Annotated in this window: 52 protein-coding genes (1 of these 52 running past the window's edge); 23 read left to right on the top strand and 29 right to left on the bottom strand. The window is 47.2% G+C overall.

Annotated elements, in window-relative coordinates:
* Both murA and COW20_09595 read right to left on the bottom strand, forming a co-directional pair.
* Positions 1-666, bottom strand: the 5' portion of a protein-coding gene (murA, locus tag COW20_09600) for a UDP-N-acetylglucosamine 1-carboxyvinyltransferase (GenBank protein PIW48334.1). 639 nt of this gene lie to the left of the window's left edge; the window shows 666 of its 1,305 coding nt (coding positions 1-666); its start codon is at positions 664-666; its stop codon lies off the left edge, out of view.
* Between the two features lie 461 nt (positions 667-1,127).
* A complete protein-coding gene (locus COW20_09595) occupies positions 1,128-2,855 on the bottom strand; it encodes a sodium:alanine symporter family protein (protein ID PIW48333.1) in 1,728 nt (575 codons plus the stop codon).
* A gap of 89 nt (positions 2,856-2,944) precedes the next feature.
* On the opposite strand from COW20_09595, the gene COW20_09590 reads away from it, so the two are divergent.
* Complete coding sequence (locus COW20_09590; GenBank protein PIW48332.1) at positions 2,945-3,829, top strand: alpha/beta hydrolase; 885 nt, start codon at positions 2,945-2,947, stop codon at positions 3,827-3,829.
* Here the strand turns inward: COW20_09590 and COW20_09585 are convergent.
* Entirely contained in the window at positions 3,823-4,416 is a 594-nt protein-coding gene (locus COW20_09585) for a glutathione S-transferase family protein (GenBank protein PIW48331.1), read from the bottom strand. The genes COW20_09590 and COW20_09585 overlap by 7 nt on opposite strands.
* A gap of 223 nt (positions 4,417-4,639) precedes the next feature.
* Between COW20_09585 and COW20_09580 the strand changes: the two genes are divergently transcribed.
* The gene (locus tag COW20_09580) at positions 4,640-5,437 is read left to right on the top strand and encodes a radical SAM protein (protein PIW48330.1); all 798 of its coding nucleotides are present in this window, start codon (positions 4,640-4,642) and stop codon (positions 5,435-5,437) included.
* Between the two features lie 4 nt (positions 5,438-5,441).
* Positions 5,442-6,800: an adenylosuccinate lyase gene (locus COW20_09575; protein ID PIW48329.1), complete on the top strand. Its 1,359-nt coding sequence runs from the start codon at positions 5,442-5,444 to the stop codon at positions 6,798-6,800.
* A gap of 1 nt (position 6,801) precedes the next feature.
* Here the strand turns inward: COW20_09575 and rsmA are convergent, their stop codons facing one another.
* The 5 genes from rsmA to COW20_09550 all read right to left on the bottom strand — a co-directional run bounded on the left by rsmA (position 6,802) and on the right by COW20_09550 (position 12,213).
* Positions 6,802-7,644 carry a ribosomal RNA small subunit methyltransferase A gene (gene rsmA / locus COW20_09570; protein PIW48328.1) on the bottom strand — a complete coding sequence of 281 codons (843 nt, stop codon included), beginning with the start codon at positions 7,642-7,644 and terminating at the stop codon, positions 6,802-6,804.
* Positions 7,644-8,867, bottom strand: coding sequence for a hypothetical protein (locus tag COW20_09565; GenBank protein PIW48327.1), 1,224 nt, complete (start codon positions 8,865-8,867; stop codon positions 7,644-7,646). The genes rsmA and COW20_09565 overlap by 1 nt, the downstream gene beginning before the upstream one ends.
* Positions 8,868-8,954: 87 nt before the next feature.
* Positions 8,955-10,820 (bottom strand): peptidase S9, prolyl oligopeptidase, encoded by a 1,866-nt coding sequence (locus COW20_09560; GenBank protein ID PIW48326.1) that lies wholly within the window; start codon positions 10,818-10,820, stop codon positions 8,955-8,957.
* Between the two features lie 112 nt (positions 10,821-10,932).
* Entirely contained in the window at positions 10,933-11,727 is a 795-nt protein-coding gene (locus COW20_09555; protein ID PIW48325.1) for an enoyl-CoA hydratase/isomerase family protein, read from the bottom strand.
* Positions 11,728-11,817: 90 nt separating this feature from the next.
* The gene (locus COW20_09550) at positions 11,818-12,213 is read right to left on the bottom strand and encodes a hypothetical protein (protein PIW48324.1); all 396 of its coding nucleotides are present in this window, start codon (positions 12,211-12,213) and stop codon (positions 11,818-11,820) included.
* 214 nt (positions 12,214-12,427) lie between these two features.
* Between COW20_09550 and COW20_09545 the strand changes: the two genes are divergently transcribed.
* Together COW20_09545 and COW20_09540 are read left to right on the top strand one after the other, a co-directional pair.
* Positions 12,428-13,585: a hypothetical protein gene (locus tag COW20_09545; protein ID PIW48323.1), complete on the top strand. Its 1,158-nt coding sequence runs from the start codon at positions 12,428-12,430 to the stop codon at positions 13,583-13,585.
* A gap of 31 nt (positions 13,586-13,616) precedes the next feature.
* A complete protein-coding gene (locus tag COW20_09540) occupies positions 13,617-14,153 on the top strand; it encodes a hypothetical protein (GenBank protein ID PIW48322.1) in 537 nt (178 codons plus the stop codon).
* Between the two features lie 4 nt (positions 14,154-14,157).
* Here the strand turns inward: COW20_09540 and COW20_09535 are convergent, their stop codons facing one another.
* The 3 genes from COW20_09535 to COW20_09525 are packed head-to-tail and all read right to left on the bottom strand — an operon-like array spanning position 14,158 to position 18,392.
* The gene (locus COW20_09535; GenBank protein ID PIW48321.1) at positions 14,158-15,723 is read right to left on the bottom strand and encodes a 5-oxoprolinase; all 1,566 of its coding nucleotides are present in this window, start codon (positions 15,721-15,723) and stop codon (positions 14,158-14,160) included.
* Complete coding sequence (locus tag COW20_09530) at positions 15,720-17,672, bottom strand: 5-oxoprolinase (protein ID PIW48320.1); 1,953 nt, start codon at positions 17,670-17,672, stop codon at positions 15,720-15,722. Before COW20_09530 ends, COW20_09535 begins: the two co-directional genes overlap by 4 nt.
* Positions 17,673-18,392 carry a hypothetical protein gene (locus tag COW20_09525; GenBank protein ID PIW48319.1) on the bottom strand — a complete coding sequence of 240 codons (720 nt, stop codon included), beginning with the start codon at positions 18,390-18,392 and terminating at the stop codon, positions 17,673-17,675.
* Positions 18,393-18,553: 161 nt separating this feature from the next.
* Between COW20_09525 and COW20_09520 the strand changes: the two genes are divergently transcribed.
* On the top strand, positions 18,554-19,228 hold the full coding sequence (locus COW20_09520) for a nitroreductase (protein ID PIW48318.1): 675 nt from the start codon (positions 18,554-18,556) through the stop codon (positions 19,226-19,228).
* A 75-nt stretch (positions 19,229-19,303) separates the two neighbouring features.
* Complete coding sequence (locus COW20_09515; protein ID PIW48317.1) at positions 19,304-21,181, top strand: phosphoenolpyruvate carboxykinase (GTP); 1,878 nt, start codon at positions 19,304-19,306, stop codon at positions 21,179-21,181.
* A gap of 60 nt (positions 21,182-21,241) precedes the next feature.
* Here the strand turns inward: COW20_09515 and COW20_09510 are convergent, their stop codons facing one another.
* On the bottom strand, positions 21,242-22,462 hold the full coding sequence (locus COW20_09510) for a hypothetical protein (protein ID PIW48316.1): 1,221 nt from the start codon (positions 22,460-22,462) through the stop codon (positions 21,242-21,244).
* A gap of 291 nt (positions 22,463-22,753) precedes the next feature.
* Here COW20_09510 and COW20_09505 point away from each other — a divergent pair, with 291 nt between their 5' ends.
* A complete protein-coding gene (locus COW20_09505) occupies positions 22,754-23,884 on the top strand; it encodes a hypothetical protein (protein ID PIW48315.1) in 1,131 nt (376 codons plus the stop codon).
* Here COW20_09505 and COW20_09500 read toward each other — a convergent pair.
* The 7 genes from COW20_09500 to COW20_09470 form a co-directional block, all read right to left on the bottom strand.
* The gene (locus COW20_09500; GenBank protein PIW48314.1) at positions 23,857-25,848 is read right to left on the bottom strand and encodes a hypothetical protein; all 1,992 of its coding nucleotides are present in this window, start codon (positions 25,846-25,848) and stop codon (positions 23,857-23,859) included. The two genes, COW20_09505 and COW20_09500, sit on opposite strands and share 28 nt — an antisense overlap.
* 7 nt (positions 25,849-25,855) lie before the next feature.
* A complete protein-coding gene (locus COW20_09495) occupies positions 25,856-28,318 on the bottom strand; it encodes a hypothetical protein (protein ID PIW48313.1) in 2,463 nt (820 codons plus the stop codon).
* Positions 28,319-28,330: 12 nt separating this feature from the next.
* Complete coding sequence (locus tag COW20_09490) at positions 28,331-29,605, bottom strand: acetyl-CoA C-acyltransferase (GenBank protein ID PIW48312.1); 1,275 nt, start codon at positions 29,603-29,605, stop codon at positions 28,331-28,333.
* 186 nt (positions 29,606-29,791) lie between these two features.
* Entirely contained in the window at positions 29,792-31,216 is a 1,425-nt protein-coding gene (locus COW20_09485; protein PIW48311.1) for a deoxyribodipyrimidine photolyase, read from the bottom strand.
* Between the two features lie 61 nt (positions 31,217-31,277).
* Positions 31,278-32,462 (bottom strand): mechanosensitive ion channel family protein, encoded by a 1,185-nt coding sequence (locus tag COW20_09480; protein ID PIW48310.1) that lies wholly within the window; start codon positions 32,460-32,462, stop codon positions 31,278-31,280.
* Positions 32,463-32,478: 16 nt separating this feature from the next.
* A complete protein-coding gene (locus COW20_09475; protein PIW48309.1) occupies positions 32,479-33,447 on the bottom strand; it encodes a hypothetical protein in 969 nt (322 codons plus the stop codon).
* Complete coding sequence (locus COW20_09470; GenBank protein PIW48308.1) at positions 33,440-34,102, bottom strand: hypothetical protein; 663 nt, start codon at positions 34,100-34,102, stop codon at positions 33,440-33,442. The genes COW20_09475 and COW20_09470 overlap by 8 nt, the downstream gene beginning before the upstream one ends.
* A gap of 116 nt (positions 34,103-34,218) precedes the next feature.
* Between COW20_09470 and COW20_09465 the strand changes: the two genes are divergently transcribed.
* The 7 genes from COW20_09465 (at position 34,219) to COW20_09435 (ending at position 41,551) form a co-directional block, all read left to right on the top strand.
* On the top strand, positions 34,219-35,247 hold the full coding sequence (locus COW20_09465) for a hypothetical protein (GenBank protein ID PIW48307.1): 1,029 nt from the start codon (positions 34,219-34,221) through the stop codon (positions 35,245-35,247).
* Entirely contained in the window at positions 35,240-36,142 is a 903-nt protein-coding gene (locus COW20_09460; GenBank protein PIW48306.1) for a hypothetical protein, read from the top strand. Before COW20_09465 ends, COW20_09460 begins: the two co-directional genes overlap by 8 nt.
* A complete protein-coding gene (locus tag COW20_09455; GenBank protein PIW48305.1) occupies positions 36,139-36,924 on the top strand; it encodes a phytanoyl-CoA dioxygenase in 786 nt (261 codons plus the stop codon). Before COW20_09460 ends, COW20_09455 begins: the two co-directional genes overlap by 4 nt.
* 15 nt (positions 36,925-36,939) lie before the next feature.
* Positions 36,940-37,677 carry a class I SAM-dependent methyltransferase gene (locus COW20_09450; protein PIW48304.1) on the top strand — a complete coding sequence of 246 codons (738 nt, stop codon included), beginning with the start codon at positions 36,940-36,942 and terminating at the stop codon, positions 37,675-37,677.
* Positions 37,674-38,207, top strand: a complete 534-nt coding sequence (locus COW20_09445; GenBank protein ID PIW48303.1) for a UDP-4-amino-4,6-dideoxy-N-acetyl-beta-L-altrosamine N-acetyltransferase — start codon at positions 37,674-37,676, stop codon at positions 38,205-38,207. The genes COW20_09450 and COW20_09445 overlap by 4 nt, the downstream gene beginning before the upstream one ends.
* 129 nt (positions 38,208-38,336) lie before the next feature.
* A complete protein-coding gene (locus COW20_09440; GenBank protein PIW48302.1) occupies positions 38,337-41,267 on the top strand; it encodes a hypothetical protein in 2,931 nt (976 codons plus the stop codon).
* 50 nt (positions 41,268-41,317) lie between these two features.
* Positions 41,318-41,551, top strand: a complete 234-nt coding sequence (locus tag COW20_09435) for a hypothetical protein (GenBank protein ID PIW48301.1) — start codon at positions 41,318-41,320, stop codon at positions 41,549-41,551.
* 91 nt (positions 41,552-41,642) lie between these two features.
* On the opposite strand, the gene rpsR is transcribed toward COW20_09435, so the two are convergent.
* The 3 genes from rpsR to rpsF are packed head-to-tail and all read right to left on the bottom strand — an operon-like array spanning position 41,643 to position 42,861.
* Positions 41,643-42,245 carry a 30S ribosomal protein S18 gene (gene rpsR, locus COW20_09430; protein ID PIW48300.1) on the bottom strand — a complete coding sequence of 201 codons (603 nt, stop codon included), beginning with the start codon at positions 42,243-42,245 and terminating at the stop codon, positions 41,643-41,645.
* Between the two features lie 30 nt (positions 42,246-42,275).
* A complete protein-coding gene (locus COW20_09425; GenBank protein ID PIW48299.1) occupies positions 42,276-42,578 on the bottom strand; it encodes a hypothetical protein in 303 nt (100 codons plus the stop codon).
* On the bottom strand, positions 42,568-42,861 hold the full coding sequence (gene rpsF / locus COW20_09420; GenBank protein ID PIW48298.1) for a 30S ribosomal protein S6: 294 nt from the start codon (positions 42,859-42,861) through the stop codon (positions 42,568-42,570). The genes COW20_09425 and rpsF overlap by 11 nt, the downstream gene beginning before the upstream one ends.
* A gap of 131 nt (positions 42,862-42,992) precedes the next feature.
* Here rpsF and COW20_09415 point away from each other — a divergent pair, with 131 nt between their 5' ends.
* Positions 42,993-43,748 (top strand): DNA alkylation repair protein, encoded by a 756-nt coding sequence (locus COW20_09415; GenBank protein ID PIW48297.1) that lies wholly within the window; start codon positions 42,993-42,995, stop codon positions 43,746-43,748.
* Positions 43,749-43,754: 6 nt separating this feature from the next.
* Here the strand turns inward: COW20_09415 and COW20_09410 are convergent, their stop codons facing one another.
* The 3 genes from COW20_09410 to COW20_09400 all read right to left on the bottom strand — a co-directional run bounded on the left by COW20_09410 (position 43,755) and on the right by COW20_09400 (position 45,773).
* On the bottom strand, positions 43,755-44,018 hold the full coding sequence (locus tag COW20_09410) for a hypothetical protein (protein ID PIW48296.1): 264 nt from the start codon (positions 44,016-44,018) through the stop codon (positions 43,755-43,757).
* Positions 44,015-45,079, bottom strand: coding sequence for a hypothetical protein (locus COW20_09405; GenBank protein PIW48295.1), 1,065 nt, complete (start codon positions 45,077-45,079; stop codon positions 44,015-44,017). The genes COW20_09410 and COW20_09405 overlap by 4 nt, the downstream gene beginning before the upstream one ends.
* A gap of 124 nt (positions 45,080-45,203) precedes the next feature.
* On the bottom strand, positions 45,204-45,773 hold the full coding sequence (locus COW20_09400) for a hypothetical protein (protein PIW48294.1): 570 nt from the start codon (positions 45,771-45,773) through the stop codon (positions 45,204-45,206).
* Positions 45,774-46,103: 330 nt separating this feature from the next.
* On the opposite strand from COW20_09400, the gene COW20_09395 reads away from it, so the two are divergent.
* The 4 genes from COW20_09395 to COW20_09380 all read left to right on the top strand — a co-directional run bounded on the left by COW20_09395 (position 46,104) and on the right by COW20_09380 (position 50,943).
* Entirely contained in the window at positions 46,104-47,618 is a 1,515-nt protein-coding gene (locus COW20_09395) for a hypothetical protein (protein PIW48293.1), read from the top strand.
* Between the two features lie 116 nt (positions 47,619-47,734).
* The gene (locus COW20_09390) at positions 47,735-48,523 is read left to right on the top strand and encodes a hypothetical protein (GenBank protein ID PIW48292.1); all 789 of its coding nucleotides are present in this window, start codon (positions 47,735-47,737) and stop codon (positions 48,521-48,523) included.
* Positions 48,523-49,488, top strand: a complete 966-nt coding sequence (locus COW20_09385) for a D-glycerate dehydrogenase (GenBank protein ID PIW48291.1) — start codon at positions 48,523-48,525, stop codon at positions 49,486-49,488. Before COW20_09390 ends, COW20_09385 begins: the two co-directional genes overlap by 1 nt.
* A gap of 45 nt (positions 49,489-49,533) precedes the next feature.
* Positions 49,534-50,943 carry a 23S rRNA (uracil(1939)-C(5))-methyltransferase RlmD gene (locus COW20_09380; protein ID PIW48290.1) on the top strand — a complete coding sequence of 470 codons (1,410 nt, stop codon included), beginning with the start codon at positions 49,534-49,536 and terminating at the stop codon, positions 50,941-50,943.
* Here COW20_09380 and COW20_09375 read toward each other — a convergent pair.
* Positions 50,900-51,295: a hypothetical protein gene (locus tag COW20_09375; GenBank protein PIW48289.1), complete on the bottom strand. Its 396-nt coding sequence runs from the start codon at positions 51,293-51,295 to the stop codon at positions 50,900-50,902. The genes COW20_09380 and COW20_09375 overlap by 44 nt on opposite strands.
* Complete coding sequence (gatA, locus tag COW20_09370; GenBank protein PIW48288.1) at positions 51,292-52,725, bottom strand: Asp-tRNA(Asn)/Glu-tRNA(Gln) amidotransferase GatCAB subunit A; 1,434 nt, start codon at positions 52,723-52,725, stop codon at positions 51,292-51,294. The genes COW20_09375 and gatA overlap by 4 nt, the downstream gene beginning before the upstream one ends.
* A gap of 266 nt (positions 52,726-52,991) precedes the next feature.
* On the opposite strand from gatA, the gene COW20_09365 reads away from it, so the two are divergent.
* From COW20_09365 to COW20_09355, 3 genes are read left to right on the top strand one after another with little or no spacing between them, the layout of a single operon-like run.
* Positions 52,992-53,723, top strand: coding sequence for a DNA-binding response regulator (locus COW20_09365; protein ID PIW48287.1), 732 nt, complete (start codon positions 52,992-52,994; stop codon positions 53,721-53,723).
* 33 nt (positions 53,724-53,756) lie between these two features.
* Positions 53,757-55,373 (top strand): hypothetical protein, encoded by a 1,617-nt coding sequence (locus COW20_09360; protein ID PIW48286.1) that lies wholly within the window; start codon positions 53,757-53,759, stop codon positions 55,371-55,373.
* An 18-nt stretch (positions 55,374-55,391) separates the two neighbouring features.
* A complete protein-coding gene (locus COW20_09355; GenBank protein PIW48285.1) occupies positions 55,392-56,738 on the top strand; it encodes a hypothetical protein in 1,347 nt (448 codons plus the stop codon).
* Here the strand turns inward: COW20_09355 and COW20_09350 are convergent.
* Both COW20_09350 and COW20_09345 read right to left on the bottom strand, forming a co-directional pair.
* Positions 56,686-57,414, bottom strand: coding sequence for a hypothetical protein (locus COW20_09350; protein PIW48284.1), 729 nt, complete (start codon positions 57,412-57,414; stop codon positions 56,686-56,688). The two genes, COW20_09355 and COW20_09350, sit on opposite strands and share 53 nt — an antisense overlap.
* A gap of 26 nt (positions 57,415-57,440) precedes the next feature.
* Positions 57,441-57,671 (bottom strand): hypothetical protein (locus COW20_09345; GenBank protein ID PIW48283.1); only part of this gene is annotated, 231 nt, incomplete at its 5' end.

The raw sequence follows: 57,671 nt of genomic DNA, 5'->3' as shown, positions 1-57,671 counted from the left end.
TTGAACCCCTTCAATCACAATCGTATCGTTGCCTGCTCCCTTGATACGGGCACCAATGCTGATTAAAAAGTTAGCAAGGTCAATAATTTCAGGTTCTTGAGCAGCATTGCGAATGGTGGTCACCCCATCTGCAAGTGTCGCTGCCATCATGATATTTTCAGTCGCACCGACACTGGGGAAATTCAGATAGACATCGGCTCCGCGCAGATGAGCAGCTTCAGCAATCACATCGCCATGTTCAAGCGTAATTTCTGCGCCCATGGCTTCAAGGCCTTTGAGGTGAAGATCAACAGGACGAGACCCAATCGCACAGCCACCGGGTAGAGAAACCTTGGCATGTCCTAATTTGCCGACCAAAGGTCCCAACACAAAGAAGGAAGCGCGCATTTTAGTCACCAATTCATAAGGCGCAACAGAATTGGCAATATGACGGGGGTCAATCAGTAATTGATGATCTGTAACAAAATGAACACGTGCACCCAAACTACGCAGAACATCCACCATAATTTCCACGTCAGCTAAGCGGGGAATATTATCCAGAATAATTTCTTCGCTGCCAAGGATAGAGGCCGCCATCAGAACCAAAGCGGAATTTTTGGCACCATTGATGGTGACATTTCCTTTCAATACTGCGCCGCCGTTAATTTTAAGTCTGTCCAGATTCATCTCTGCATTCCATTCTTCGTTGTTGATAAATCCATCATGCGCTAACAGGGGGGGAAGCCTCAGTGACTTCAACCACATGCCAAAAGACAAGTCCAGAGAGGGAAATGCTTGTCTGCACAGAGGAAGTGCGTGTTTTGTTCAGGTATTTCACTATTTTTTAACCCTCTGGAGTATAACATACATTTAATAAAGGAGACGCGAACCCTCCGAAAAGTTTTAAGAAAATTAACAATAAGTTAAATAGTAGCTGTGTTTTATTAAGTTGAAATTAAATGGGTGAAAATTTAGAAAGTATGTGAAGCGGTTGTGAAATGATTCAAGCGCTGATCATTGCTTGATTTAAGTATAGTCGAGCGCTCCTCCTTCTGTCATCACTGATCGTGAGCATCAAGACTGAAAAAAGATAATTAAAGTTCCCTAAAAAAAGAGGGGAGGCAAACCTCCCCTCCATTTTCATTTGCTTATTCCTTTGCAAACGGATTAATCGGCTTGTGAGCCTTAAATTCCCCTGCATCCAATTTTCTGAAGTACTGCTTCAGATCGCGTACGGCCAGATAGCCCATGCTGAGAAGAATGGGAATATTGGCCCAAAGCATCCAGCCGGTACCAAAATCCGAAAGAATACCTAATTCTCTGTCTGTGCTGATCAAAACAGGAGCAACAATCGTACCCAGCAGAAAGATTGCTTTGTAAATCATCACACCCTTGCCATTGAACATAAACACCACTCCCTGTTCACCATAATAGCTCCAGGAAATTTGCGTTGAGATCGCGAAAAGCAAGGCTGCGCCTGTGACCAACCATTTACCCAGACCCGGAAAGGCACGGTCAAAGGCATGCCCGGTTAAACTGGCTCCGACAAAATTTCGGAAAATGCTTTTGTCAGGCTGGCCATCTGCTTTTTTGATCAGGGTTGCACCCGCAGGCACCTCACCCCATTCAATATGGTCCTGACCCGCTGTCGCACCGGCTTTGATTGCGCCATAGACTTTTGCACGGGCATGTTCTCCTGGGTTTTTACCGGGGACATCCACCAAAATAAAGACCTGTGAACCCGGTTGCCATTTTTCCCAACTTGCCAACTCGGGCAAGGCCTGAACAGAAGTCGGTGCCTCCAGTTTTGCTTTTCCAGCATCCTGAACAATTGCGACAGGTCCTTTGATTTCGCCAATCGAGGGACGATTCCAGGTGCCAGTACAGAGAATGACCAAGGCCGTCAGGGTACAGATCATCAGGGTGTCGATAAAAGGTTCAAGCCCAGCCACAACCCCTTCACGGGAGGCTTCATCGGTTTTAGCAGCAGAGTGAGCAATCGGAGCAGAGCCCTGACCCGCTTCATTTGAGAACAAAGCTCTTTGCAGACCAATTTCAAAGGCTGTATAGACCCCAACCCCCACAAAGGCGCCGCCTGCAGCCACCGGAGTGAAAGCTGATTGAACAATCAAGAGCAGCATTCCTGGAATTTTATCAATATGCAGGGCCAGCACAGCCAGGCCAGCGAGGATATACATACCACACATAAAGGGAACAATTTTTTCTGCAACTTCCCCAATGCGTTTGATACCGCCTACAATCACAGCTCCCACCACCACTGCCAGCATAATGCCGGTTGCAATTTGAGGAACCCCATAATAGACATTCAAAATTTCGCCCACATTCCAAGCCTGAAACATATTGCCGCCTGTCATGGTCGAAATCAGCAGGGTAATGCAGAAAAAATAGGCCAAGGCTTTGGCCAAACCTTTACGCCAGTCATCATGTTTTCCCAGGGTTTTATCGATCACCCACATCGCTCCCCCATGGGGGTTTTGGGGATCATCGGTATTGCGGTACATCAAGGCCAGGGTGACTTCTACGGTTTTAATCGCCATGCCCAGAAAACCAACCACCCACATCCAGAAAAGAGCACCAGGCCCCCCCAAAGCGATCGCCATGGCAACCCCGCCGATATTTCCCAGACCGACCGTCGCTGATAGCGCGGCTGATAGAGCCTGAAAATGGTTAATCGCGCCTGGGTCATCGGGGCTGTCATAGACCCCCCGAATCACGGTGACACCATGTGTCACGGCACGAAACTGAATAAATTTCGTCCAAATGGTAAACAGAATGCCCGTTCCCATTAATACAAAAAATGCCCAAGGGCCCCACAGAAATTCATCTATGGTTCCCATGAGAGAAATAATATCCACGAAAGACCTCCTATGACTAGAACGAAGCAAAATCAGGAATAAATTGGATTCAGTCTAGCATTCTTTTGAGAAACTCCCTAGAATGAGTGATGATCCTGAAACTGAACAAGGAGCCCCCCATGAAATCAGGAAAATTTGTAAATACAAATGGAATCAAACTCCATCTGGCTGAAGCAGGAAAACCTGATGACCCGTGTTTGGTCTTCCTGCATGGCTTTCCTGATTTCTCACATGGTTGGCGCTTTCAGGCCGCATTTTTTGAAGAAAAGAAGTTTTATGCGCTGATGCCAGATCAGCGCGGATATAACCTGAGCGATAAACCCAAAGGAATCAAAGCGTATGAACTTGAAGTCCTGGCGCGTGATATACGGGGGCTGCTTCAATCTTTGGGGCGTAGAGTCTGGTTGGTGGGACATGATTGGGGGGGGACGGTCGCCTGGCAAGTGGCACAAACCTGGCCAGAACTTTTACATGGACTGATCTTGGTCAATGCGCCCCATCCAGAAGTCTTCTGGGAACAACTCAGAAACAATCGAAACTCCTGGTTAAAACACAGCAATCTGCTCTTTTACCAAATTCCAGGTTTGGCAGAAAAAATGCTCAGCAGTGGCGAATGGGTTCACTTCAGTGAACAGTTTAAACAAAGTGCCCGCAAGGGAACCATTACGGAGAATGATTTAAAGAAATACAGAGCCGCGTGGAGCCAACCTGAAGCCTTTAAATCAATGCTGAATTGGTTTCGCGCCGGCTTTAAAATCAAATCCGGCGCAAAAACCACACTCAAAATAGAGGTGCCCGTTTTGTTTCTTCAGGGCCTCAAGGATGAAACCCTCAGCGAAGAAATGGTCAAAGACAGTTTGGCACGCTGTAAAAATATCCAGCATATAACCATTCCCCATGCGGGTCACTGGGCGCATCTGGATCAAAACGAAAGCGTCAACGAACTGATGCTAGAATTTATCCTGGCTCATTGAGCGGAGGAGGGCTCAAACTTTAAGCCGTGGGGACGAGACTGCAAGCGCTCAACATAAGCGGCAAGGGCAGGTCGAAGCGGTTCTCTCTGAAAGACCTGTTCCCAAATAAACATCGAGCCAATTAAGATATCGGCCACCGTAAACCAATCACCAAAAAGGTAAGGCCCATCGCCGATTTCTTTTTCAATCACATCCCGCATCGCGTCATAGGCAATCCAACCGCGTGAGGGCGGTGTCTCCTGCTTCAGCAGATAATCTCCCATCGAGGGTTCAAGCTGAGAAGTGGCTAAAACCATTAAGGACAGATAACGGCCACGCTCGGGCGTATTTGGCAGCGGTGCCAGGCGCGCTTCAGGAAATTTATCAGCCAAATACAGCGCAATCGCAACCGATTCATACACACAGACCTCACCGTCTTTTAGAGCGGGTAATTTTCCGGTCGGATTGACCTTTAAAAACTCAGGCCGCTTGTGTTCTCCCTGTTTAAAATCAATCGGCACCAGTTCATATTCGATCTGCAATTCATCAAGTACCCATTTGGTAACGGTGGCACGGCTTTGGGGGTTAAAATAAAGTTGAAGCGACATTCAATCATACCTCTTAGATGTATTTTTAATGTTTACTTCAGTATACACCCAATCAAGTCAAAATAAATCCACATCAATTTTTTGTTTTAAGTTTTTTTCTTTTTCCAAAGAGAGGGCACACACAGACCTTTCTGAAAGAGAATCGCTAGATTCTGCCCCGATTGGCTTAACGCGCTGGCTGAGGATCAGGTAAAATAGAGCCACTGCCCACAAAGGAAACCTCATGCAAACCCTGACACCAGCGGAAAATATAGCCCGCAAAGAACACCCCAAACAAGAAGCCTATCTGGTTGAAGTTTTTTCAGCCATTCAAGGTGAAGGGCCGATCGTGGGAACGCGTCAAATTTTCATTCGGTTTCTGGGCTGTCATATCCAATGTGCCTATTGTGATACCCCGGCAACCCACACCAAACAACGTCAATGCCGTGTGGAACGCACGCCTGGATTGCGTGATTTTGAAAGCATCGCCAATCCTGTCCCCATTTCGGATCTACTTCAGATTGTAGAGTCGCTTGAGCGCTTTCCGGGATTACACGACAGCATCTCGCTGACGGGTGGCGAACCCTTGCAGCATTTGCGTTCCCTGAAAGCCTTGATTCCTGTTTTAAAACCCCGTTTTCCACTCTACCTCGAAACCGATGGGATTCTTTGGCAAGCCCTCGAAGCCTGTATCCAGGATCTAGAAATGATTGGCATGGACATGAAACTTCCCAGTGCGACCGGGCTGCAAGCCTTTTGGGAAGATCACGCCAGGTTTTTGACCATTGCCGCGCGTCAGAATGTCTTTGTCAAACTGGTCTTCAGTCGCAACAGTACCCTTGAAGAATTGGATCAGGCTTTGGAAATTATTTCAGGCACAGATCGCCAGATCCCCTTAATTTTACAGCCTGTCACGCCCTATGGAATCGTACGGCATCCTCCAACACCAGAACAGGTCTTGATCTGGCAGGAGCGTGCAAAACAAGCCTTGAAACAGGTTCGTGTGATTCCCCAGACCCATAAAATGATCGGGCAGATTTAGATTCATGTCGGCATTGAATGCGCTTTCTCCCCTAGATGGACGCTATTTCAAGGATATGGAGCCACTGCGGGCCGTTTTTTCTGAAGCAGCCTTGATCTATTTTCGGATCCACGTCGAAACCATCTACCTTGAACAACTGCTTGAATTCTTAGAAATTCAACGCCCAGCTCATTTTTCAGAGATTTTGAGCCAAATTCGGCAAAGACCCGATTTAATCGAAAAGGTGAAAGAGCGTGAGCAAGAAACCCGGCATGATGTCAAAGCTGTAGAGTATGTTTTAGGAGATGCCTTGGCTGAAGCGGGTTGCAAGGATCTGATCGCTTGGATTCATTGGGGGCTGACCTCTGAAGATATCAACAATCTGGCCTGGGGTCTGATGTTACAGGCAGCCATGGCGCAGGTGATTCAACCCCAATGGGTACAAATCTTTACTGAACTCAGTGCCTTTATTTCAAATCATGCTGGTTTGGCCATGCTGGCACGTACCCATGGTCAAGCGGCTTCTCCGACCACCCTGGGCAAAGAATATGCAGTCTTCGCACAGCGGCTTTTACAGGAAGTCAAGCACCAGGCGAGTCTTTTGCCGATTGGCGGCAAGCTCAATGGCGCCACAGGCAATTGGCATGTCTTTGAAAGTTTTTATCCAGAACACGATTGGCAAAGCTTTTCTCAAGAGTTTGTACAGTCTCTGGGCTTGGCCTGGGAACCCCTGACCACCCAAATTGTGGTCAAAGAGAGTCATGCACGGCTCTTTGACAGTCTGCGCCGCATGAGCAATATTTTGATCGATGCCTGTCGGGATACCTGGACCTATGTTTCACTGGGTTATTTTGAGCTGAAACGACGTGGGCAGGGAGAAGTGGGTTCTTCAACCATGCCCCACAAGGTAAACCCTGTCATGTTTGAAAATGCAGAAGGAAATCTTGAACTCAGCTGTGCCCTCTTTGATTTTCTCAGCAATAAACTGACCAAGTCACGCCTGCAACGCGATCTCTCAGACAGCACGGTACAGAGAAATCTGGGGGTGGCCTTGGGACATTTTCTGCTCGGACTGCAAAGCTTTCAAAAAGGGTTAAAACAGTTGGCGCCCCGCGAAAATGTTCTTTCAGCAGAACTAGCCACCCATTGGGAAATTCTGGCAGAGCCGCTGCAACACGCCTTGAGATTGGCCGGGCGTGAAATTCCCTATGAACAGATTCGCCAGGCGACTCAGGGCGAACAATTAAATCAGGAAAAGTTTGAAGCGCTTGTCAAAAATTTAAACATTGACCTGCCTGTTAAAAGCCCTGGCGCCTATACCGGTCAAGCTGAAAAACTGGCAAAGCAAAACGTGGCTGAAATTCAGGCCTATTTCAAATTTTAGCTCAATCAGCAGCCCCAATATCCTGGGCCAGTTCGGCCAAATCCAAGATACTGTAAGTTTCACCGCGCAAACCTAAATTCCATTTTTTTTCGAGCACAGCCACTTTCTCTGCGGCCAAATCTAAACTGCGCATGACATTGCGCAGTGTTTTGCGGCGCAATTGAAAAATACGGGTGACCAAACGCCAAAAACCTGCAGAATCACTGATTTCCACAAGGGGTTGGGTACGGGGTTTCAAATGCAAGAGCGCAGAGTCTACTTTGGGGCGTGGTTGAAATAACTCTTTGGGAAGAATTGCCATCACTTCTGTTTCAGCTGCCAGATTCACCGCAATATTCAGCACGCCATAATCTTTGCTGCCCTCGGGGGAGACTATTTTTTGGGCAACTTCATTCTGAACCATTAAAAAGATATCCGAAAACCAGGGCAATTCAGCACTGACCCCATTTTTTTTTAGGTTTTCCAGGTTCAATACTTTGTTGATAATCTCTGAGGTTAAGTGATAGGGAATATTGGCCACCAATTTGCGTTGTGCCAAAGGCAGGCCTTGGGCCCAAGGTTCAAGCGGCCAGCGCATAAAATCAGCCTCAACAAATTCCAAGCCCTGAGCGTAACCATACTCAAGTCGTAAAAGTTCCAAGAGATCGCGATCAATTTCAATCGCCGTAAGGTGCCGAACGCGTTCAATCAATAATTGTGTCAAAACGCCTGTACCCGGCCCAATTTCAAGTACATGGTTTTCCGCTTGAAGTTTCATCATGTCGACACAGAGCGCCAAAGTCTCTGGGTCTGTAAAAAAATTCTGACTGTACTTTCGCTTGGCGCGCGGTGTATATCCAGACATCAAACGGGTTTTCCTGCGCGTGTGAGTCGGGGCAATACAATCCGCACTTCAGTGCCAGTTTCTTCTGAAGCATTGATCTCTAAACTGCCTTGCAATGTGAAAGTCACCAATGTGTCAACAATTGCCAATCCCAGCCCGATATTTCCGCGCTCACGTGCGGTTGTGAAAAAGGGTTCCCGAATCCGCTTAAGATTCTCTTCAGAGATGCCCACGCCCTGATCCTTCAATACAATTTCATAGGCCGCACGGTTGTTTAAAAGCGTGGGTTTAATCGCCAATACAGCTTTCGGTATGCCCTCGGGATAGGCATGTTGCTCAATATTTTCTAAAACTCTGTTCAAGACTTCTGAGAGCAACTGGGGATATCCATCCCAAGGCTTATGCTCAGCAGCCGGATTGACTTCAAACTGAATGTCAAGATCTGAGTGGTTTTCAAGCCGATACAAATCGACGATATCTTTAACCGTATTCACAAAAATCGAAGTTTGAGGAGGCTCTTGCATCGGCTCCATATCAAGATACTGAAAAATCTTGAATAAATCTTGCAAGCGCTCCATCTGGCTCTGAATCAGGTGGGTGGCGTCCATCATCTGACGAAAGGTTTGACCCTCAGCCACAGGGCTGTCCAAGTATTCTTTCAGCAAATCCTGAGAGAGAACCATCGACATGGATTGAATCATTTCCAAAGGGCGTAGAATTTCCTGACTCATGCCGGTCACCATACGGGCCACTGCCCGGTGATGCTGACGTTCAAGGTTTAGCTCCATTTGATGGGTTTCTAAGACCTTCCTCAGGGTATTGGCGTTTGCAGACTCCAGTTTTCGGCTGATACCCGCAATCACATCTGAAAGCAAAGCAGGTGATTCTGTTAAGATTTGAACAAAATCTTTGCGACTGAGAATAAAAAACTCAGACGGTTTAAGCGCGGTGACCGTTGCTGTTCGCACCCCTCCTTCAGTTAAAGCCTGTTCACCAAAGAAATCCCCGGCTTCAAGCGTCGACAATTCAATATCGGCTCCATTATAAGCACGGCCCTCCACTCTGACAGACCCCCCCAGAATAATAAAAAGCCGATCAGCAGGGTCATCTTCTTGAAAAATGACTGAGCCACCTTCTACGCTGAGTAAAGTGCCTGCCTTCGTCAAATCCTGAAGTTGCGCATGGTTCAAATGATTTAAAAAAGGCACTGCGAGTAAGTGCTTTTCAATCTCTACATCAGCCATCTTTTCTGATACCCCTCACATTCAATCCTTTTCCATTCTAATCTACCCCATGGTCAGGAAGTAACTCTTCCTGACCCAGATAAACCCCTAGTCGAGCAAATGAGATTCTAAAAACGCTGAAACAGCTGTGTAATAATATTCAAGATTCATTTGCTTCTGAAAACCATGGCCTTCATCCTTTGCCAGAATATACCAAACCGTCTGGCCATTTTCACGCACGGTTTTTACGATTTGCTCGGCTTCTGAGGCCGGTACCCGCGGGTCATTTAAACCTTGAGCGACCAATAAGGGAACCTTGATACGGTGGGCATTCGTGGTCGGAGAAATCGATTCCAGGAAACTGCGCATATCGGGATCGCGCTCATCGCCATATTCTACACGCCGTAAATCACGCCGGTAGGCTTTGGTATTTTTGAGAAAGGTCACGAAATTGCTAATTCCGACCATATCAATGCCAGCACGCAGACGATGGGAATAATGCACCAAGGAAGCCAAAACCATATAACCGCCATAGGATCCACCCATGACACAGACCCGTTTTTCATCCAATTCAGGTTGTTGCGCAATCCAATCCAGCAAGGCTCCAATATCTTTTACAGAATCCTCACGAAGATAGCCATTGTCCAGTTTGATATAGGTTTTGCCATAGCCGGTTGATCCCCGTACATTGGGAGCAATCACTGCCAGATCCAATTCATTGATCCAGTATTGGAACATCGAAGAGAAACCCGGTTGAAACTGGCTCTCTGGCCCCCCATGAATATGAATTAAAACAGGCAAGGGACGATCCGTGTTGAGTTGAGGACGGTAATAAAAGGCAGGAATCTGCATATCGTCAAAAGAGGGATAGCGAATCAATTCTGGAGAGGCAAATTTCTGGGTATTGAGCCCGCCCACCTCACTTTCTGTCCAACGGGTAATGGTTCCCTTTTCAAATTCATAGGTATAAATATCGGCGGGTGCGTTGGGTCGGTTAAAGGTAAATGCCAATTTCTGATTATTCGGGCTGAACCTGGCATTGGCAATCAAGCCCATCCCCATTTCAAGATTTTCAAGCTTTTGAGTCTCTGTATCCATCAGATACAGTTTGCTCATGCCATCTTCATTGGTCGTCACCGCCAATTTTTTGCCATCTGGAGAGAGGTCAATTTCGGTCACGTTCCAGGGAATATGCGCGGTCAATGAGGTCATGGCACGCGATTCAAGATCTACATAATAGAGATGCTGAAATTCAGTATCAAAATCTGCGATAAAATAGATTCCTTTGCCATCGCGTGACCAATAGGCATCGCCATAGGCCACAGGGGTGTTTGTTTTGGGAAAGAGCGGGCGCATCTCGCCACTGGCCACATCCAAAATATGCAAATAGGTCTCATTCGCAGAGATATAATCCAAAAGCAGCAATTGGCTGGAATCAGGTGACCAACTCAGGGGAACCCACAAGCCTTGAACTTGGCAAACCAGACGTGTATTATCCGGGCTCTTGATATCACAGAGATGAATATCATGGTCGCGGCCATTTCTCAGGGTGCTGCTAAAGGCAAAGAGGGTGGTTCCGCGTGCCCAAAGCGGAGAGCCATTTTTTGAAAGTCCATCTGTCAGTCTTTTGCTTTGACCATTTTCAAGATCAAAATAAAAAATCTGAAAATTTTCGCCCCCACCTTGATCCATACTGTAGAGAAAGCCTTTTTCACCGGGCGCGCCACAAAAACGGCCACTCGAAATCGGTTCTCTGAAAAACGTGATTTGCTTTCTCGCTCCTCCTGGCTGTTCCAGGGTATGCAATTGAAAAGTATCGGCAAAACGCGTTGCCATCAACATACTCTCTCCATCAGGATGCCAGTCACAAAACCAGGCTGAGCGCACCTGAAGATACTGTCGTACCCGATCTGCAGTTTCAAAATAGAGATCGGGTACATTTTCTACATGCATATTTCCGGGAATCAGAACCATGGGAACTCCTTAGTGTGCATCTTTTTGTACTCAGAATAGCAGACCCAACTCAGGGCTGGGAGCCTCAGTCTATCCAAAACAAGCGAAAGCTTGCAGTGGCAACTTTACAAAATCAAGCTAAGCGAGGCGCTTTCAATCGTTCAACCATGCCTTCAAGTTGTGCGCGGAACTCAGCCGACCACCAATGCTTGAGTACCGGCCCAAACAATTGATCAAAGTCACCCCTGAGCTGTGAGAGCAAAGACTGACGCAACAATAATTTACTCGTCCCCCATGCGGTTGCATTCATACTCAAATAGTGATTGAGGCGTTCTTCTGCCTGCTCCTGCAAAGCTTCAAGCGGCAAAACTTGATGCACCAAACCTTCTGCCAAAGCCTCTTCAGGCAACATCAGAGAACCATTGAGCAAATGGTGATAAGCTTTGCCTTCCCCCATGGCTGCGGCATAGAGATAATAAATCGTGGGCGGAACGACAATGCCCACAGGCACTTCATTGAGACCAATTCGATAGGGGCCTTCAGCCATCAGACGCTGGTCACAACACAGGGCAAGCACACAACCACCCGCTGGGCTATGCCCAGAAATGGCTGCCACAATCGGTTTGGGACAAGAGATCATTTCAAGAATTAAAGCCGTAAAATCCTGCCAAAACTGACGCATGGTGTCTGCATCATAGCCATAGAGTTCAACAACGTCTAACCCCGCTGAAAAATAACGGGGTTGGCCCGTCAAAATCGCACCTTTGATGGAATCATTCTGCTTCAGCTCAGCAATGGCCTGTCTCAATTCATTGACCAGGGTGGAATTGATTGGATTCGCTTTGCCGCGTTGAAGCGTAATTTGCATGCGATCCTGAATTTGCTCAGCCTTTAGCGTGTCCATACTGAAATCCCTTTTTTTATGCATTATACCGCTGAGTGTGTGGTGAAGCAGAACCGAAACGAAAAAAAGCCCTGGCAAGTGCCAGGGCCAAGTTCAAGGGTAAATAAATTGTTTCTAATAATTGAAAATGGGTTTGACCTGCATGTCCACAACAGGGGTTACTTTGATTTCTTGGTTTATTTCAGCAAAGACCACAGCGGGGTCTTGACCCATGGTACGAATCAAGCTGCTGATATTGACGCGAGGATTCACAGGTTCCATCAGATAGATATTGAGTTGAGGATGATAGTTGACTGTCCGCAGACCATAACGGCTATTGAACTGTCCCAGAGCGGTGCGACTGGCATCTTGACGAAAACGCACAGCAATTTGACCAATATTTGCTGGAGCCTGATAAGTCTGAACCAAGGCAGGTGAGCTGGCAGAATTGGGAAGTACAGCGGTTTGACCACAAGCGGTCATCAAAAGTGCAGTGCTGAGAATGGGGAGAATGTTTTTCACGGATTTCATAATTTTAATATTCCTTATGTCTGATTTAGTGTTTTCTTAACCTTAATGAAATCATTATAGAGCAATTTTCATATTTGTGTCAATATATGTATAAAATATTTTTTTAGGTATATATATAACCAATAATACATACAAACAAAAAGGAGGGATCGGAACCTGAGCAGGCTTCGGTTATAATAAAAAACATTGCAGTACTCTCAAGGGGAAATAGTTCATGATTCAGAAGCATCTGACCCGCTGGAGCCTTGGATTTTTGGTTTTTACGCTCCTGCCCTACCAAGCTCAGGCCACATCACCAGAACAAAAACAGACGATCCAAAAATATACCCAGGCTTTTGCTCAAAACCCTGAAAACTGGTCGGCCCTTCTGTTTAGAGGCAATACCTACGCACAATCTGGCAATATGGCCGCTGCCCTGCGAGATTATAACTATATTCTTGAGCGCAATCCGAACTTTTTGGACGCCTATAAACGGCGTGGCATGCTTTTTGAACAAATGCGTAAATGGGACAAAGCGATTGACAGCTATACCTCCTTTATAGAAATGCATCCCAAAAATGATCAGGGCTTTATGCTGCGCGGCGATGTATTTGCCCGTAAAAATCAATGGGATCAAGCGCTCGATGATTATGCAAGTGCGGCCAAACGCAATTACAAAAATGGGACAGCCTATTTTAAGCGTGGAAATATCTACTTTCAACGCAATCAATTAGACACCGCTTTAAAAGAATATCTCAAAGCTACCCAGGTTCAACCCACCCTTTCTATGGCCTATGATAAGATTGCCGCCTGTGCCCTGCAGATGAATGACTTGGAACTCTATATTGATTCCTTGAGTAAAATCCTGGAAATGAACCCCACGCGAACGGATATTCTGATGTCACGGGCAAAAGCCTATTTGCTTACACAGCAACAGGATCTTGCTTTTGCAGATTTTGACGCTGCCCTGAAGCAAAATGGAAAATTGGCTGAAGCCCTGTATTTTAGAGGCGAACACTATCGCACGCAACAAGAATGCACGCTCTACCGTCAGGATTTGAGAAAAGCCTGCCGTCTGGGCTTTGGAAAAGCCTGTAAACCCCAAAAATGCAAGCCCAAACCTCCCGTAAAACCCCCTGTCTCGGCCCAAGGCGCAGCAGGTACAGGCTCAACAACCAACGAAGCGCTTCCACCGGCAGAAAGAAAGGCACCCCCTTCGACAACAAAACCCGTCCCCCCTCAAGAAAAACCCAAGCCTGTGCCAACAGCAAAACCCACCCCCCCAAAGCCCAAGGCACCTCCCAAGCCCAAAGCGACGCCTAAACCCAAGGCTCCGCCCCCAGCCGATGACTTACCCGACTTGGACGATCTGCCAGATTTAGATAAACTTTAAGCAAAATCATCAAAACTATCGGAGGAATTGAATGCGTAAAACCTTACTTTTTACTGTTCTGGCGTTTGGAATTTCAGGGCTTGTTTCCCTGGGAATGCCCAAAACCCTGGCCGCAGGCCATGAAGAAAAACCCTTGCCTCAAATTCCTGGGATCACAGCCCCCGATCAAAAACCTTCGGCCTGTGTAGATTGCCATAAAAATTACCCTGAAATGAAATTTGATGCACGTTTAACTGTGGTTTTAAAGGGCTGGCAAAAAGCAGCTGATGAAAAAATTCTGGCAAAAGCACAGGGAACCATGCCTGCAGGTATCAAGCTTGAGGGCAAACACCCCGATGTTTCACATTTGATTAAAACAATTCCCAATGACTGTCTGATGTGTCACAGTACCCAAACCAGTACCCCCCAAAGGGTGCCTGAATTCAGAAAAATGATTCACGCCATCCATTTGGTGGGAGGAAAAGACAATCATTTTATCAGCAACTATGGGGGCACCTGTACCCACTGTCATAAATTGGATCCCAAAACAGGGGCCTGGAGCATTGGCAGCGGGCAGGAACAGCCCTAAGCCCCTATTCAGGTTTTAAACCCCAACCACCGCCTCCGGGTGTTTCAATTCGGAGGCGGTCACCGCTTTGCAGCGAAATTTGAACCTTACCTGGCAATTCAATTTCTTGCGGCCCGCGTTGCAGACTATTTTTCCCTTTGGCACCAGAACTCCCGCCCTGCAGCCCATAGGGTTGAAGTTTGCGGCGTTCTGTCAGTAAAGTCAGCTCACAATCAGATAAGATTTCCATTTCACGAATCAGCCCCTCTCCCCCAGGAAATAGCCCAATACCCCCCGAACCCTCACGCAAGGCATACCGCCTGACCCGCAAAGGATAGCTCAGCTCCAGGGCTTCAATGGGGGTGTTCAGGGTATTGGTCATATGGCTGTGAATAGCGGATGCACCAGCTCCAAAAGGACTGGCGCCCATGCCCCCCCCGATGGTTTCATAATAGGCAAAGGGTTGGCCCTGATAAATTCCACCCAAACTTAAGTTGTTCATGGTGCCCTGACTGGCCGCAGGAATTTTATCTGGAAGCGCCTGGGCCAAGGCCCCCAATAGAACATCTACCAACCTTTGCGAGGTTTCGACATTGCCGCCCACCACAGCCGAAGGAAAGCAGGCATTGACCAAACTGCCTTCTGGCGCAATCACCTGAATCGGCTCAAGACACCCACTGTTAGAAGGCACTTCGTTGTCCAATAAACACCGAAAAACATAAAATACACTGGAGAGGGTCACTGCCAAAATGGTGTTGATGCAGCCCCGTGTCTGCGCAGAGGTACCGCTGAAATCCACAAGGGCCTGCTCCCCCCGAATTTCAAGTTGAAGTTTGATCCACAAAGGCTCCTGCTGATAACCATCGTCTTCTAAGGCATCTTGAAAGGCATAGACCCCATCGGGAATCTTTGCAATCACGGCGCGCATCATACGCGAGGCATAAGCTTGAAGGGCTTTTCCCATTGAAGCCACCTGCTCCGTACTCTGCGAAAGACAGAGCGTTTTTAGGCGTTCAATCGCAATTTGATTGGCCGCATTTTGGGCCAGCAAATCGCCTTCTCTTTCAAGCGGAGTGCGAACATTGTTGAGAATCAAAGCCAATAAATCTGAGTCGATCTGAGCTTTCTTGCGCCATTTCAAAGGCGGAATTCTCAAGCCCTCCTGAAAGATTTCGCGTGAAAGCGGCATAGAACCAGGGGTCATGCCACCCACATCGGCATGGTGGGCACGATTGGCCACATAAAAGCGTGGCTTTGGCTCACCAGGTAGAAAGACCCCCTCCACCATCGTGATATCGGGAAGATGCGTTCCGCCAGCAAAAGGGTCATTGAGCAAGACACTGTCTCCCGGTTCAAATTGAAGCGCTTGAATCGCGGCCTGAACAGAAAGCGGCATGGAACCCAAATGTACGGGCAAATGCTCAGCCTGAGCCAGCAATTGGCCTTGTGCATCAAAAATCGCACAGGAAAAATCTCTTCGCTCCTTGATATTGGAGCTGTAGGCACTGCGACACAGTGCAGCTCCCATTTCTTCAGCAATGGCACGAAAACGGTGCTTATAAATTTCAAGTTGAATCGGATCTGTTTTCATGCTTGCTCCTGAATCCACAAATGCCCCCAGCCATCCAACCAGGCCTCAAACCCAGGCAAAACAAGCGAAGTTGAAGTTTCTTCAAGGATCACAGCGGGGCCCTGAATCAAGGTTTCTGCGGGCAAAGCGGCACGCTGATAAAAAGCTGTTTCTAAACGTCCTGAATCAAAGCCAACGGTTCGAGAAAACAGCAAAGCCTCTGAAAGACTGGTTTGAGGTAAAATCGGAGCAGAAATCAAAGGTTTTTGACCGGGACGGGTCACCCGTAAACGCAGGGTCACCCATTCAGGCGAAGATTCTGGTCGTGAAAAATGATGAAGCTGCGCATGCTTCTCATGAAAATCGGTTTCGGCATGGGGCCCCCAGGCAACGGTTAGCTCATAGGATTGTCCGGGATAACGCAAATCCACTTGATAAACACAATCCAAACACTCCAAAGAAGTCTTAAAAGCCTTTTGAGCCCTGAGTTCAAGGCGTTGAAAAGCGGCTCGAACAGCCTGATAATCGCCCCCTTTACACTCTCCCAAAACCGTCAGCGAAAAATCACGGATTTCAGGCGCAAAGAGCATGCCCCAAGCTGAGAAAACCCCAGCATAAGCTGGAATCAAGATTTGCTTAATACCTAAACTACGCGCCAATTCACAGGCGTGCAAGCCCCCAGCTCCGCCAAAACAAAAAAGCAGATAATCGGCAGGGTTTTCACCTTTTTCAACGGAGACCACCCGCAGGGCACGTTCCATTCGCGCATTGGCAACCGCCAAAGCGCCCAAGGCAACCTTTTCCGCAGTCAAACCAATCGCCTTTCCCAGCTCAGTAAAGGCCCGCTCAAGCCCTTGGGGTTTCAAGCTCAAGTTCCCGCCCAGTTGAATCCCCTCTGGGATGCGTCCTAAAAAAACCTGGGCATCTGTGACTGTCAGATCCTGGCCTTTGCCATAACAGAGCGGCCCGGGATCCGCCCCGGCACTTTCAGGGCCCACACGCAAGGCGCCCCCCGCATCATAGCGGAGTATCGATCCGCCCCCTGCTCCCACCGTATGAATCGCCAACATGGGAACTTTCAGGGGAATTCCACTGATCTGCGTTTCGGTTTGCAGAGGCAAGCTTTCATTGATCAGGGAGACATCGGTAGAAGTTCCCCCCATATCCAAACTCAGCAGGCGTAGCTTACCCAACTGTTGCCCCACTTCCCAAGCCCCCAAAACACCCCCTGCAGGCCCCGATAAAACACAGCGAACAGGTTGTTCAGCCACTTCTTCAAGGGCAATACTGCCGCCATTGGATTGCACCAAACGACAGGGGAGTTCCAAAAGTCCTTGTTTTAAGGCCAACATATACCGCTGCATCACGGGTTGCAATGCAGCATTGGCGACGGTGGTTGAAAAGCGCTCAACTTCACGGTATTCCGGTAGAATTTGACTGGAAAGCGAAATACTCCACGATCTGTTTTGCAGAGCACGCAAAAGCATCTCTTCATGTTCTGGGTTGCGATAACTGAACAAAAGACAAATGGCGACGGATTCAATTTCAGAGGGCAAGCCCTGCAATAAACGCGCCACACTCTCCTCAGTTAAAGGCTCTAGAATTTCTCCTTGAGAACCTATCCGTTCACTGACCTCAAAACAATCCTCGCGAGGTATCAAGGCCCCCACAGGCTCTGTATGCAGCGCATAGAGTTCAGGCCGGTTTTGCCGCCCGATCTGCAAAATATCTTTAAATCCTGCACTCACCAGCAATGCCGTTCGGGCTAATTTCCGCTCCAAGAGCGCATTGGTCGCCACTGTCGTGCCATGAATCAAAGCCTGTGGTTGAGAAGGAAAGCGTGAAAGCCCTGCTAAAACGGCCTGGGCGGGATTTTCAGGGGTTGAAAGCAGTTTCTCAACGAGCAGTTTTCCAGCTTGCAAATAGACACAATCCGTAAAGGTTCCCCCGGTATCAATCCCTGCAAACATTTAATTGAATAAGCCACCTAAAAATTCAAACACAGCCCCGACAAGGTCTCCCATGCCCTCGGCCACTGCGCCCACACCTTCTGCCATCGCACCGACCCCTTCAGCCATACCTTCAGCAAGTGCGCCAACAGTTTCAGCAGCCACCCCAGCCCCTTCGATCAAGGCACCGGGGGCACTTAAAAGGGCTTCGCCGGCCCCCGGTAAAGCTTCTGCTACCGCCACACCTGCATCCATGATTTCTGGAGCAAACCAAATCGCTGTTTCTACGGCCTCAGCAGCCACCTCCCAGGCAAGAATATCTGAAACACTGGGCTCTCCCTGCTCCAAGGAGACACCCGGTTTTAAAACAGGTTTGACCTGGGGAAGTTTTTCACCCTGCTTTAAATTTTCAGCCACCAGCAGCAGCTCGCCGGCATCCAGCCAGTACCCCCCACAGCCAGGACAAACATCCAATTCAACCGGGTATTGACTGCCCCATTTAAATGTTTTTAAGGAAATATCTACACAATGTGGACAGGATCTGGCTTGACCTGCTTCTGGATTTTTTACTTCCCAACCTGTGGCATTCATTAATTGATCGGCCTCAGGGGTATTTTTGAGAACTTTTTCAAGTTCCCCACGGTCAAACCAGATGCCTTTGCAGCCCATCAAACAGACATCTACTTTGACAGGTGGCACTGAAATTTCGCAGAGGGTTTCTTGACAGGCAGGACACAACATGGTGGATTTTCCTTTTCAGCTGATATCTTATTATACGTCTCCCTTGCCAGCAAAGAAATCAAAGCCAAACTGATCCAGGTCAAGTATCCAGCCTGATCCTCGTCAAGGTGGTAAGCTGCTCTTTACGGTAAGATGATATTCATGTTCTTGAAAGGATACGCATGCAAGATCCCGAAACTTTTTTGCACTTGATTCAATCCCGTCACAGCAAGCGGGCCTATCTGCCAAAGCCTGTGCCCCGTGAACTTCTCGAAAAGATTTTAAGCGCAGCGGCTGAGGCTCCCTCCTCTAAAAATACCCAACCCTGGGGTGTTTCGGTGGTAATGGGCAAAGCACGTGATCAATTGTCTGAATTGCTCTGTCAAAAATTTGATGCCAATGAATCTGAACCCTCTGATTATCAGTACCATGAAGAACCTCTGCGCGAAGCTTTTATGCAGCGCGCCCGGGAATGCGGCTATGGCTTGTTTGAACTGAAAGGGATTGATCGTCAGGATCGCACCAAACGCAAAGCCCATAACCGTGAAAACCTAACTTTTTTTAACGCCCCCGTTCAAATGATTTTTCATTTACCAACAGGGGCTGAACGGGGTAATTTTCTGGATCTCGGCTTTTTTATGCAAAATATCATGCTGGGCCTTGTAGCCTACGATTTGGCTTCTTGCCCACAGTTCAGCCTGACGTCCTATAGTCAAACCATTCGAAAATTTTTAAAACTTGAGGATCGCCTACTCGTCTGTGGCATGGCAGTGGGGTATCCTGATCCTGAGGCTTTAGTCAATCGCTATATTCCCCCGCGTCTGCCTTTGGCAGACTATGTGTCCTGGTTTGAATAAGTTTTAGCTATGCAAGGGTTGGAAGATCAAGCGATCGAAAACCAACCCCCAACATTTGAGAGGAAGGTCTTATAAATGTCGATAGAATTAAACGCTCCGGATTATGTCCGCAATACAGAGGCCCTGGCCTGGATTCAAGAAGTGGTCAAGCTCTGTGAACCCAACGCCATTCACTGGTGCGATGGCTCACAGGAAGAATACGACAACCTATGTCAACTCATGGTGGATAAGGGAACTTTCAAACGGCTAAGCCCTGAAAAACGCCCCAACAGTTATCTTGCCTTCTCTGACCCAGGGGATGTCGCCCGCGTTGAAGATCGCACATTTATCTGCAGTCGCCGCAAACAAGATGCAGGCCCAACCAATAACTGGATGGATCCCAAAGAAATGAAAGGGATTCTGCATCAAATCTTCAAAGGTTCGATGAAAGGGCGCACGCTTTATGTGATTCCCTTCAGCATGGGCCCTTTGGGTTCCAATATTGCGCAACTGGGCATTGAACTTTCAGATTCTCCCTATGTAGCCACCAATATGCGTATTATGACCCGCATGGGCAGTAAAGTTTTCGAACTGATGGGGGAATCAGGCGAATTTGTGCCCTGCCTTCATTCAGTGGGCATGCCCCTGGCAGAAGGCCAAGCAGATGTCACCTGGCCTTGTAACAATGAACAGAAATATATTGTTCATTTTCCTGAAGAACGCTCTATTTGGAGCTATGGCAGTGGTTATGGCGGCAATGCCTTGCTGGGCAAAAAATGCTTTGCCTTGCGTATTGCCTCAGCCATGGGCCGCGACGAAGGTTGGCTCGCTGAGCATATGCTGATCATGGGCATTGAAGACCCCAGCGGTAAAAAGACCTATGTGGGAGCCGCTTTCCCCAGTGCCTGCGGTAAAACCAATTTCGCCATGCTGATCCCCCCCCAAAGTTTTCTCGACAAAGGCTGGAAAGTAACTACCATTGGCGATGATATCGCCTGGTTAAAACGTGGGGAAGACGGTCGGCTTTATGCCATCAACCCTGAAGCGGGTTATTTTGGGGTTGCGCCAGGAACCTCTTATAAATCCAATCCCAATGCCATGGACTCCATCAGATCCAATACAATTTTTACCAATGTGGCGTTGACTCCCGATGGGGATGTCTGGTGGGAAGATATGTCTGATGAAATTCCAGCTGAGCTCACCGATTGGCAAGGCAACCCCTGGACTCCGGATTGTGGCAGAAAAGCAGCTCACCCCAATGCCCGCTTTACAGCCCCAGCCTCACAATGCCCCTCGATCGATCCCGATTGGGAAAACCCCCAAGGTGTTCCGATCAGCGCGTTTATCTTCGGTGGCCGTCGTGCAACAGCCGTTCCCTTGATTTACCAAGCTTTCAATTGGAATTTTGGGGTATACCTGGCTGCCACGATTGGTTCAGAGACCACTGCAGCAGCTCAAGGCGCCTCGATTGGATTGGTGCGGCGTGACCCCATGGCCATGCTGCCTTTCTGTGGCTACCATATGGGAGACTATTTCAACCATTGGCTTGAAATGGGGCGCAATACCCCCAATCCTCCCCGCATTTTCTGTGTGAATTGGTTCCGCAAAGGGCCTGAAGGAGAATTCCTCTGGCCAGGTTTCGGCGAAAATATGCGTGTCCTGAAGTGGATCGTTCAGCGTGTCAATGGGCAGGCCTATGGAATTGAAAGCCCCCTGGGCTGGATGCCAAAATACGAAGACTTGGATTGGGAAGGGCTTGAAAATTTCAACCTCGATCATTTCAACGAAGTTATGTCGGTGAACCGCGAAGTCTGGAAAGAAGAAGTGCTTTCACATCAAAGCCTTTTTGACAAACTCTATGATCGTTTGCCCAAAGAATTTCTGCTGATGCGTGAACTCTTACTTTCCAGTCTCTGGCGTTCTCCTGAACGCTGGAAAATGGTGCCCGAACGTTATGTGGATATTGGCCACTAAACTGAAACCGAATTAAAACAAAGCCCCTCCAAATTGGAGGGGCCTTGTTATTATGGGGGCTTAGGTAGCAGGCGTTGCTGTTGCCTGAGGTTCAGGCGTTGCTGTGGCCTCGGGTTCAGGCGTTGCTGTGGCCTCGGGTGCTGGTGTAGCAGTAGCCTGGGGTTCAGGTTGAGGGGGTGGAGAAGCCTGTTCTCCAGGTTGCCCTGGAGCGGGCGGCATCTGGCCTGGCTGCATTCTGGGCATGGGGCAAGGCCCTGCTGGCCCTGCCTGACCGGGCTGCATTTGACCTGGTTGCATCTGGCCTGGCTGCATGCTGGGCATATTCATGGGATTCATAGGTCCAGCGGGCATGGGCTGCTCTTCTTGCATGCCAGGCTGCATTTGTCTGGGCATTTGACCATTCGGGCCAGGTTGACAGCCATTGGGAGGCATCATGGGACGCGCACAAGGTGGAGCCACCAAGGTTCGGCCAGTATCTGGCTCTCCCGTTTTGATGATTTTCAAAGCACCTTGAGCATTGATTTCAAATTCACCTGCTTTGAGATTACGCGCTTCCCCATTGGGGCGTGGGATATCAATCGAACCATCTTCCTTGGCCTTAAACATGCCACAGACCTTGGGCATCATATCTTGTCCAGGCCTCTGGGGGGGAAGGGGCATGAAAAATCTGTCGCCACGCAATTCCTCTCTCGGAGGAGCCTGAAGGTTAAGTGCTTGGCCAGGTTTGAGTTCGAAACGTTGAACCACTTGATTGGCAAGATCATGGCGCATAAAGACGCCTTCCTGTTGCACGAACTGCGGTTTCTGCTCATCAAACTGACCATCTCGGTTAAAATCAAATCCTGAAAGATTTTCTTGAAAGGCCAGTTGGCCATTTTCACCTTTTGAAAAACGGGAAACGCCGCGCATCACCAATTTCCCATTTTGTTTTTGTTTGGGATCAATGGGCATCACAACAGGTGCTGGGGCATCTTTGTACTGTACCTCCAATTCTGTTGCATCTGCAGGCAGATTCTGGAAGCTGATTTGACCTTGTGCATCCACCGAATAATTCACGGCTTTGCCATTGGCAATAATCGATTGAATATCGTTTGCCTGCACAGCCGTAGTGGTTCCATCTACTTCTTTGTTCAGGGTCAAACTTAAATAATCTTTAAGAGCTGCCTGCACCTGGGGATTGTTTACCAAGGAACTTAAATCGCCACAGGCACTCATGCCTGTCGCCATCAAAACACTCAAACTCGCCATCAGACCCTTTTGATAGATTTTCTGAATTTTCATCGCTCGTTCTCCTTGCCATTTTGTCATGTTTTTTATTTACATCTTTAACATTAGCACCAAAGATTCTAATCAGTGCTATTAACTTATCACACTGAAAATGTGATTTTCGTCAAATAATTGAATCTAGAAAGAAAATTGTGATTATTCCAGGCTTTCCTGCATCAGGGGCAAGTGCAAAACTGTGGTAAAATGAATCAATAATTCAATTAGCTCTGTAGTCCTTTCAGAGAGCTTAAAGCCCTCAGGTCTTCGAAGGAGAAGCAATCCATGCAGCCACCTATGCAGAACAGGATGAGTATTCGCTCTACCCGTCCTCTTTCTGCCACGGCTCAAGCTTCTGGAACTTCCGCGGCGACTCGCCCCTTGCACAGACCCGCCTCGCCCCCCTCCCCCAGCCGCCAGTTGCGTTTACAGCTTGAACAATTAAAAGCGCGTTGCCAAGGTTTAGAAAGCAAGCGCAAACAAACCCTTTCCCCAGTTTTCAGACAAAGCTTGGAAAACCAGTTAAAAGCGCTGAATGCCCAAATTCAGACCCAAACCTTGGCATTGCTCAAAGCACAGAGTCTTGAACGTATTCCCAAGTTAAGAGCTCTTGAACCCCTGCTCCAATCCCCCGAGCCCCCTGTATGGCAAGAAATTTTAAGCATCTGGCAAACACTCTATCCTCCAGATAGCCTGATTTTTCCAGAAACAGATCAACAGAGTGCTTTCAATGCCTGGAATCATCTGATGATTCAGATTCTTCACACCTTGATAGAAAAGCAACCCCCACCCCCACAAAGCTGTACTTTGCCTGAGGTGCTTCAAAATAAGTTTCCCTTTATCCAAGCCCTTGAAACTGAAATTTGGTCGCGCTTGGTCAGCGTCTTAACCACCAATCTAGAGATCCCAGCAAAGCCTGTTCCTGAAACCGCTGAACCTGAAGCCGCCCCTGAAGAAAGCTTCGAAATTCTTTCCTTTGAGCTTCCCGAAACGACAGAATCTGTGCCCCAGGAGAATGAAGCAGAAGCCCAAATCAGTTCAGCCCGAAAAGACGGGGCAGAATTGGAAGTGCGCTTTGATATGGGCGCAGGCCGTTCTTTGATTCGCAATAAAATGGGAATTGTGCTCAATCAGCACAAAAAATCCTATCAAGAATATCTCGATTTGGGCTTTAGTTGTATTGACCTGGTTGTTGAATCAAACTTTACCCAAACAACTCCCTTACAAGAAGCTGTCAGCCATTTTCTCGAAGCGATCAGTTTGAACAAAGAGCGACATGAAGCCTATTTTGGATTGGGATACCTTTACAGTTTGGTGAGAGATATTAACCATGCGCTCTATTTCCTGGATATCGCCTGGAAAATTTCGCACAATCCTTCAATTCAAGCCTTTATCACAAAGGTACGTGATTCTTACGGCGTAGCTTCTAACGCTTCCTGAGGCGGATTGACACGACGCAATTGCAAAATGCCCTTGCGAGGATAGGCCTGGGTAATTTCAACCCAAAACTCGCTACCCTCCTGTAAATCTGCAGCATCTCCCAAGGGAAAAGGGGTGTCCAGACAATAGTCAGGGAGATGGATAAACATTTTTTCAGCTGTTTTGGTTTGTACACGCGCCGGATAGATTCGCGGCGTGGGCAAGCTTTGAAAAAATTTGTATAACCAATAGCGATAATTTTCTCTCTGAATATAATTGGCACTAAAGACTGCCTGATCAGAAAGCGCTATCAGTTTTTGGATATCCTCTTCTGTATAGAGGCTGTTTTGGGAATGCAGCCAATGCTTGATTTGTCGATGCAGAATCAAATCATTGTAGCGGCGGATCGGCGAAGTGAATTGCGTATAGACATCCAATCCCAATCCATAATGCAGGCCAGGTCTGACCGTCATTTCAGCGCGCTTCAGCAAGGGTTTGCCAGGTGATTTTTCTTCATTGGGCGCTTCCTGCGTTTTATAGATCAAAGGAATCCGGGCTTCACTCAGCAAACGGGCCACCCAATGGTTTGCCAGAATCATCAATTCAGAAACCAAGAGTTGTGCGGGAGAATCTCTTTCGACCCGCTTCAGAAGAATTTCTTTTTCTGAACTCACTTTGATTCGCAGTTCAGGGCGGTTAAATTCAACGGCTCCGCGCGCCAAGCGCTGCTCACGGTGATGTTGGGCCAATTGAAACAATTTTTGCAAAAGCTGATGTTCTTCGAAGATCTGATCGACCTGATCATAGCTCATGCGGTTTTTCACTTCGATCAAGGTTTCATGAATACTGGCTCCCTGAACTTCAAGTTCAGCGTTGAGATCGAGGGCTACCGATAAGGCAAGCCTGGGCTGACCTTCTACCAAACTGCAAAGATCCTGAGACAGGCGGATCGGCAGCATTTCAATTTTTCTTTCACAAAGATAAATCGAGGTAAAACGGCGAGAGGCCTCCTGATCCAAAGGTGTATGGGGCGTGACAAAAGCAGAAGCATCGGCAATATGTACCCAAAGGCGAAAACCTGAGGGTGTTTCTTCCCAGCTGAGGGCATCATCAATATCTGTGGTTTCAGCATCATCAATCGTAAGTGTTTCTAAATAGCGCAGATCTTTGCGATCAGCTGGGCAGACTGAAGAGACTTCAGGCAATTGTTCCACATAATCCAGCAATTCCCTCGAAAATAGCAAAGGCACCTGGTGTTCAATCAAACTGAGGTTGATATCTTCATCCCACACCCCTGAGCGGGTTAGGGTTTTCAGACACCGTTCTTCAAGGGGGCCACCTGTTACACCCGCTTCATCATAGAGTTGGCTGACCACCGAAAAATGAGTCGATCGGCGGCCAATCACTGCGACATCCTGCAATAAATGCAAAGCTGATTGAGCGCCATCGGGAGGCAAATGGGGGGAAGTTTCGCAGTTCGCAATCCAGTCACAGAGCGCACGGCGGCTCTTCTTTTTATCTTCTTCCCGTTTTTGTTGGGCCTGTATTTGAGCCACCACTTCTTCTGAGCGGGGAACAAAGCCCTCATCGCCTTTACGTTCAAAATAGAGCCGATCAGCGCTCAAAGACCTGAGCAGGCTTGAAACCTCCAAATCGCCTGGCTGTGAAAAACACATTTCTGCTAGAGAATTCAGGTCAAGAGAGTCCTCTTCGCCGCTGACAACTTCCCAAAGGGTATTCAAATCAACAGGCAAAGCTTCCTGGCGAAGCTTTTCAGACCAATCTTTCAAAGCAGCCACGCGCTCCATTCTGCTCATGCTTTGAGGAAGCGAGCGCTTTAAAGCGTGAAGAATTTTGCGTTCATGTAAATTGAGTTCTTTATTGTTTTCAGCAAGAATACGAATATGTTGGGGGTTGCTAAACTGGCAAACCCCCACCATCACTTCATTTTTTTGCAGAAACTCGACAATCGTTCCAGGTTGCACAGCGCGACTAGAACAGCGGGTAGAACTTTTTGCCCGATGCTGCCATATCTTTCAGAAGCTGGCAGGGTGCAAACCGTTCTCCTCGTGTTTCCGCATAGTATTCAAGTTGATTCACAATAAACTGAATGCCCTGTTGATCAATCAAACGCAAAGGCCCACCTCTAAAAGGCGGGAAACCCGTTCCCATCAACATGGCCATATCTATTTCCCCAGGACGGGAGACCAGGCCCTCTTGAAGACAAAGCGCCGATTCATTGAGAATGCTCAAAACCAGACGATCACGAATTTCTTCAGCCGTCATTTGGCGACGTTCACTCTCAGGGCGGATTTCCTGAACAACTTGTTGAAGGTAGCGATGATCGGGGATGGGCTCTTTTCCAGCATGGATATAAAATCCTTTGCCATTTTTCTGGCCCAAACGCTGATCTTTAAACAAGCGTTCCATGACCGTGCTGATTTGAAAACCAGGACGGGCTTCAAACAGAGCGCGCACACTCTGAGCGGTATGCCAAGCCACATCCACACCTGCCAAATCAATCACTTCAAAGATGCCCATGGGCATGCCAAAATCGGTCATCAGGCGGTCAATCGTGGTCATATCCGCGCCTTCTTCAAGTAAAAGGCAGGCTTCATTGCCATAAAGCGCAAGAATCCGATTGACCACAAAGCCGGGGGTATCTTTTCGAATCACCACGGGGGTTTTACCAATGCTGCGCACATACCCCAAAGCCGTAGAAAGCGTCTCAGGGCTGGTTTTTTCACCCAGAATTACCTCAACCAAGGGCATTTTATGCACAGGGCCAAAAAAGTGAAGACCAATGAAACGATCAGGACGCGAAGTGGCTTCTGCCATTTCATTGATCGAAAGGGCTGAGGTATTGGTGGCTAAAATGGTATTTTCATTGACGTGCTTTTCCATTTCTTGAAAAACAGCTTTTTTAATTTCCATTTTTTCAACCACGGCCTCAATCACCAAATCACAGTGTTGAAAGCCTGTGTGTTCAGTGGTTGGCGTAATGCGACGCATTTTGTCCTGAACCTGTTTTTCATTCAAACGGCGGCGTTTCAGCAAACCTTGATAGGTCTTGCGAATCGATTTCATGCCATTCAAGAGCGCAGGATAATTCACATCTTTGAGGCGGATATCGATATCCTTGGCATTGGAAATCTGGGCAATACCTGCACCCATATAACCGGCCCCCAAAACGCCCATCATTTTAACCTTGCGGCTTTTAACATTCTTGCCTTCCAACTCAGGAATTTTATTCAAATCCTGGTTGACGAAGAAAAGATTCATCAGATTGGCTGTTTCACTGCGCTCGAGAAGATAGCGAAAGGCTTGTCCCTCAAGTTTGAAGGCTTCATAGAGGGGAAGGTTCATACTGTTTTGAACCGTTTCAAGGATTTTGAGCGGAGAAGGATAAAATCCTTTGCTTTTCTCAAGCACCCCTTTGCGGGCCTGTTTAAACACCAAGTTCTGGCCCACTGCCAGATTGCTCAAGGCCTTGTCCAAAAGACTGGTTTTGGGAGGTTTAATTGAAACTGAACTTTGCTGACCCGCCAAGAGTTCTTTTGCCAATTTTTGAGCGGTTTCAATCAAAATATCGTGCGGAGGAGCCAAATGAATCAGTCCGATCGAACGGGCTTTTTTAGCTGGCAATTGCTTGCCTGTCAGCATCAGATCCAAGGCTGTGGGCAGCGGCAGAAGTCTTGGCAAACGGGAGACACCGCCCCAAGCGGGTAAAATTCCCAACTGAACTTCAGGCAATCCCAATTTTGTTTTGGGATGGGTAGAGGCCACGCGGTAATCACAGGCCAAGGCCAATTCCAAACCACCGCCCAGACAAGAGCCGTGAATACAGGCAATCGTCGGCACTTCAAGCTCAGCAATACGCTGCATGACCTGGCGACCCCGGTCGCCAAAGGCAACTGCCTTTTCAAGATCAAAACTTTCAGAAACCATACTCGCCAAGTCAGCACCGGCAATAAAATTATCTTCTTTGCGACTGGCAAAGATCACGGCTTTAACCGCAGGGTTGGAAGAGATTTCGTTTAAAACAGTTTCAATCTGATCCAGCATCACGGGAGAAAGCAGATTGACTTTCTTACCTGGCGTATCAAACCAGGCCATCGCAATTCCATCTGCTGCAATATCCAAACTCAGATAATCTGTTTGGGCTGCTTGTGGTTTTTCCTGTACTTCAGAACTCATGGATAATTCTTCCTTTTCGAGGGGTTTTTCGGGGGCTGAGGCGACAGTCGTGCCTTCAGTTTGAGGAGATTCAGCTGCCAATTCTTCATGGGCCTGAACTCCTTCAGCACTCTCAACAGCATCATCTGCCGCTTTTTTTGAACTGCGCTTCGAAGGTGATTTGGCCTTCTTGACGGGGATTTCTTTCACTGTCTCTTCAGAAGTCAGATTTTGCGCTGGGGCTTCATCGGCTTCTGGGGTTGCTTTTTGATCCGACATGATCAGCCTCCTCTATTTCCGTTCCAAAATAAAGGAAGCACCTTGGCCCCCCCCAATACAGAGAGAAGCCAGCCCCAAAGAATTGCCGCGGCGGCCCATTTCTTTGAGCAGCGTCAGAATCAAGCGGGCCCCTGATGCACCCAGAGGGTGTCCCAAGGCAATTGCACCGCCATTGACATTCAAGATATCCCGGTTAATCTCACCAAGGGGAGCCTTTAAACCAATTTTTTCAGCAAAATCAGAAGAAGCAAAGGCCCGCTCATTGGCAATCACCTGGGCAGCAAAGGCCTCATTGATTTCAATCAGTTCAATTTCAGAAAATTTAATTTTTCCTTGAGCCAAGGCTTTGGGTGTAGCATAGGAAGGTCCCAATCCCATCCTTTGCGCTTCGAGCCCCGCATAGGCGTAGCTGCGGATATACCCCAAGGGTTCAAGTCCCATTTCTTGGGCGGTCTCGACATCCATCATCAGAACAATCGCTGCACCATCTGTAATCGGAGAGGCATTGCCAGCAGTCACTGAGCCGAAATCCTTGTCAAAAACTGGGCGCAGTTTGAGCAGACTTTCGAGCTTGGAATCTTCACGGGGCCCAATATCATCCAGAACGGCCTCGCCTTTGCCACCGTCGGGAATTAAAATCGGCAGAATTTCTTCTGCCAGTTTGGGGCGTGCAGCCACAGCCAATTGATGACTCCGCAAAGAGAATTCATCCTGTTCCTGACGGGTCAAGCCGAAATCCCGAACCAGATTTTCAGCGGTCTGCCCCATGGTCATGTCTGCAATCGGATCATTTTGATTGATTACACCGGGTTTCAGATGCTGGGGACGCAGTTGAGATAAAATTTGCAGGCGTTGCGCCGCTGTTTTTGCTTTGGAAGCCCCCATCAAGATATCTGTCAGCTCTGGGCTGTAGCTAAAGATGGGGATACTGCTCATAGACTCAGCACCTCCAGCCAGGATAATCTTGGCCTGGCCATGGCGAATTTTATCAAACCCCTGACTAATAGCCTCCATCCCGGATGCGCAGTTGCGATTCACGGTATAGGCGGGGATATGATTGGGCAAGCCTCCCAACACGGCTGAAATACGCGCCATATTGGCAGATTCAACGCTTTGAATCACATTGCCAATAATCACTTCTTCAATTTTATCTGAGGGAAAATCTAAACGCAGCATCAATTCGCGAATTAAGCGGGCAGTCAGATCATAGGCCGGAAGATTTTTAAAAGCGCCTCCTGCTTTAACAAAAGGAGTACGCAGCCCGGCGACGATAACAACCTCTTTCATGTATGAGCCTCTTTTCAATTGCGGGTTGTCGGGGGTCTTCCCCCGGACCCTGACAGGCAGGGTCAATTCGATGAGAAGTAGAGAACTTTCAGGTGAATCATTCTACCACGAACCTTCCCCATGTAACGGAATACACGCCTGGGTCAGAACTTTCAATAAGGAGACACGTTCCAATCAAGAGTGGCATCAAGGGTTCGAGGAATTGCGTATTTGCTGATAAGCCTGTAAAGCTCTTTCCCGTGCCTGACGGTGATCAACCAGAGGAAAGGGATAATCCTTGCCCAAGCGGAGGTCTGCCTCCAGCAGAACGATTGGAGGCGCAGCCCAAGGGCAATGCACCCACTGTGTGGGAAGTTTTGCCAATTCAGGAAGCCAATGCCTGACATATTCACCCTGGGGATCAAATTTTTGCCCTTGGGTCAAAGGATTCAAGATTCTGAAATAGGGTGCTGCATCGGCTCCAGAACCCGCACTCCATTGCCAGTTCAATGAATTGGCAGCCAGATCCGCATCCACCAGCGTGTCCCAAAACCAACGCGCCCCCTCTTGCCAGGGAATCATTAAATCCTTGCAGAGAAAAGAAGCGACAATCATTCTGACCCGATTGTGCATCCAACCCGTGGCCCAAAGTTCCCGCATGCCAGCATCCACAATCGGGTAGCCGGTCTGCCCTCTTTGCCAAGATTTTAATAACCCAGTATTTTCTGCCCAGGGAAAATCTAAAAAACGACTATCCAAAGGATTGAGATCAGTATCTGGAAAAAAATCTAAAATATGTACAGCAAATTCACGCCAGCCAATTTCACTGAGAAAAACACGCAGATCCTCGGCGGGTACCCCCCCCATGTTCTGTTGAGCGGCATACATGACCTGGGCTGGACTGATCTCCCCCCAATGTAAATGGGGGGAAAGTCGGGAAGTCCCTTGCCGATCGGGTCGGTTGCGTTCGATCGCGTATCCCGCCAGCCCTGACTGAAGCCAAATTTTGAGTTTATCAAGCGCAGAAGCTTCCCCGACTTGCCAGGTGGCTCTGATCTGAGTATCCCAGGGAATCGCGGGCAAAAGCTCAAGGGCAGCCAAAGGCAAACTTGGAATTTTGGAACAAACAGGAGGCAAAGCCTCTGGCGCGGGCAAGGGAAGGCGAAAATCATGTTTTAAACACGCACGCCAAAAAGGCGTAAAAACTTTATAGGGGGTATCTGCGCCGGTCAGTACTTCACCGGGTTCAAACAGCAAAGCCCCTTCAAACAACTGAAGCGGCAAGATCTTCTGCAATGCCCTGTCCCGTTTCGCAAGCTCAGGTTCATACAAACGACTGGCAAAGATTTTATGGGCCCCCGTTTCGCTGAGCAATTCCTTTAAAACCTGCTCAGAACTGCCTTTACGCAAGATCAATCGCGATCCAAAGCGCTCAAGGGCCTCAGAGAGACTGGCCAGAGAGTGATGAAGCCAGCAAGCACTTGCGGCCCCCATTTCCCAGGGGCTTCCTGCAGATCGATCAGCAATAAAAACGGGAATCACAGCCCTGGCTTTCAGCGCAGAGGTTAAGGCCGGATGGTCTGACAATCTGAGATCCTGACGAAACCAAAGCAAGACAGGTAAATCTGGCATGGGGCTCTCCTCTGTAGATAAGCAAATTTAACCTGTGACTCAGGTTTAAGAGAAGAGCGAACTAGGCTCCCGGAGAAAAAGCAGAGCTATCCAAATCTGGGCCGTTTACGAGGGGTTCGAGATCTTCAGGGGCTGAAATCAGCCCAGGAAAGGTCATCAGATCATGAAATGCACCTTGGGGCAAGTGTTCTAAACGCAGTTGCCTGGCAGGCACTGCAATTTGAATTCCAGCCTCTTGCAGAATCAACATAAACTTTAAATAAATTTCCTCTCGAATTCTCAGCCAATCGGCCCAAACGGTTGTGCGGGTAAAAAAATACACCATAATATCCAGAGAAGACTCAGAAAAACTTGTAAAATGCACAAAAAGTGTACTGGGTTCAATTTCGGGGTGTTCGCTGATATATTGACGCATTTGAGGCACCACCGTCTGAATCTGTTCTATCTGGGTTCCATAACTGAGCCCAATATGCGTAAAAATTCTGCGCTTGGTCATGCGGCTGAAGTTTTCAAGCGCCAAATTGGCAATCTTATTATTCGGCACCGTAATCAGGGTATCTGCGAAGGTACGAATTCGGGTTGAAAGAAAGCCAATATCTTCAACAACACCTTCAATCGATCCATCGGTGGATTTAATCCAATCCCCGATTAAAAAGGGACGGTCCAAGAGAATTTTGGCAGATCCAAAAACATTTGCAATCGTATCCTGTGAAGCAAAAGCCAGGGCTGCGCCCCCAATCCCAAGTGAAGCAATAATGCCGGTAATCGAATAACCCAAATGCTGGATCAACATCAGGCCGCCCATAATCCACACCGCCACCCGTAAAACACGGGTAAACAAAGGCTGAACCTGAAGATCCAGTGGGGTATTGCGTTTTTCCATCCAGGCAGCAAAAGAAAGCGTTAAGAGCTGAGATGCGCCAGACAAAAACCAGGTGCCCGCAATTATAAAACCCGATTCAGCCAAACGGGAAATCCAACGCGCGAAAACGGGAGAAAAACCTAAAATATCTGAAACAAGCAAAAGAGTGAGGCAGAACAGACTCAAACGCAGCGGGTAACGCGCAGATTCAACCAGAATATTATCTACAAAAGTGGTGGTACTTTCTGCCAATTTTTTCAAGCGCCTGAAAATCACAGAGTGCAAAAGGAATTGAAGCAAGACCATGCCCACAATCACAGCCAGCGCCTGCCCAATCTGTTCGGGTGTTCGGCCCCAAATTCCCTGCGTGAATAGTTCAGTCATACTTTTTATCCTTTGATCACAGTGGCTGTTTTCGGTCTTGTCTGGCAGGCTTCAGACGCGTAAAATGTTCTGCCCCCAAGAGGCCACGCTTGGTTTTTAAATGATAGGAAGCTCCGATTGACAGTTGGTTCCATTGCGCCACAGGAAGCCGTAACTTGATGAAACGGGATTGCCCGTGCCACCCCACAAGTGTCGCGTAATATGAAGTACCGCTACGGCCACTGCTTCTGGCCTCTAAATTCCTTACATTTACAAGATATTGAGGCTGGGCAAGGGGAAACAAGGCATCAAAAAAGAGCAAAGGAATAAAAAGCATTCCAGACAGAATCAAACAAAGAGCAAGATATTCAATCGACTCAATCCCTTTTTTTTGAATGCGACCACTTGAAATCAGGTCGCTAAAGGCATCAATAAAACCCTGCTTCTGTTTTTTAAAACCAAATAAATAACCTGAAACCCCAATAAATACGATAAAACAAAACAAACCCAAAACATAGTTTTCATTGCTAATAAACAGTAAACTAAAAGCCAAAAGATACAGTATCCCGATATAGACCATGACTCTTTGCACAGGCCCGGGAAAGCCCCCCTCACCAAACTGTGCTACCTTTGGATAGGCTTTTTGATAAAACAGATGGGTAAGTGCAGCTCCCACGCCAAGACAAAAGAGCATCCCAAGATAGGGAAAGGAGGCTGAGATCAGGCCAAACAAGGAAAAAAGCAGAAAAAAGAGCAAAACAAGATGCAGAATAATCCAGAAAACAGGTGAAAGCGCTTCATATCCAAAAGGGATCTGTAACCAGGCCGGCAAATATATTTCAGCAGGAGTCTGCTTAAGGATATAGCCTTTGGGAACGCCAGGCCAGGCTGGCTTTTGAGCTTCAGAATCCATCGAGCTTTCAATCGCCACAAAACAATAACTGCAAAATTTTGCACCCACCATTTCTTCTCTGCCACAAGCAGGGCAATGAATATGCTCAACCATTTATTTCGAGATTCCTGAGACTCAGAAAGATATTTTTCACTGTTGGCAAACAGCCTTGATTGGGTTGGGAAGTCGGCTCACAACGCCAAACTTGAAGTGTCTGATCATCAATCACGTAATAATACTGCGTGTTGGGATCTGCAAATGATAAAACTGACCATTTCAGACCAGGATTTGCAATGCCCATCCCTTTCCAGGAACCCAAGCCCACGCCGAAATCATCCAATGCGTTGAAACCCTTGGTACGAGCCAGCGCCAAAGCTTCCTGTTCAGAAGTTTTCCAGTTTTCCATAACAATTCTTTCAGAAACTTGCTGGGTCTGGCTCAGGGTTTGGCTCAAAACTCCCGCTTCAGTCATTTTCATATACAAAGTTTTTTCAGGTAAGTGCCCCGATTGAAACTCATAACTGAGAAATGACTTTCCCGACAATTGAAAAGCATAAACCCCCGTCAAATAGGCATCTTTCTGCCAATTCAAAGCCTCGGCCTGTACCCTTGGCAACCAGGCTTTTGCACTCAATTTTAGGGCTTGAGGTTTCAATATTGCCTGAGATTGATAAGTTTTAAGATCCATTCTGGGAACTGTCCCGCAGGCTGTTATGGCCAGCAATAAGACCAGACGAAAAGATTTTGAAGTGGATAAAACAGATTGCATAGTGAACACCCCTCTGAGAGCAATATAACACAGACCCAGTCATTTATTGTCTGGGGAATTTGGGCTGATTGTGGCATAATAGAGCCATTCTCGAAGACTGAGGCACAATCGCATTCATGTTTCTCGGTGGACTCTTTGCCTATCATGAAATCAACCTTCAAGCCGAACCTCACTGGCCCTTTCCAGAATCTGCTCTGTTCACTTGGAATGCGCGCTCGGCCCTCTATCTCCTGATTCAGTCATTAAAACCTGAGCGCATCTGGCTTCCCAGTTTTATCTGCCCACAACTTATTGACGCAGTTTCAGAACAAGTAAAAATAAGTTTCTATGAAATCGATCAGACACTCAAACCTGTCCATCTGCGTTGGACACAAAAGCTGCGCTCAGATGATTTGGTGCTCTGCCCCATCTATTTTGGCATGCTCCCCTCAACAGCTTTTATACAGGCCTTGCAGGATTCGCCTGCAAGCATGGTTGTCGATGCAGCCCAAGGCTTGTTTGTAAAATCTCTGTTTCCTGATGGGTATACCCTCTACAGCCCACGAAAATGGCTCGGCATTCCTGACGGCGGCGTTCTAACCGGGCCACGAATCTCCTTAAAATTCAATGAACTCCCCCCCCCTCCAGCCGTGCCTTGGCTTAAAATGCAAAAAGCTTTGCTGCTGCGTCGGGATTTTGATTTCAAAGGTAAACATGACATCCAATTGCAAGCTGAATGGTTTCACCTCTACCAAAGGGCTGAAACCGAACAAAAAACCGGAGCCTATGCCATGAGCAGTCACAGCCGGGCTATTTTAAACCATGCTGTCAATTATTCTGAAATCGCCAGGATCAGACGCGAAAATTTTAAATATCTGCTCGACCAAATCCCTGATTTGGCTGTTTTTAAAGAGCTTCCCGAACAGGCGGTTCCGCTGGGTTTTCCAATTCAAACCCCCCAGCGCGATAAACTCCAGCACTCTCTGGCAAAGGCACAGATCTATTGCCCCGTTCACTGGAGACTTGAAAACAGGATCCCGTCTGAATTCCAAAATTCACACCTGCTCTCTGAACAGATTCTGACCCTGCCGATTGATCAACGCTACCAAGAGCAGGAAATGCACTACCTGCTCAAACACTTATTGAAAAGCTTAAAAAGTGTCTGAGTCTGGCTACCTGGCTGAGGCCTATGTGAAATCACTTGATTCAATCGGAGAAGCCCATTTTCTCAAACACGCCCAAGGGTGGCTATTCAAGCGAACTTTTCGGCAGTTTGGTTTTGATTTAACAGGATCCTATCCTTTTTTTAAGGCCTTAAAACCTGAAAACCTGAAAGCTGATCTGCAAGCATTGCAAACGCTTGAATCTTTTATAGCTTTGGTTTTGGTAAGTGATCCGCTTGACCCAAATTCAGAAAAGCAGTTGGGCCCCTTGTTTCCTGATTGCTTTCGTCTTTTCAAACACCATTATGGAATAGACCTCACCCAAAAACTTGAATTCAGTGCTCACCACCGCTACTATGCCCGCCGTGCAGAACGCACGCAGAGCTTTGAAGTCCTTGTGGAGCCTCTGCAAATCCTCAACGAATGGTTTGATTTGTACCAAAACCTGATTCTGAAGCACCAGATCAAGGGAGTGAGAGCGTTTTCAAAAACTGCTTTTCAAAATCTATTACAAACCCCAGGCCTGATCGCCTTTCTTGCAAGAATAGATCAAGATATCTTGGGAATTCATCTGTGGATGCTCGACCCCGCTCAAAAAAAAGCGTATAGTCATTTGGCTGCCAGTTCGAAGCTGGGATACGAAAATTACTGCGCCTATTTGCTTTATCAAAAAGGCATTGCCTGGTTCGCTGAACAAGGATATCACCATCTCGATTTAGGCGGTGGCCTGTACAATCAGAGCGAAAATGGACTGGCGTTCTTCAAACAAGGCTGGAGCAATGTCCGATGGCCTGTTTGGCTTTGTGGTAAAATCTTTGATCGAGAAAAATACCGCTTTCTGACTGAGAATAAACAAGGAAATTATTTTCCTGCTTACCGAGAAGGAGAAATATTTTGAATCCCAGCGAAGTCTCCCCTGATTTTCATCATGCCCTGGCTCAAAAAGGCTGGTGGCTCAGTCCAAATAAATTGCCAGCCGATCTGTGCCAAGGTCTGGGTGCAGCACTCGAACGAGCGGTTGAGCATTGTTCTGAACTTCAAAGCAAGTATTTAGGCTCTGCCCTGCCAGGAACAGCTCACCATCTTTTAGCTCAAGACCCACTTTTCAAAATGTTTTTGGAGCGCGGCGATCTTGAAACTGAAATTCAAGCATTCTTAGCAGGGCCCTTTATTCTCAATTCGTATGGGGGGGTGCTCAATCCTCCTTCAGAAACCGCTTATGTGCATCATATCCACCGCGATCAACGCTCATGGACTCCCCAGTTCCATATCATGATCAATCTCTTGGTGATTTTAGACGATTTTAAGCCTGAGAATGGGGCCACTTGGTTATTGGAAGGCTCTCACCTAACCGCTGATAAACCCCAAGAAGCTGAGTTTTTTGCAAAGGCTCAGCAAATCTGTGCCCCCGCAGGAAGCCTTTTGCTTTTTGATTCGCGCCTTTGGCATGCTGCCGGTCAAAATCAAAGCCCCTCGTATCGAAGGGGCTTGACCTTGACCTTCACCCCTCCCTTTATCAAACCACAGTTTGATTATTTAGCGGCCTATAACGCAGAACAGCAGCACAAACTTTCAGATCGTTTAAAACAGGTTTTGGGTTATTATTCAAGAATCCCCCAAAATTTAGCGGATTGGTACCAGCCCCCCGAAGCTCGATTTTACCGGCCAGGACAAGGCTAAAGAAAGCAGTAAAGCATGCCTGAATTTAACCAGCTTGAATTTGAACGCCTCAATCAAATTGCAGATGACTATGATTTATCGCCCTTTGATACGCGAATGCGACAGTATATGTTGCGCACGCTCAAGCCTTGGTTGAAGCCAGGAAAAGCCCTTGAAATGGGGTGCATGCATGGTGAGTTTACCAGTTTATTGGCGGCACTGTACCCAGATTTGACAGTGGTTGAAGCAGCCGCTCAATTTATCGAAGCCACACGTCAACGGGTGGGCAAAGCGGTGGTTTTCAAACAATCCTTGTTTGAAACCTTTGAAAGCGAAGAGCGGTATGATGCGATCTTTCTGCTTCATGTTTTAGAGCACCTGGATCACCCTGTTGCTGTGCTTGAAAAGGCAAAAAGCTTGCTCAGCCCGACAGGCAGACTCTTTCTGATCGTACCCAATGGGAATGCTCCCTCGCGACAGATTGCAGTAAAAATGGGAATTTTACGCCATTTGTGTGATTTATCAGAAGCCGATCTCAAACATGGGCATCGCAGAGTTTATCTCAGCGATACCTTTGAAAACGATGCACGCGAAGCAGGGCTGAAGATTCTCGCAAGGGGGGGCATTTTTTATAAACCCCTCGCCAATTTTCAGTTCGACCGATTGATTGGCACTGACTTAATTTCAGATGCTTTTATGGAAGCCTGTTTTGCCTTGGGGATGGAGCATCCCACCCAATGTGCGAGTATTTTTCTGGTCTGTGAAGCCCCATGATTTTTCTTCGCGAACTGACCCGCTCCGACCTTCAAAATACCTTGCGCTGGCGCCAGGACCCTCTATTGGTTGAAAACTTGGGGGAACCTTTTCGCTATATCAATCCTGAAACTGAAGCTGCCTGGTTTGAAGCTTATCTGCAAAACCGCGCCCAAAACGTCAGACTCGCCATTTGTGAATCTGAAACCCAAACCCATATTGGCAACCTCAATCTCACCCAAATCCACGCCGTTCACCGCAGTGCTGAATTCAGTATTTTGATCGGTGAAGCTGAGGCCAGAGGTAAAAATTATGGCACCCTGGCAACCCGACTCGGTTTAAAACATGCCTTTGAGGACCTTCATTTAAACAGAGTTTACCTTCAACATCGTGAAGACAATCTGGCAGCCCATACGCTTTATCTTAAAACAGGCTTTCAGGTTGAAGGCTGTTTGCGTCAGGCCTATTTTAAACAGGGCCACTATCTCAATGCGGTGGTGATGAGCATTTTAGCTGAAGATTATTTCAGAAATTCTACCTCTACATGCTAAGATAATTAAATTATTCAAACCGACCAGTAAATAATAACCTTCCCGTTTGCTTTCTTTTCTTGAAATAACTAGAGTTTTATCGAGTTCGCAGATGAATGAATTGAAATTGGGCAATGCAAAACAAAAACCATGTTTAAACATTATCTGTTTGAAAACTTAAAAAAAGACGTAGAGTGGTTGCTCGAACGCAATGCTCAATTAGAGCGCAGAGTCAGTGATCTTGAAACGGCCTTGGCCCAAACTGAAAAGCACACCCGCACAAGCCCCAAATTATCTGAATCGGCATGGAAGCGCCCACTCGTAAGCCAATCCCCTGCGATTCAAAGCACAGAGGCTTCACCTAATGAAACAGAAGCTTTTCCTCCCCATACAAAACGCCCCCCCCATCAACCCCCAGCCAAAACTGAAGAATTTCAGCAAGAAATTCTTGAAACAGCCTTTGAAAGTGTGGAAGAAACGGCTCTCGACAGTCTCCAGCTTGAGGCAGTAACAGATCAGGTTGATGGCTTTACGCCTGAAGCCCTCAAAGCCATGCTACCACAGGGCATCGAAACCCATGCCATGAAAAGTCCAGAAAAGATCCGTTCAGCCACCAGCCTTGAAGAAAATATTGGCTTGAAATGGTTTTCACGTATTGGTATTGTGGCCCTGGTCTTGGGAATTGGCCTTTTGCTGCGATTGGCTTTTAAAAATAACTGGATTGGTTATGTGCCGCGACTCGCCATGGGTGTCTCTTTTGCCTTCGCGCTTGTAGCCGGTGGGCATTATGTCACACGCTGGGAGAAATATATTCATTGGGGACGCACGCTGATTGGAGGGGGATTTGCCCTTCTGTATTTTATGATCTATGCGGCCTACCATTTTGAAGCGTATCGGCAAGCGATTGGAATATCCGAGTTAGGGGATATCATTTTGCTCAGTCTGGTGGTCTTGGGAGCCATCGGCATGGCCCTGCTGCACAATTCCAAGGTGATTGTCAGTGGCGCATTTTTTCTGGGGTATACCACGACCTTCTTAAGCAATGGCTATGAAACCCTGACCCTTGTCTATGGCCTCTTGCTGGCCATTGGATTGGCTCTGCTAAGCAGCCTGAAACGCTGGACCGATATCGGCCAGGCAGGATTAAACGTCGCCTATTTATACTTTGGCTTTTGGTATCAGCAAAATACAGAACTTTTTGTTTTGGCGGCTCTCTCGCTGCTCTTCTTGAATTTGCTCTATACGGGCCTCGTCTACTCCCTGCAAAAGCAAAATTTGCCCGAACAGAAAACGCTTGTTTTCAAAGTGATGAACGTCTTTTGGTTCTTTTCCTATTCCGTTATTCTGAGTTTTAATCTGCCCGAGCAGAACATTCAAAACAGCTTGATACTTTTGGGCTTGGTGACACTCTTCTTTACTGCCTTTCAATGGCAAAGCTTCGTCTCTTGGAAGTCTGAAAACTCAAAAGATGAAAAACATCTCTCTCTCTTGGCCATGCTGCATGGGGTCTTTACCGCCATTATGCTTTATTATTTTGTGGCCCAAAACACCCCCAACTTCAGAGGCTTGCCCTATTTGTTCATGACCCTGTGCTATGCTGCGCTTTTCTACTTTGCCTCAAAACAAGGCAAATCAGAGCTGTGCCGGTCGACCTATCTTTACCTGACCGTTGCAGCATTGACGTTGACTGTTTCTCTGCATTTGAACGCAGAAGTAATCACCTTGGTATGGGTAATCGAATCGGTCATTCTCACGATCGCTTCCTATCGTTTCAAAATGAAAGCACTGCGATATTCAAATTATGCGATTGATGGCCTGATCGCAAGTAAACTACTCCTGGTTGATTTGGTCTACAATTTCTCACAGGAAGCGCCGATCACGCCTTTTCAATATTTTGTATCCCTGTGTACAATCAGCTCATTTTTTGTGCTGGGTTATTTTCTATTCAAACACCAAGAATTATTGGAAGAACAGGAAAAAAACCTGCCGAGTGTCTATATCTGGACAGCTGCTCTCGGCTTGTTGATCTTTTTAGACAAAAGTTTGACAGGAAGTACTTTGGGGTTTGCAGGTGCATGTCTCACCGCAGCACTTAGTTTTTGGGCCTATCAACAGACCGACTTTAAAACGGTGAGACAGGTAGCCTATTTAAGTGGTGTTTTAACCATCATCCAATTTATACACTTTCATTTTTTCACCCCCCTGCAGATGGAGGAAAGCTTATCACATGGAAACCTGTATCTAGACGGTGTTGTCTTAAGCCTTTTGTTTGCGATTGGATTGAGTTTTTACAAAGTGAATGCCTTCGCCGTCAGCGCTCCAGATACTCAATCAGCAGAAATACTGGAGGAAAAGCCTTTAAAAAAGCAGAGAGATTTCGATATCGCATTCTTAGATCGACAGTCCGCCAGTTTTTATCTACTCAGTGGAATTTACCTTGCCCTGGCCTGGATGGCCTCTCAATTCTCTGTCTATTTGGTCAATCTACTTTGGTTAGGTTTAATCGTATTTCTTTTTACCATCATGCAAAAAAATCTACAGTTTAAGAGCCTCAGAGTAGGGTTTTACAGTGCTTCCTATATTTTGCTAATCAAAGCACTGCTGATCGATTTTAGCGGAATGGGCGTAACCGCTGATACCCCCCAAATATTCAGACCCATCGCACTGATTCTGATGGCCCTGTTCTTTCATGGCATCGCGCTGAAATTCGAGTCGCTTAAAGAAAAGTTAAAGGCTCCCATGCAACCCTTTGAGAATCACCTTTTTCCCATTTACAGCGGAATGGGCACCTTAACCTTCACTGTATTTTTCATCATTCAATTAGACAGCTTTAAAATCACCCTCAGTTGGGCCCTCCTGGGAGTCGTACTGATGGGCTTTGGCTTTGCTAAAAACCGCAAAACCTACCGTTATCAAGGCATTCTTATGTTCTTTTTAAGTATCGCAAAAGTCTTTATTTTAGATATTGCAGGCATGGATCCGCTGTTTAAAACGCTTTCTTTTATTGTTCTGGGCATCATTCTCTTGGGAGTCGCCTTTATTTACTCCCGCTATCAGGAAAAACTAAAAGAAATATTTTAGAATGCAATGGGTCTATTTAAAATTAAGTTTGGCATTGAGAAAGAGTAAACATGTCTGAGACACAAATTAACAACCCCTTGCATGGAATCACCTTGGAAATGATTCTCAACCAATTGGTCGCCCACTATGGTTGGGAGGAACTGGGTCAACAGATTGAAATCAGATGTTTTAATTATGATCCTTCGATCAAATCCAGCCTCAAGTTTCTGAGAAAAACCCCATGGGCCAGAAAAAAAGTCGAGGATCTGTTCCTATCCATGAAACGTATTGCACAAGAAAACTAAGCTCAACTAGCTTTTCCAAGAAAAAAACGCCCTGGCAAAATGCCAGAGCGTTTCAGAAAGGATTCAAACAGAGATCTGATTGAATCCTGATTTATCTGTGTTTTTCAATTTTGCCGACATAGGGCAGAAGCGCCATAAAACGAGCACGTTTGATCGCACGGGTCAAACGACGTTGGTGCTTGGCACGGCTGCCAGTCACACGGCGGGAAAGAATCTTGGCGTGTTCGCTCAAAAATTCTTTCAAACGCTCTACATCTTTATAATCGATATTATCAATGCCCCATTCGTCGAACTTAGAAATTTTCTGACGACGACGACGGGGACCACCTCCGCGGCCACCAAAGCGGCTGTTGCCACCTTGACCAGGTCCGCCAAAGCGACGACCACCGCCACCATAGGAGGGACGATCTCCACCACCTTGGTAAGGAGGACGATCTCCGCCACCTTGGTAAGGAGGACGATCTCCACCACCTTGGTAAGGAGGGCGATCTCCGCCGCCTTGGTAAGGAGGACGATCTCCACCACCTTGGTAAGGAGGACGATCTCCGCCACCTTGGTAAGGAGGACGATCTCCACCGCCTTGGTAAGAAGGGCGATCGCCATAAGAACGGGGAGCGCGCGCAGGACGTTCTGCGGGTGCTTCAGCGCCTTCAGAGGAGCTGTTTACGGGTCTTTCATCATAGGGTCTGCTCATAAATTTATTACCTTTCGTAAAAGTGTAGGATCAGCCCAGAATACTAAGGGATTCGAGCTGGATTTCCGGCTGTTTCCGTTTGCTGCCGGAGACTTCATACTTTTTCTGATACAACTGACCTTCAACGATCACCGAAACCCCTTTGCGCAGTTGGCGCTGTACTTCTACAGAGCTTTCGCGGCGGTTCACCACTCGAATCGAGTGATTTTGCTCGGGCCGGTGAGGATCCGTCATGGCCAAGTGAAACTCTAATACAGGTTTACCTGAAACGGTATAACGCATTTCGCTGTCCTGGGCCAATTGACCAGAAAGTATGACGTAATTAAGGCTCATCGCGACGGATGATCAGATGCCGGAGTAATCCATCCGTAATCCCCATAACCCGCTGCAGTTCATCCAGCGATTGGGTATCGGCCTCAAAATGAGTCAGCATATAGAGTCCATCATTCTGCTTCTGAATGGGATATGCCAGCTTTTTGCGACCAAGAGACTCGGATTTTTCAACTTTGCCACCGATTTTGGCGATGGTTTCGTTGACGCGTGTATTGATCTTCTTCTGGTTTTCATCATCAAGACGAGAATCCAGAATATACATTACTTCATAGGGTCTTTGCATTTAAATTTCCTTTCCTATGGCCTAAGGTTTCTTTTGCAGAAAAAGAAACAGAAAAGGCTGAGACAATTTTACAATAGGGGAATTTTAGCATAAATTTAAACATTGTGAGAAGTTCTTCGCAACCGATACACATGAAAAAAATCAAACAGGATCACAAAAGCATGGAAACACCACTCCTGCCACTTCAAGTGGAGTTACGAAATATGGCTAACGCATCACGTGCAGAACAATCCCAGCGCTATTTCAAAACCGGCCCAGGGGAATATGGCGAAGGGGATCTTTTTATCGGATTGACAATGCCACAACAAAGAACGCTCGCCAAAAAATATGTCCGCTCTCCGCTAAGCGAACTCTCGACCTTGGTCAACAGCCTGTGGCATGAGGAACGCATGATTGGTTTTTTAATTCTTCTCTTCAAGTATCAAAAATCCAAGACAGAGGAGAGCCAGGTGCCGCTGATCGATTTTTTAATCACCCACCGCAAACAACTGAATCATTGGGATCTTGTCGATGTGATTATTCCGGGTACATTGGGGGATTGGCTTATAAAAAAAACGGATCAACAGCAGTTACTGTTCAAATGGATTTTTTCAAAAAACCTATGGGAGAGGCGGATTGCCATGCTTGCAACGGCCCCCCTGATTAAACAGGGAGAATTCACACAAACACTTTCACTTTGCGAAATACAACTCAATTTAAAGGCGCCTATTCACGATTTAATGCAAAAAGCAAGTGGATGGATGTTGCGGGAAATTGGGAAAAAAAATCGTGCCTGCTTAGAGCAATTTTTAGATCTGTGGGCAACACAGATGCCAAGAACCATGTTGCGCTATGCAATTGAAAAACTACCGGAATCACAAAGGCAGATGTATCTGAGCCGAAAATAAACGAATTCAAGCTTCTGGATGGTTCAATTCTTCACAGGAAAACGCTTTCAAAAGCTCTAAATCCGGATCTTGACCGCGTTGAACAATCTTGGCATGTTCAAGTTTTAAATTGAGTGAATGTTGTTTCATCTGAGAAGTCAGCTTCTGCTGGCGTTGCATGCGTTCAATTCCCAGCCCTCGTTGTAAGGGAGGAAGTTTTTGATTTTCACGCAATTGATTATTTGGCTGGGAATTCGGGTTTTGAGGGGGCTGAAATTCAGAAAAACTCATTTTGCTTCTCCCATTTCCTGACGCAGGTCTTGAAATTGACTCACTTTAGCAGCCAAGAGTTCATAGGTTTTGATAAGTCGAGAGCTTTCCAACCCCATTTGTTCAAGTTCATCCAATTGATCTGCCAAGGCATCACAATCATCCAATAAATATTCAAAACGTTTTTCAGAGATCGCCTCAGAAAGATGATGGTTCTCATTCAGATAAGTTAATTCTTTATTGATCCAACGGATATGCCCATCCAACATTTCCTGCAACTGAATCATCTGCCAGGAAAGATGTAAATGGTACTCACAGCGCGCAAGGATCATTTCAAGAGGCTTTAGCATTTTTCGCAAAGGCCGGCCATCTATCTCTTCTTCCAGGCTGCGAATCTGTTCTAAAATCTCACGGTATTTTTCTCTCAAACCCGCATATTGTTGTTCAATCTTCTGAACCTTGGCCCGGTCTCGGGTACTTTGATACCAGTCTGGCTTCAGAAGCGAAATTTGCTTGACTTCTTTTTGAATTCTGTTTTCGAGCTGAATATACAATTGCTCATAGTCTATCTGTAAAGGGGCACGGAAAGGGGGAGGCTTCAACGCAAAACGGGGAGGACGCGATCGGGCCAGGTCTCCCCCCTTGGGACGACGCGAACTTTCAATTCCAGGCCGGGGGGAGTCAGCCCGGTCCTCGAGTTCTTGCGAGGGCTCATTCAAAACCTGTTCAAGCAAATGCCCAATCTGCGGCCCTTGATCCGGTAAAATCAGATCTCTTAATTTGATCGCATCTAGATGATTTGGGTCGAGTAGAAGCGCCTCCTCAAGATAAAGCAAAGCTTCGGCAGAATCTCCTGTCAACCAGAGGAGGTAGGCCATGGCGAGAAAACCCTCAGGCGCACTTCTGTCATAGCGCATCGCCTCCATTAAATAATCACAGGATTCTTTTAAAAAGGCAGATTCCAGATTTGGATTGGCTTTGGCTTTACACAGGCTCAGAATGCCCTGATGAAGCAATTCGAGAAAAAGCTTTCTACGCTCACGAATCAAGGTTGTGGTCTGTTGCCGAAGATTAGAAGACACTGAGTACTACCAAATCTCTCGCTAAATTAGGGATTGTTTTCGAGATAAAACAGAATAATTCTAGCATATGAAAATACAAAAGCCCTGCATCATGCAGAGCTTTTAATGTTACGAGAGCAAATTTTTAGTGGGCTTGAAGCGCTTCATTTGTTTTTTCGAAAATACGACCGGCGCGAACGGATTCAGCAGCAGCCCCCACACCCGCGCCAAGCATGTCCCATTTATCATCTGCTGATAAAATACCCACTACAGCGCTCAGGGTTCCCAAACGTAGCATTGCTGACTGTTTATCTGGGGAAGTGCCGACCACAGTGCCGACCACAGCTGCATCCACACCGGAAATAACAGCACCAGCGGCTGCACCATGGGGCATAAAACGGGCTCCCACTTTGGCACCTTCCACTGCAAATTTACCTGCATTGCCAGAAAACAGGCCGATAAAGCCACCCAAAACAGCACCAGCAGCAGGAGCAGCCAAGGCTCCCCCTACGGTATAGGGAATAATCGTTTGTTTGAAGGTAGTCGTAATCGCTGTTTTGACACGTTCAGAACTGGGAATATTTTTCCATTCCAGGCTGTCTTTGCTTATGGCTGCTTTTTCGGCAGCGGGTGCAGCAGGCTGAGCAGGAGCAGCTTTGGGACTCTGCTGGATCGGAAGAATCGGCTGATTATTTTGAACAGACAGATTACCCATGTGAAAATTCCTTTAAAGAAGTAATATCATTATTATGCCAGAAACTCTGGCCAATAAGATTAACCGAGAACTAATAATCAGCGATATTTTAACTAAATTTAAATTATCTCAACTTCGACTCAGCGTGGAAACAATAAGGATATTTACAAACTGATTCAGGACTTTCCTTGACAATGAAGACAAAAATATCAGAGCAGAATCCAAAATGGAAAATCAATGTCAATAGTCCTCTAAACCTGTTGCTAAAGGTTTTTCAGCAGAGGAAACAGACTATTCAGGCAAAGCCTATCCGCTTGCAGCGCTTTACGAAAACCCGTAATATTCAATGTGATGTCAACTCAACAACTCAATAGCAGCGATATTTTTCATTATTATAAGCCCACCCGCTGCGAGCGACGACTTTTTCTGATGGCCTCTCCCCCTGAACAGGTAGAAACCGCCGCCCTAAGCCACCTCAGAGAAGCTGACCAACAATTGGAACGGCATTTTCTAAAAGGCTTGCAAAATTGGAAAGACCTGAGTAAAGGCCCGCTCGTGACACGTTTGAAAGCCAGCATGAAAGCCTGGTTGGAAAAAGAGGCGGTGCTCTATAAACCTGTTTTCAGTTATCCTTTAAAAGTCGCGAAACACAGCTATGAATTGCTGATGGAACCTGAATTCCTGATTTGGGGCGAACACGGTTACCACCTCCGACTTTGTCGCAACGCCCGAAAATTGAGTCGAGAAAATCATGCTGACGCTATTTTTACCGCGCAGTACCAGGCATGGGTCTACGAAAAAATTTTTGGTGAAGCCCCCAGTTATCTCGAAATCTATACCGCCAGCGGTAAAGTGCTGGAAGTTCAACCGGGTGAGGCAACAGCCATCGAAGAACAGGTTTTGCAATTTTTACATTATAAGCACAGCAAAACTGAACCCTATAGCCCGATCAGTTGGACAAAATGCCAAAGTTGCCCATTTCGTGCTTATTGTTGGAACCAAGCCGAAAAAAACCAGGATTTGGCCTTGGTTCCCAATATTGAGGCAAAATTAATTCTGGCCTTAAGGGCGGCCGGCGCGCTCACAATTGAAGACTTCCTCAAACGTTTTCCAGAAGAAAAACTCGCAGCTTTTACCTGGAAAGAAGGACAAAGCCCGCGTAAAATTGGTCAGGAAAAAGCAAGCAATATGCTTCAAATGGCTGAGGTCGTTCTTTCTGGACGCCCACGTTTACTGCAAGAGCCTCACTTACCCCAAGCCAGCCATTGGGCCATGTTTGATCTGGAAGGCATTCCTGCCCAACAGGGTCACCCGGAGCGGGTCTATCTTTGGGGTTTATCCTTAATGAGCGACCACGAAGTCAATCTACAAACCCTTTCTCCTAATCTTTCACGCAAATCAGACAGAGATGCCTGGATGCAGTTTCTGAACAAAGCGGGAGAGATTTTTAAGGCGCATGGGGATATTCCGTTTATCCATTGGGGCAATTATGAACCTCAATCTTTGCGTCTTTATCTCCGTCGCTTCGGAGATTGGGAAGGGGTTGGCCGTCGCATTGAAAAGAATCTGATTGATTTCTGGGCTTTGCTCAAAGCTTCAGTTTTAATCCCACTGCCCAGTTACAGCCTGAAAGTGATTGAAGAATACGTGGGTTTTGATCGCCCAGACAAAGATACAGGAGGGTATTGGTCAGTCGTAAACTATCTCAAATCGACCTCAACCCGCAATCGCAGTAAACAAGAACGCCTACAAAATGAGCTTTTGGCCTATAATCATGCTGATTTGGTAGCCATGTGGCACGTGTTAGAATGGTTTCAAGCTTTTTTGAATGAGTCAACCTCACCTCCCCTCCCACCCCAAAGCTGATCTTTATCACTGATTTTTTGTGTCCAACTGTTAAAATCAAAATGGCAAATTCTGGGTTCAAACCCAGCACCCAAATTCTGAGTTCAATTTAGCGAGAATACCAGGAGATTATATCGATGAAAAAATTACACGCACTCGTGATGCTGACCCTGACCTCAATGACCCTTTCCTGTGGTCCCAGCACCCCGCAAACCAGCCCCAAACCCAGCGCAAGCCCCAGTGCTTCAGCAACCCCCAGCGCCACACCTAGCCCAATTGAAAGTTCGGTTCCCACGCCCGAACCCACCACCACGCCTTTTCCTTCAGGAACCCCTCAACCTTCAGCGACCCCTTTGCCCACCCCCTCGCCCGTGTTCAGTTCAGATCCAGTCGCATCCCCTGGCCCAGAGGTCGTGGTTCAATTTAAAGCGCGCGTGATTTCAGCTTCACGTGAAGTTTTGCCTGTGGTTGAAAATGCATTTACCGTCAACCCCTACCCCTTGAGTGAAGTCAAAGCCAGTTTGGCGATTAAAAACAATGCAGAAGCCAAACCGATTGCGCCCAGCGAAAGTGACGTAAAATATCAAATTGAAGAAAAAGTTTGCAGCAACAGTGGCTGTTCAACACAAACCCGAATTGACAGTGCAGCCTTTCAAAAAGATTTGAGCACTTATCAAAACAGTATTTTGCCAGAATGGGAATCACGGGCTTATAAAGGTCTTGAAGATGAACTTGCCCGTTTAAGCAATGGCCGCTCCAGCCTGAACTTCTCAACCGATAAAAATGGCGAAGCCACCGTCAGACTGCAAACTGGCAAATGGTACTTCAATGGCCGCTACAGTTACAGCCAAGGCAGCACTGTCGTTTGGGAAGACGTGATGTTTGAAGTAAAAGAAAGCACCAAAACCATTGAACTGACCCGCTAATGTTTCGCGTAGGCATAACCCGGCCTCTCGAAGCAGGGGCCTGGGATGCTTATTTAGCGACAGATTGGGAACTGGAAAACCTCAATAAACCCTCCCAGGAGCAACTCCAGGCAGCCATGCGACATTGCGATGGTTTGGTTACCATGCTGACCGATCGAATCGATCAGGATCTGCTGCTCAGCGCCAGGGGAGGCCCGCTTAAAATCATTGCCAATCACGCGGTCGGAATTGAAAATATTGATTTAAAAACCGCTGCTGAGTTGGGAATTGCAGTTACCAATACCCCAGGGGTACTCACCCATGCCACAGCCGAGTTTGCCCTCAGTCTCCTGCTGAACCTGTTGCGACGCATAAGTGAGGGAGAGCGCCTGATCCGTTCAGGTCAATGGACAGGATGGGAACCGACACAATTATTGGGAAGTTCTCTCAAAGGCAAAAAATTGGGAATTTTGGGAGCAGGCCGAATTGGCCAGGCTTTTGGCCATATGGCCTATGCCTTGGGCGCAGAATTGGCCTATACCAGCCGTATTCGCAAACCCGAATTTGAACAGAAAACCCAAGCCCATTGGTTGGACTTTTCTGATCTTCTGGCCTGGAGTGAAATTCTCTCGCTTCATTTGCCTGGGGGCCCTGCCACCCGGCATTTGCTCAATGCAGACACCCTTTCCCATCTGCAGCCTGGAACCCTTTTGATCAATACGGGCAGAGGCACCAGTATCGATGAGCGTGCCCTGGCAGAGGCACTTCAATCCGGTCATTTGGGCGGAGCCGCCTTGGATGTTTACGAACAGGAACCAGCCATTCCTTCAGAACTCTTGGCGTGCCCCAACTTGATTCTCGCCCCCCATTTGGGCTCAGCCACGATTGAGACGCGTCGGGCCATGGCTCTTCGCTGTTTAGAAAACCTCAAAGCCGTCTTTGCGGGTCAACCCGCACCCAATCAGGTCGAGTGGCCCCAATCCTGAACAGCACAGGTTATACTGAAACACCAACCTTTCAGGAGATCGCTTATGTCCCGCCTCCGTCCTCTGCAACCCGGAGACCTGCTTGAAATCGAAATTGAAAAAATGGTTCCCGGTGGAGAAGGTCTTGGCAAAGTAATCGGCTATCCCATTTTTGTACCGGGGGGCCTGCCTGGAGATCGGGGACCTGTTGAAATTATCTCCGTCAAGAAAGACTATGCCCGTGGGCTGCAGAAAGCCCTGTGGCAGGAAAGTCCCCAACGTGTAGAGGCGCCTTGCCCAATTGCCAAGGAATGTGGCGGCTGCCAATGGCAGGAATTGGATTATTCTGCGCAACTTGAATACAAGGCAGCCTTGCTTTCAGAAACACTCATGCGCTTGGGGAAGTTTGCAGAAACAGATCTCAGCACCTGGATAAAACCAGTTATGGGCATGGCTTTGCCCTGGCATTATAGAAACAAAGCACAATTTCCACTGCAAAATCTCGCGGGCAAAGTGCGGGGGGGATTTTATGCTCCTCGCAGCCATGAATTGGTGCCTGTAGACTCCTGCTTATTGCATCCTGAAGGCATTAATCAAACCCTGAACTTCACTGAGGAACTCTTGAATCAACTGAAAATTCAAGCCTATGAGCCCAGCACAGGGCAGGGATTTATCCGCCATTTGGTCATCCGTCAAAGCAAAAAAACGGGTGAAATCTTGCTGGGATTGGTCTGTGGACAGTGGGAAACACCCGGACTCAATACACTGGTTGAAAGCCTGACTCAAAAACTTCCCCATCTGGTAGGCATTGTGCAGAATCTGAACCAGGATCCTGGCAACCGTATTTTAGGCAAAGAACAACGCATACTTTGGGGAAATGAAACTTTAAATGAAGTCTTGGGTGATTTTAAATTTCAAATCTCGCTGCCCTCTTTTTTCCAGGTCAATCCTGAGCAAACAGAGGTTCTCTATAATACCGTCAAAAAAATGGCCGATTTAAAGGGTTCAGAAACTCTTCTGGATGCCTTCGCGGGAGCAGGCACGATTGGCCTGTGGCTTTCTCAAAATTGCAAACAGGTCATTTGTATCGAATCTTTGCCCGAAGCGATCGCAGACGGGAAACGCAATGCCGCTCTCAACGAAGTCTCAAATTTGGAATTTATTTCGGGCAAAGTTGAAAATCTGATCGCTCAAATCCTGAAAAAACAACCCCTTGATTTGGTGATTCTCGATCCCCCCCGCAAAGGCTGTGCGCCTGAAGTTCTGCATGCCTTAATGGAAACAGAAATTTCCCGCCTGATCTATGTATCCTGCAATCCAGCCACCTTGGCCCGCGATCTGGAAATGCTTTCGAGCAACTATCAGATTACTGAAATTCAACCTGTGGATATGTTCCCCCATACGCACCATCTGGAAACCGTCGTTCACCTGATTAGAAAGCAAGACGTGCAGCCTGAAGCGGCTGAACAGAACTGAATTCAACCAAAGGCACGGGCAGGTCGGGATCTTCTCCCAAGGGCAAATGCTGCTTGTCTTCAGGAATTTGCGAATAATCAAGAAAACCGACCACAGCATAGGGGTTAAACTCAAAGAGTTGCGCAACATGGTTGAGCGCAGCTTCTTCCAAATAAATGGCTGAACAATGCTCACAGAAATGTGTGGGCAAAACACAGACAACCGCATCCCCGGTTTCATTGATCATCATGAAGCGCGCTTCTTCAGCTAATGGCAAAGGTTTTTCACACAAGACACATTGTTCGGGAATGCCCACACTTGAAATGATCGCCTGGCGATCACACAAACGTTCACTGGGTTTGAAATCGATCATGATGAAAGCTCCGGATGGCGCATATGCCATTCTGTACTGGCTTGATAGGCCTCTGCCAATTGGTAAATCCGGGCTTCATCCAGGGGTTTTGCCATAATTTGTAAGCCGATGGGCATTCCCTGTGCGTCAAAACCACAGGGCAAAGAGAGGGCAGGAATACCCACCAAATTCACTGGAACCGTTAAAATATCGGTTAAATACATGCTCAAGGGGTCATTGAGTTTTTCCCCCAATTTAAAGGCTGTCATCGGCACAGTTGGAGAAAGCAGAAAATCATATTGAGAAAAGACCTTCTGAAAATCTTCAATCAAAAGCGTACGCACCTGTTGGGCTTTTTTATAATAGGCATCGTAATAGCCCGAGGACAAGGCATAGTTGCCCAACATGATTCTCAATTTCACCTCGGGCCCAAACCCTTCATTGCGGGATTGGGTATACATTTCTTCCAGCGATGCTGCTTGGGAAGAACGGTGCCCATAGCGCACCCCGTCAAAGCGCGCCAGATTTGAACTGGCCTCTGAAGTTGCAATCAAATAATAGGCAGCCAGCGCATACTTCAGACGCGGTAAACTGACTTCATCAATGCTTGCCCCAAGACGTTCATAATGCTTCAACGCATTCTCAAAAGCGGAGCGCACCTCCGGTGCCACACCCTCAGCCAGCATTTCAAGCGGAACGCCAATTTTCATGCCTTTTATATCCTGTCCGAGCAAACGGCCAAAATCTTCTGGGGGCGCATTTAAAGAAGTAGACTCAGCTGGGTCATGTCCTGCAATCAGATTGAGCAGACTGGCATTGTCACGCACCGTCAAACTCAAAGGGCCAATTTGGTCAAGCGAAGAAGCATAAGCCACCAAGCCATAGCGGGAGACTCTTCCATAGGTAGGCTTCATGCCGGTAATACCACAAAAGGATGCGGGCATCCGTATTGACCCGCCTGTATCAGAACCCAGCGCCCAAGGCGTTTCTCCAGCTGCGACCAAAGCGGCAGAACCGCCGCTGCTGCCACCTGGCACCCGCTCAAGATCCCAAGGATTACGTGTAGGCCCAAAAGCAGAATTTTCATTTGAAGAGCCCATGCCAAATTCATCAAGATTGGCTTTTCCCAGAATTGGCAAACCCGCTTGGAGTAATTTTTCACTTACTGTGGCTTGGTAGGGTGGCACAAAATGCTCAAGAATTTTTGATCCGCAGGTGGTGGGATGATCTGCAAGGCAAATATTGTCTTTCAGAACTATCGGAATATCAGCGAAATCTGATTGCCCGGCCGGCTTGCGCACAGGGGTGTCAAAACGGTTGAGATAACCGCCTGTTTTCAAACTCACCGCATCTGAACGGCGAGCATACACTTTCAAAATTTCTGAAGCGGATATTTCACGCGCTTTGAGCATCCTGCTCCATTCATGTGCAGGGGTATAATGCATGCCCATTCTCCTTCGTGGCTGTCAGTCTTCAGGTACTATACCAGGGGCTGAAGATCCAGTCCAGAACAATTCAAATGCGGCTTTTTTAGTCGGGTTTCTGCACGTTTACCATGGGCTTTTTCTGAATCAAAACACAAGATTTTTCTCTGCCTTATCCCGAATTTTGTGGTATCTTAAAATATAGTTATTTTTATTCTTATATCAATTTTCTGATTTTCTGAGAGAATTGACTGGTATGGCAGAATTACAAGGGTTACAAGGTAGAGTACAGCGTGTTTGTAAGACCAAAAATTTTAATCGTTGAAGATGAACCAGATATTCTGAATCTTCTGGAAAAAATACTTCAAGAAGAAAATTATGATGTATTAAAGGCCATGACTGCAGAAGCTGGCTTAGAAATTATAGAAGGAACTTTGCCTACTGCGATTGTTGCAGACATCAATTTGCCTGGCATGAGCGGTCTGGATTTTTGCAAACGGGTCAAGAGTACCCATCCTGAAATACCCGTACTCTTTCTTTCTGGTTTGAGTGACGAGTTTGACAAGGTTTTGGGACTGGAGTTGGGTGCCGAAGATTATATTACCAAGCCCTTCAATGTACGTGAGTTTAAAGCCCGAATCAAAGTCATTTTACGCCGCGTCTTTAATCCCCCCGCAAAGAATGCAGGAGGTTTAGGCTCGTCACCCGATCCCAATGCAAATGTCTTCATTGATGTCTTAAAGCGTCAGGTCTTTATTGAGCAGATTGAAGTGACGCTTACCAAAAAAGAATTCGATATTCTGATGTTACTGGCTTCACGGCCAGGCCAGGTCTTCACCCGTGAACATATTTTGGATGTGATCTGGCATGATGACGCCAATGTCAGCGATCGAACGGTCGATGTTCACATTGGCAGATTGCGTGAAAAAATCACTGTCCACCCTGATAAACCCCCCCATGTAGAAACGGTAAGAGGTGTTGGCTATCGTTGTAACCCCCATATTCAGGTACAAGTTGTCCAATAGCTGACCTATTTTAACTCTGGAGGCTCTTTCGCCATGCATGATGTTTTTAAGCCTCATCACTGGTTTGAAAGAGCCTGTTTTTTGTTTGAAAATGGACAATTGCGTGAATTGGAAATGCTTTGTCGGGAAATTCTGAGCCAAGACAAACAAGCAGCCGACGCCTATTATCTTTTGGGTTTGGCCCTGCAGAGCACAGCCCCTCATGAAGCTCTGCAAGCCTTGAAACGCGCCCTCACCCTCAATCCTCAGCAGGCAGATTACCACCGCCAGCTAGGCCACAGCTACAGACGACTTGACCAATGGCAGGAAGCCCTCTTGCATTATCAAAAGGCCGTTGAATTAGAGCCCCAGATACTCAGTCATTGGCTCAATCTTATCCGCGGGCTGCGAATCACCCGGCAAAATGAACGGGCCAACCAAATCGTTGCGCAGGCCCTGCAAATACATCACGACCCCAGTTTGCTTGAAATCGCTTTAGATTTAGCTGTTCTAAGCTCCAACTGGGAACAGGCCAGCAGATTGTTGACTCAGAATCCCGAATTGCAAGCCAGACCCCGTTGTTTAATTTCTCAGGGGTACTGTCAGATTCATTCTGGCCAGTTTGCTGAAGCCCAAGTCTCTTTCGAAACGGCCTTAAAACACTTGCCTGAAACTTGGGAAGCTTGGAATGGTCTGGCAGACACCGCCCTCTGCCGCTTTGATTGGGAAAAAGCCCTCCACTGTTTTGAAAAAGCTTTTCGGCTTCGCCATGGCCCGGCCTGGAACCAAGCTTCGGCCAGCTCCAAACCTGCCCCCCTGCCCCCCAAAATAAGCCCCACCAAGCTGGCACATGATCACGCCCAACTCTTGTATCTGCAGACCCAAGGCTTACTCCCGGCTCAGGCCCGCCCACTTCTTGAGGCCTTTCAAAATACTGCCAAAATGGGAGCCGAAAACCGAAAGCTTTTAGAAGTTTTGAACCCCTGTTGGGATGCTCCCATTTATATCAATACTCCCCAGCTAAAATCTCCCTATCTCAATCCCAATCACGATTATGAAGCCCTTGAGTTTGAATTTTTAAAAAGCTCAGGTTGGATCAACTGGGATAGTTTTTTAACAGAAGCGGCCCTTGAAGCGCTGCGAAAATGCTGTCTCGAGTCCACTTTCTGGCGCGACTATTATGCAGAGGAAGGCTATCTGGGAGCCTTTATGGACGATGGCTTTGCCAATCGCCTCTTATTCGGAATAGCCCAGGAACTCACTGAGGCCATGCCCAAGATTTTCAAGAATCTGCCTTTGCGTTATCTCTGGGCATTTAAATACCATTCTGAAAGCAAGGGCATTCGCTTGCATGCCGATCAGGCACAAATCAACCTTAATTTTTGGCTTACACCCGACTCAGCGAACTTAGATCCAACGGGGGGGGGACTGCTGTTTTATGATAAAAAGCCCCCAGAAAACTGGGGCTTTCAGGCCTATAATGATCAATCCAGCCAAGGACTGATCGAATATTGGCTCAAAGAAAGTCAGGCACAAGAACAAAAAATAGCCCACCGTCAAAATCGGGCGGTTTTGTTTCAATCCAAATTTTTCCATCGCAGCGATCCTCTGAATTTCAAACCGGGTTATGAAAACCAGCGCATCAATGTTACCATGCTGTTTGGAAGCTAAACTAAAAAGGCCCGTACCATGAGTGAACGTGACTCCTTTATTCAGCCCTTTAAAACCCGTCTCTTTGAGATCTTCAATGCCTCATCCTCTGGGCAGGATCCCTATCGACAGGCCATGTACCAACGTCAACAAAGACGAAAAAAAAATGGTCAAGATGGAGAGCAAGAAAGTTGGGAACAGGAATCGCAAAACTTCTTTGATGATTTCATCTCACTTGATGAAGAAAAGATCACCCACGGACTCAGCCAAGCACAGGCCAGAAAAGCTTTTGACCGAAAATTCAGAACATCCAGCCACCGTGACGAAATTGCCAGAGAACTCGAGTTATTACAGGATACACTGGCAACAGAAGGCATCTCACCTGAAGTTACAGCCCAAAAACTTGAATGGGTCACTCAATTTCTTGCGGATTTTAATCATCTCGTAAAAACCCGGCTACCAGCCCTGACAGGAAAATTTGATTTATTTTCACTGCCTGTACTCAAACGTCTGAAAGAGTGGGGTTTTCAAACCCGCACACTTCAGAATCTGGTTTGGTTCCGATGTATGTATTACCTACAACAGGAAGTTCTGGATAATCCAGAAGCCTATTTACATGTACAACTCACTTTGAATTATTTGGATATTCCCCAAAGACATACCGAACTTCAACGCTTTATTGAACGCCATTTGATCGATCTGGAATCCTGTCGTGCCTTGATTCATCAGACCCTGCATTATCTTGAACAGAATATGCGCTTATTTGAAGCCTTTGTCAACGAATTGCATTTGCTGAGTGTTCAAGCCCAACCCTATTATTTAAAAGCAATTGGACGCCCCTATCTGAATCTCGAAAAACGCTTAGGTCGCAAACATCTCGAAAATCGCTATTTGCGTTTGCGTGCCCAACTTTTTGAAGTGCAACGCCAAATTCGGCATTTGGATAAAACGCAATCTTCACTTTCACATTTTCTCTCAGAAAAAGCAGAATTACTGCATGAATGGTCTGGCATGGAAGCGTCTCTGTGTTCTCTTTTAAGTTTAACCGCTCCCAACCCACTCAACCCCGAGGCTGAAAATTTTGAGCAAACGCTGTATCGCTTGGGAATCCCTGCAGCCCAGGAAAAATCAATCCAATTCAGTCTTGAAGACCTGGTTCAAATTCTCGAACAAGCCGAACAGGAACGCATTGCGGGCCAAGACACCCCAAGTGAGGTTTTTATCTCCCCTTTGACCCAGCGACAGCTTCAAAGCATTAAAGAACAGGATTTGGCAACCCTTGAAAAATGGGCCCTGTATAAATCCCAACAGATCCTGCTCTTCCAGAAGGGAGCTATTCGCGCTCTACTACAGGCCTGTCAGGAATCCCGGCAACTTCTCCCATAATTCTTCCGTCCCGCATTTGGATCGTGCGATCGGTACGACTTGCCAGTTCAAGATTGTGGGTGACAAAGACGATGGCCAGATTCTCTTCCCGGTTCAATTCAAACAGCAGCTTGAAAACCTGCTCTGTATTTTCAGTATCCAGATTGCCTGTGGGCTCATCTGCCAACATCAGCGCAGGGCGGTTACACAAAGCCCGCGCAATCGCAACACGCTGCTGCTCACCGCCACTCATCTCTGCCGGTCTGTGCGTTAAACGATGCCCCAAGCCGACTCTTTCAAGCAATTGACGGGCACTGGACTGTGCTTCAAGTTGTGAAGTACCTGCCAAGATTTGCGGAATCACCACATTTTCAAGCGCTGTAAACTCTGGAAGTAAAAAATGAAACTGAAACACAAAGCCAATCGCATTTTGCCGCAGTTGTGTCAGCTCGTGATCTTTCATGGTTCGGGTCAGTTGATCCCGAATCCAGATTTCGCCTTGAGAAGGACGATCCAAGGCTCCCAGTAAATAAAGCAGTGTGGTTTTCCCACTTCCCGAAGGCCCTGTTAAGGAGACAAACTCACCTTGTTTGACCTCCAGATTGATCTCATGCAAAACAGAGGTTTGTAACTGTTGTCCCAGCGTTTTCGAGACTGACTGAGCACGTAAAAGGGTTTTGGCAAAGTTTGCTGACATCTAATCCCGCATCTCTAAATGGCATTTCATGCATCTGTCGCATAAGCGTTGATTGGTTGTTTCAATCCATTTCTTAAGTATAAGAGATTTGTGACACTCCCAATACCCATTCGGGCACAATGTCCCCTCAAGGGGATGGGAATTCTCAGAGCATTTTTTAAATTCGACAGCAGAATTCTGTGCAGTAGTTCAGAATGAAAGTTCTTCGCACCTTGAATCACGAGATTCGGGGTGCGATTTAAGTTTTTTGACACAGG

Source organism: bacterium (Candidatus Blackallbacteria) CG13_big_fil_rev_8_21_14_2_50_49_14 (assembly GCA_002783405.1).
Classification (GTDB): domain Bacteria; phylum Cyanobacteriota; class Sericytochromatia; order UBA7694; family UBA7694.
Note: the sequence above shows the minus strand (reverse complement) of the source record. Positions and strands in the feature narration are given on the sequence as shown.

What these genes read in the sequence shown, in the direction of transcription:
- COW20_09590 (PIW48332.1), top strand. Translation starts at nt 2,945, where the DNA reads ATGATCCTGAAACTGAACAAGGAGCCCCCCATGAAATCAGGAAAATTT.
- COW20_09585 (PIW48331.1), bottom strand. Translation starts at nt 4,416, where the DNA reads ATGTCGCTTCAACTTTATTTTAACCCCCAAAGCCGTGCCACCGTTACC.
- COW20_09580 (PIW48330.1), top strand. Translation starts at nt 4,640, where the DNA reads ATGCAAACCCTGACACCAGCGGAAAATATAGCCCGCAAAGAACACCCC.
- COW20_09575 (PIW48329.1), top strand. Translation starts at nt 5,442, where the DNA reads ATGTCGGCATTGAATGCGCTTTCTCCCCTAGATGGACGCTATTTCAAG.
- rsmA (PIW48328.1), bottom strand. Translation starts at nt 7,644, where the DNA reads ATGTCTGGATATACACCGCGCGCCAAGCGAAAGTACAGTCAGAATTTT.
- COW20_09565 (PIW48327.1), bottom strand. Translation starts at nt 8,867, where the DNA reads ATGGCTGATGTAGAGATTGAAAAGCACTTACTCGCAGTGCCTTTTTTA.
- COW20_09560 (PIW48326.1), bottom strand. Translation starts at nt 10,820, where the DNA reads ATGGTTCTGATTCCCGGAAATATGCATGTAGAAAATGTACCCGATCTC.
- COW20_09555 (PIW48325.1), bottom strand. Translation starts at nt 11,727, where the DNA reads ATGCATAAAAAAAGGGATTTCAGTATGGACACGCTAAAGGCTGAGCAA.
- COW20_09550 (PIW48324.1), bottom strand. Translation starts at nt 12,213, where the DNA reads ATGAAATCCGTGAAAAACATTCTCCCCATTCTCAGCACTGCACTTTTG.
- COW20_09545 (PIW48323.1), top strand. Translation starts at nt 12,428, where the DNA reads ATGATTCAGAAGCATCTGACCCGCTGGAGCCTTGGATTTTTGGTTTTT.
- COW20_09540 (PIW48322.1), top strand. Translation starts at nt 13,617, where the DNA reads ATGCGTAAAACCTTACTTTTTACTGTTCTGGCGTTTGGAATTTCAGGG.
- COW20_09535 (PIW48321.1), bottom strand. Translation starts at nt 15,723, where the DNA reads ATGAAAACAGATCCGATTCAACTTGAAATTTATAAGCACCGTTTTCGT.
- COW20_09530 (PIW48320.1), bottom strand. Translation starts at nt 17,672, where the DNA reads ATGTTTGCAGGGATTGATACCGGGGGAACCTTTACGGATTGTGTCTAT.
- COW20_09525 (PIW48319.1), bottom strand. Translation starts at nt 18,392, where the DNA reads ATGTTGTGTCCTGCCTGTCAAGAAACCCTCTGCGAAATTTCAGTGCCA.
- COW20_09520 (PIW48318.1), top strand. Translation starts at nt 18,554, where the DNA reads ATGCAAGATCCCGAAACTTTTTTGCACTTGATTCAATCCCGTCACAGC.
- COW20_09515 (PIW48317.1), top strand. Translation starts at nt 19,304, where the DNA reads ATGTCGATAGAATTAAACGCTCCGGATTATGTCCGCAATACAGAGGCC.
- COW20_09510 (PIW48316.1), bottom strand. Translation starts at nt 22,462, where the DNA reads ATGAAAATTCAGAAAATCTATCAAAAGGGTCTGATGGCGAGTTTGAGT.
- COW20_09505 (PIW48315.1), top strand. Translation starts at nt 22,754, where the DNA reads ATGAGTATTCGCTCTACCCGTCCTCTTTCTGCCACGGCTCAAGCTTCT.
- COW20_09495 (PIW48313.1), bottom strand. Translation starts at nt 28,318, where the DNA reads ATGTCGGATCAAAAAGCAACCCCAGAAGCCGATGAAGCCCCAGCGCAA.
- COW20_09490 (PIW48312.1), bottom strand. Translation starts at nt 29,605, where the DNA reads ATGAAAGAGGTTGTTATCGTCGCCGGGCTGCGTACTCCTTTTGTTAAA.
- COW20_09485 (PIW48311.1), bottom strand. Translation starts at nt 31,216, where the DNA reads ATGCCAGATTTACCTGTCTTGCTTTGGTTTCGTCAGGATCTCAGATTG.
- COW20_09480 (PIW48310.1), bottom strand. Translation starts at nt 32,462, where the DNA reads ATGACTGAACTATTCACGCAGGGAATTTGGGGCCGAACACCCGAACAG.
- COW20_09475 (PIW48309.1), bottom strand. Translation starts at nt 33,447, where the DNA reads ATGGTTGAGCATATTCATTGCCCTGCTTGTGGCAGAGAAGAAATGGTG.
- COW20_09470 (PIW48308.1), bottom strand. Translation starts at nt 34,102, where the DNA reads ATGCAATCTGTTTTATCCACTTCAAAATCTTTTCGTCTGGTCTTATTG.
- COW20_09465 (PIW48307.1), top strand. Translation starts at nt 34,219, where the DNA reads ATGTTTCTCGGTGGACTCTTTGCCTATCATGAAATCAACCTTCAAGCC.
- COW20_09450 (PIW48304.1), top strand. Translation starts at nt 36,940, where the DNA reads ATGCCTGAATTTAACCAGCTTGAATTTGAACGCCTCAATCAAATTGCA.
- COW20_09445 (PIW48303.1), top strand. Translation starts at nt 37,674, where the DNA reads ATGATTTTTCTTCGCGAACTGACCCGCTCCGACCTTCAAAATACCTTG.
- COW20_09440 (PIW48302.1), top strand. Translation starts at nt 38,337, where the DNA reads ATGTTTAAACATTATCTGTTTGAAAACTTAAAAAAAGACGTAGAGTGG.
- COW20_09435 (PIW48301.1), top strand. Translation starts at nt 41,318, where the DNA reads ATGTCTGAGACACAAATTAACAACCCCTTGCATGGAATCACCTTGGAA.
- rpsR (PIW48300.1), bottom strand. Translation starts at nt 42,245, where the DNA reads ATGAGCAGACCCTATGATGAAAGACCCGTAAACAGCTCCTCTGAAGGC.
- COW20_09425 (PIW48299.1), bottom strand. Translation starts at nt 42,578, where the DNA reads ATGAGCCTTAATTACGTCATACTTTCTGGTCAATTGGCCCAGGACAGC.
- rpsF (PIW48298.1), bottom strand. Translation starts at nt 42,861, where the DNA reads ATGCAAAGACCCTATGAAGTAATGTATATTCTGGATTCTCGTCTTGAT.
- COW20_09415 (PIW48297.1), top strand. Translation starts at nt 42,993, where the DNA reads ATGAAAAAAATCAAACAGGATCACAAAAGCATGGAAACACCACTCCTG.
- COW20_09410 (PIW48296.1), bottom strand. Translation starts at nt 44,018, where the DNA reads ATGAGTTTTTCTGAATTTCAGCCCCCTCAAAACCCGAATTCCCAGCCA.
- COW20_09400 (PIW48294.1), bottom strand. Translation starts at nt 45,773, where the DNA reads ATGGGTAATCTGTCTGTTCAAAATAATCAGCCGATTCTTCCGATCCAG.
- COW20_09395 (PIW48293.1), top strand. Translation starts at nt 46,104, where the DNA reads ATGTCAACTCAACAACTCAATAGCAGCGATATTTTTCATTATTATAAG.
- COW20_09390 (PIW48292.1), top strand. Translation starts at nt 47,735, where the DNA reads ATGAAAAAATTACACGCACTCGTGATGCTGACCCTGACCTCAATGACC.
- COW20_09385 (PIW48291.1), top strand. Translation starts at nt 48,523, where the DNA reads ATGTTTCGCGTAGGCATAACCCGGCCTCTCGAAGCAGGGGCCTGGGAT.
- COW20_09380 (PIW48290.1), top strand. Translation starts at nt 49,534, where the DNA reads ATGTCCCGCCTCCGTCCTCTGCAACCCGGAGACCTGCTTGAAATCGAA.
- COW20_09375 (PIW48289.1), bottom strand. Translation starts at nt 51,295, where the DNA reads ATGATCGATTTCAAACCCAGTGAACGTTTGTGTGATCGCCAGGCGATC.
- gatA (PIW48288.1), bottom strand. Translation starts at nt 52,725, where the DNA reads ATGGGCATGCATTATACCCCTGCACATGAATGGAGCAGGATGCTCAAA.
- COW20_09360 (PIW48286.1), top strand. Translation starts at nt 53,757, where the DNA reads ATGCATGATGTTTTTAAGCCTCATCACTGGTTTGAAAGAGCCTGTTTT.
- COW20_09355 (PIW48285.1), top strand. Translation starts at nt 55,392, where the DNA reads ATGAGTGAACGTGACTCCTTTATTCAGCCCTTTAAAACCCGTCTCTTT.
- COW20_09350 (PIW48284.1), bottom strand. Translation starts at nt 57,414, where the DNA reads ATGTCAGCAAACTTTGCCAAAACCCTTTTACGTGCTCAGTCAGTCTCG.